General features: G+C 62.2%; 43 protein-coding genes and 5 tRNA genes (1 of these 48 only partly in view). 22 read left to right on the top strand and 26 right to left on the bottom strand.

The features are described 5' to 3' along the window. Positions 1–132: 132 nt before the first annotated feature. The 3 genes from F0A16_RS17845 to F0A16_RS17835 are packed head-to-tail and all read left to right on the top strand — an operon-like array spanning position 133 to position 2929. Positions 133–1005, top strand: coding sequence for an aldo/keto reductase (locus tag F0A16_RS17845; protein ID WP_149436758.1), 873 nt, complete (start codon positions 133–135; stop codon positions 1003–1005). An 11-nt stretch (positions 1006–1016) separates the two neighbouring features. Beyond that, on the top strand, positions 1017–2051 hold the full coding sequence (locus F0A16_RS17840) for an SDR family oxidoreductase (protein WP_149436756.1): 1035 nt from the start codon (positions 1017–1019) through the stop codon (positions 2049–2051). A gap of 59 nt (positions 2052–2110) precedes the next feature. Next, positions 2111–2929, top strand: a complete 819-nt coding sequence (locus F0A16_RS17835) for an oxidoreductase (RefSeq protein WP_149436754.1) — start codon at positions 2111–2113, stop codon at positions 2927–2929. Here the strand turns inward: F0A16_RS17835 and F0A16_RS17830 are convergent. Next, positions 2910–3863, bottom strand: coding sequence for an AraC family transcriptional regulator (locus F0A16_RS17830; protein ID WP_149436752.1), 954 nt, complete (start codon positions 3861–3863; stop codon positions 2910–2912). The genes F0A16_RS17835 and F0A16_RS17830 overlap by 20 nt on opposite strands. Before the next feature lie 95 nt (positions 3864–3958). Here F0A16_RS17830 and F0A16_RS17825 point away from each other — a divergent pair, with 95 nt between their 5' ends. Both F0A16_RS17825 and F0A16_RS17820 read left to right on the top strand, forming a co-directional pair. After that, entirely contained in the window at positions 3959–5041 is a 1083-nt protein-coding gene (locus F0A16_RS17825) for an aldo/keto reductase (protein ID WP_149436750.1), read from the top strand. Between the two features lie 12 nt (positions 5042–5053). Continuing rightward, the gene (locus F0A16_RS17820) at positions 5054–6145 is read left to right on the top strand and encodes a zinc-binding dehydrogenase (protein ID WP_223119819.1); all 1092 of its coding nucleotides are present in this window, start codon (positions 5054–5056) and stop codon (positions 6143–6145) included. A 329-nt stretch (positions 6146–6474) separates the two neighbouring features. Here the strand turns inward: F0A16_RS17820 and F0A16_RS17815 are convergent. From F0A16_RS17815 to F0A16_RS17775, 9 genes are all read right to left on the bottom strand, one after another. Continuing rightward, a tRNA-Ser gene (locus F0A16_RS17815) sits at positions 6475–6562 on the bottom strand. Positions 6563–6700: 138 nt separating this feature from the next. Then, positions 6701–7261 carry a nitroreductase family protein gene (locus F0A16_RS17810; protein WP_149436748.1) on the bottom strand — a complete coding sequence of 187 codons (561 nt, stop codon included), beginning with the start codon at positions 7259–7261 and terminating at the stop codon, positions 6701–6703. A 64-nt stretch (positions 7262–7325) separates the two neighbouring features. Then, the gene (gene queF, locus F0A16_RS17805) at positions 7326–8165 is read right to left on the bottom strand and encodes an NADPH-dependent 7-cyano-7-deazaguanine reductase QueF (protein WP_149436746.1); all 840 of its coding nucleotides are present in this window, start codon (positions 8163–8165) and stop codon (positions 7326–7328) included. Then, on the bottom strand, positions 8162–8935 hold the full coding sequence (locus tag F0A16_RS17800; RefSeq protein WP_149436744.1) for an ABC transporter permease: 774 nt from the start codon (positions 8933–8935) through the stop codon (positions 8162–8164). Before F0A16_RS17800 ends, queF begins: the two co-directional genes overlap by 4 nt. After that, positions 8932–9915, bottom strand: coding sequence for an ABC transporter ATP-binding protein (locus F0A16_RS17795; RefSeq protein ID WP_149436742.1), 984 nt, complete (start codon positions 9913–9915; stop codon positions 8932–8934). Before F0A16_RS17795 ends, F0A16_RS17800 begins: the two co-directional genes overlap by 4 nt. 455 nt (positions 9916–10370) lie before the next feature. Continuing rightward, positions 10371–10445: transfer RNA gene (locus F0A16_RS17790), tRNA-Gly, on the bottom strand. 54 nt (positions 10446–10499) lie between these two features. Further along, positions 10500–10575 (bottom strand) — tRNA-Glu (locus F0A16_RS17785). A 114-nt stretch (positions 10576–10689) separates the two neighbouring features. After that, positions 10690–10764: transfer RNA gene (locus F0A16_RS17780), tRNA-Gly, on the bottom strand. 35 nt (positions 10765–10799) lie between these two features. Further along, positions 10800–10875: transfer RNA gene (locus tag F0A16_RS17775), tRNA-Glu, on the bottom strand. A 166-nt stretch (positions 10876–11041) separates the two neighbouring features. Here F0A16_RS17775 and msrB point away from each other — a divergent pair. After that, positions 11042–11440 (top strand): peptide-methionine (R)-S-oxide reductase MsrB, encoded by a 399-nt coding sequence (gene msrB / locus F0A16_RS17770; protein ID WP_149436740.1) that lies wholly within the window; start codon positions 11042–11044, stop codon positions 11438–11440. 319 nt (positions 11441–11759) lie between these two features. Here msrB and F0A16_RS17765 read toward each other — a convergent pair whose 3' ends face one another. Then, the gene (locus F0A16_RS17765) at positions 11760–12161 is read right to left on the bottom strand and encodes a lysozyme inhibitor LprI family protein (RefSeq protein WP_149436739.1); all 402 of its coding nucleotides are present in this window, start codon (positions 12159–12161) and stop codon (positions 11760–11762) included. A 109-nt stretch (positions 12162–12270) separates the two neighbouring features. Further along, positions 12271–12645 (bottom strand): tautomerase family protein, encoded by a 375-nt coding sequence (locus tag F0A16_RS17760; RefSeq protein WP_149436737.1) that lies wholly within the window; start codon positions 12643–12645, stop codon positions 12271–12273. Positions 12646–13425: 780 nt separating this feature from the next. On the opposite strand from F0A16_RS17760, the gene F0A16_RS22290 reads away from it, so the two are divergent. From F0A16_RS22290 to F0A16_RS17740, 4 genes are all read left to right on the top strand, one after another. Further along, a complete protein-coding gene (locus F0A16_RS22290) occupies positions 13426–13845 on the top strand; it encodes a Na+/H+ antiporter NhaA (protein WP_149436772.1) in 420 nt (139 codons plus the stop codon). After that, entirely contained in the window at positions 13772–14092 is a 321-nt protein-coding gene (locus F0A16_RS22285) for a Na+/H+ antiporter NhaA (protein ID WP_187776064.1), read from the top strand. The genes F0A16_RS22290 and F0A16_RS22285 overlap by 74 nt, the downstream gene beginning before the upstream one ends. A gap of 38 nt (positions 14093–14130) precedes the next feature. Next, complete coding sequence (locus tag F0A16_RS17745) at positions 14131–14601, top strand: hypothetical protein (protein ID WP_149436732.1); 471 nt, start codon at positions 14131–14133, stop codon at positions 14599–14601. Between the two features lie 220 nt (positions 14602–14821). Beyond that, positions 14822–15214, top strand: coding sequence for a nuclear transport factor 2 family protein (locus F0A16_RS17740; protein WP_149436730.1), 393 nt, complete (start codon positions 14822–14824; stop codon positions 15212–15214). Between the two features lie 337 nt (positions 15215–15551). Here the strand turns inward: F0A16_RS17740 and F0A16_RS17735 are convergent, their stop codons facing one another. Continuing rightward, the gene (locus F0A16_RS17735) at positions 15552–15824 is read right to left on the bottom strand and encodes a hypothetical protein (protein WP_149436728.1); all 273 of its coding nucleotides are present in this window, start codon (positions 15822–15824) and stop codon (positions 15552–15554) included. A gap of 614 nt (positions 15825–16438) precedes the next feature. Here F0A16_RS17735 and ylqF point away from each other — a divergent pair. The 6 genes from ylqF to F0A16_RS17705 all read left to right on the top strand — a co-directional run bounded on the left by ylqF (position 16439) and on the right by F0A16_RS17705 (position 23105). Further along, on the top strand, positions 16439–17383 hold the full coding sequence (gene ylqF / locus F0A16_RS17730) for a ribosome biogenesis GTPase YlqF (protein ID WP_149436726.1): 945 nt from the start codon (positions 16439–16441) through the stop codon (positions 17381–17383). Positions 17384–17547: 164 nt separating this feature from the next. Further along, a complete protein-coding gene (locus F0A16_RS17725; protein WP_149436724.1) occupies positions 17548–18774 on the top strand; it encodes a pyridoxal phosphate-dependent aminotransferase in 1227 nt (408 codons plus the stop codon). A 203-nt stretch (positions 18775–18977) separates the two neighbouring features. Beyond that, the gene (htpX, locus tag F0A16_RS17720; RefSeq protein ID WP_149436722.1) at positions 18978–19880 is read left to right on the top strand and encodes a protease HtpX; all 903 of its coding nucleotides are present in this window, start codon (positions 18978–18980) and stop codon (positions 19878–19880) included. 283 nt (positions 19881–20163) lie between these two features. After that, on the top strand, positions 20164–21426 hold the full coding sequence (gene codB / locus F0A16_RS17715; protein ID WP_149436720.1) for a cytosine permease: 1263 nt from the start codon (positions 20164–20166) through the stop codon (positions 21424–21426). A gap of 471 nt (positions 21427–21897) precedes the next feature. Next, positions 21898–22368, top strand: coding sequence for a MarR family winged helix-turn-helix transcriptional regulator (locus tag F0A16_RS17710; protein ID WP_149436718.1), 471 nt, complete (start codon positions 21898–21900; stop codon positions 22366–22368). Next, on the top strand, positions 22332–23105 hold the full coding sequence (locus F0A16_RS17705) for a siderophore-interacting protein (protein WP_149436716.1): 774 nt from the start codon (positions 22332–22334) through the stop codon (positions 23103–23105). The genes F0A16_RS17710 and F0A16_RS17705 overlap by 37 nt, the downstream gene beginning before the upstream one ends. A 33-nt stretch (positions 23106–23138) precedes the next feature. Here F0A16_RS17705 and pdxB read toward each other — a convergent pair whose 3' ends face one another. Continuing rightward, positions 23139–24290 (bottom strand): 4-phosphoerythronate dehydrogenase PdxB, encoded by a 1152-nt coding sequence (gene pdxB / locus F0A16_RS17700; protein ID WP_149436714.1) that lies wholly within the window; start codon positions 24288–24290, stop codon positions 23139–23141. 173 nt (positions 24291–24463) lie between these two features. Between pdxB and F0A16_RS17695 the strand changes: the two genes are divergently transcribed. Next, the gene (locus F0A16_RS17695; protein ID WP_149436712.1) at positions 24464–24739 is read left to right on the top strand and encodes a WGR domain-containing protein; all 276 of its coding nucleotides are present in this window, start codon (positions 24464–24466) and stop codon (positions 24737–24739) included. A gap of 15 nt (positions 24740–24754) precedes the next feature. Here F0A16_RS17695 and rlmKL read toward each other — a convergent pair whose 3' ends face one another. Continuing rightward, entirely contained in the window at positions 24755–26947 is a 2193-nt protein-coding gene (rlmKL, locus tag F0A16_RS17690) for a bifunctional 23S rRNA (guanine(2069)-N(7))-methyltransferase RlmK/23S rRNA (guanine(2445)-N(2))-methyltransferase RlmL (RefSeq protein WP_149436710.1), read from the bottom strand. A gap of 253 nt (positions 26948–27200) precedes the next feature. Here rlmKL and rmf point away from each other — a divergent pair, with 253 nt between their 5' ends. Next, positions 27201–27410, top strand: coding sequence for a ribosome modulation factor (gene rmf / locus F0A16_RS17685; protein WP_110600781.1), 210 nt, complete (start codon positions 27201–27203; stop codon positions 27408–27410). Positions 27411–27522: 112 nt separating this feature from the next. On the opposite strand, the gene F0A16_RS17680 is transcribed toward rmf, so the two are convergent. From F0A16_RS17680 to F0A16_RS17650, 7 genes are all read right to left on the bottom strand, one after another. Continuing rightward, on the bottom strand, positions 27523–28554 hold the full coding sequence (locus F0A16_RS17680; RefSeq protein ID WP_149436708.1) for a quinone-dependent dihydroorotate dehydrogenase: 1032 nt from the start codon (positions 28552–28554) through the stop codon (positions 27523–27525). A 174-nt stretch (positions 28555–28728) separates the two neighbouring features. After that, positions 28729–29841, bottom strand: a complete 1113-nt coding sequence (locus tag F0A16_RS17675) for a hypothetical protein (protein ID WP_149436706.1) — start codon at positions 29839–29841, stop codon at positions 28729–28731. 203 nt (positions 29842–30044) lie between these two features. Beyond that, on the bottom strand, positions 30045–34862 hold the full coding sequence (locus tag F0A16_RS17670; protein WP_149436704.1) for an NAD-glutamate dehydrogenase: 4818 nt from the start codon (positions 34860–34862) through the stop codon (positions 30045–30047). A 206-nt stretch (positions 34863–35068) separates the two neighbouring features. Further along, on the bottom strand, positions 35069–36214 hold the full coding sequence (trmA, locus tag F0A16_RS17665) for a tRNA (uridine(54)-C5)-methyltransferase TrmA (RefSeq protein WP_149436702.1): 1146 nt from the start codon (positions 36212–36214) through the stop codon (positions 35069–35071). A 34-nt stretch (positions 36215–36248) separates the two neighbouring features. After that, positions 36249–37067 carry a glutamate racemase gene (gene murI, locus F0A16_RS17660; protein ID WP_149436700.1) on the bottom strand — a complete coding sequence of 273 codons (819 nt, stop codon included), beginning with the start codon at positions 37065–37067 and terminating at the stop codon, positions 36249–36251. Further along, a complete protein-coding gene (locus F0A16_RS17655) occupies positions 37060–37959 on the bottom strand; it encodes a LysR family transcriptional regulator (protein ID WP_149436698.1) in 900 nt (299 codons plus the stop codon). The genes murI and F0A16_RS17655 overlap by 8 nt, the downstream gene beginning before the upstream one ends. A 106-nt stretch (positions 37960–38065) precedes the next feature. Continuing rightward, entirely contained in the window at positions 38066–38608 is a 543-nt protein-coding gene (locus F0A16_RS17650; protein WP_149436770.1) for a hemerythrin domain-containing protein, read from the bottom strand. A 374-nt stretch (positions 38609–38982) separates the two neighbouring features. Between F0A16_RS17650 and F0A16_RS17645 the strand changes: the two genes are divergently transcribed. Further along, the gene (locus F0A16_RS17645; protein ID WP_149436696.1) at positions 38983–40335 is read left to right on the top strand and encodes a replication-associated recombination protein A; all 1353 of its coding nucleotides are present in this window, start codon (positions 38983–38985) and stop codon (positions 40333–40335) included. Positions 40336–40414: 79 nt separating this feature from the next. On the opposite strand, the gene lolA is transcribed toward F0A16_RS17645, so the two are convergent. From lolA to F0A16_RS17630, 3 genes are all read right to left on the bottom strand, one after another. Further along, positions 40415–41071 (bottom strand): outer membrane lipoprotein periplasmic chaperone LolA, encoded by a 657-nt coding sequence (gene lolA / locus F0A16_RS17640; protein ID WP_149436694.1) that lies wholly within the window; start codon positions 41069–41071, stop codon positions 40415–40417. A gap of 110 nt (positions 41072–41181) precedes the next feature. Beyond that, positions 41182–44682, bottom strand: a complete 3501-nt coding sequence (locus tag F0A16_RS17635) for a DNA translocase FtsK (RefSeq protein ID WP_239023877.1) — start codon at positions 44680–44682, stop codon at positions 41182–41184. Between the two features lie 211 nt (positions 44683–44893). Continuing rightward, entirely contained in the window at positions 44894–46927 is a 2034-nt protein-coding gene (locus F0A16_RS17630; protein WP_149436690.1) for a methyl-accepting chemotaxis protein, read from the bottom strand. A 141-nt stretch (positions 46928–47068) separates the two neighbouring features. Between F0A16_RS17630 and aat the strand changes: the two genes are divergently transcribed. The 3 genes from aat to infA all read left to right on the top strand — a co-directional run bounded on the left by aat (position 47069) and on the right by infA (position 49082). Then, positions 47069–47761, top strand: coding sequence for a leucyl/phenylalanyl-tRNA--protein transferase (gene aat, locus F0A16_RS17625; protein WP_149436768.1), 693 nt, complete (start codon positions 47069–47071; stop codon positions 47759–47761). Next, positions 47758–48513 carry an arginyltransferase gene (locus F0A16_RS17620; RefSeq protein ID WP_239023876.1) on the top strand — a complete coding sequence of 252 codons (756 nt, stop codon included), beginning with the start codon at positions 47758–47760 and terminating at the stop codon, positions 48511–48513. Before aat ends, F0A16_RS17620 begins: the two co-directional genes overlap by 4 nt. Before the next feature lie 350 nt (positions 48514–48863). After that, positions 48864–49082 (top strand): translation initiation factor IF-1, encoded by a 219-nt coding sequence (gene infA, locus F0A16_RS17615; protein ID WP_013332816.1) that lies wholly within the window; start codon positions 48864–48866, stop codon positions 49080–49082. A 165-nt stretch (positions 49083–49247) separates the two neighbouring features. On the opposite strand, the gene clpA is transcribed toward infA, so the two are convergent. After that, positions 49248–51389: the 3' portion of an ATP-dependent Clp protease ATP-binding subunit ClpA gene (gene clpA, locus F0A16_RS17610; RefSeq protein ID WP_149436686.1), read on the bottom strand. The gene runs 123 nt beyond the window's last position; 2142 of the gene's 2265 nt are visible here — the last part of the coding sequence; its start codon lies beyond the right edge, outside the window — the gene reads right to left on this strand; it ends in the stop codon at positions 49248–49250.

Here is a 51389-nt window from a genome sequence, read left to right as displayed (position 1 = left end):
ATGAACGCCCTCGTCAAACGCTGGGTTGGCGGCCACCCCTTGAGGTTTTTACGGAAGTCCTGCAGCGCTCTGTTGCTGGGCAGGGCAATCGTGTCCACTAGCGTTGCGCTTGGAACTTGAGACCGCCAAGCCTTGGCAACGCTGGAGCGGGCGCTGGCGCGCGGCGTCACCCTGTTCGACACCGCCGACATTTATGGTGAAGGCAGGAACGAGGAATTCATCGCGCCCTTCATCCGCGCGAACCGCGACCGGGTGACGCTTGCCACCAAGTTCGGCATCAACCGCTTCGGCCCCGCGATCGACCAGGTCAGGATCGAGAACCGTCCCGAATATATCCGGCGGGCGGTCGATGGATCGCTGCGCAGGCTGGGGATCGAGGTGATCGATCTTTATTACATGCACCGCCGCAATCCGGCGGTGCCGCTGGCGGAATCCGTCGGCGCCATGGCCGATCTCGTCAAGGAGGGCAAGCTGCGCTTCCTCGGCCTCTCCGAGGTTTCGGCGGACGAACTGCGCGAGGCCCACGCCGTCCATCCGATCACGGCATTGCAGACCGAATGGTCGCTGTTTTCGCGCCATGTCGAGGACAGCATCGTTCCCACCGCCGCCGAACTGGGCGTCGGCTTCGTGCCTTATTCGCCGCTCGGTCGCGGACAGCTGACCGGCCGTGTCGATCCCGGCGGTTTCGACGAGAAGGACGTGCGCAAGCTGTATGACCGGTTTGTCGAGGACGACAACGCCCGCCTGGTCGATGCGATCAAGGCGATTGCCGCCCGATACGACGCAACCGCGGCGCAGGTCGCGCTGGCGTGGCTGCACAGCCGTTCCAAGGTGTTCGGGCTCTCGGTGGTGCCGATCCCGGGTACGCGCAAGCCATCGCGGCTCGATGAGAATGTCGGCGGCGCGCAGTTGGTGCTTTCGGATGCCGATCTGGCGGAACTGGGAAGCCTGGCCGATCGCGTGAAGGGCAGCCGCGACATGGGCCGCCCCTCGGATCGTACCTGATGGAGATCGACATGACCGACAAACCGGTGCTCGTCACCGGCGGCACCGGGTTCATCGCCCAGTACTGCATCATGGCGCTGCTGGACGCCGGCTACGCCGTACGCACGACGGTGCGGTCGCTTTCGCGCGAAGCGGAAGTACGCGGCAACCTCAAGACCGGCGGCGCCGAGCCGGGCGAACGCCTGTCATTCGTGGTTGCGGATCTCACCAGCGACGACGGCTGGGACGAGGCGGCCGCAGGCTGTGCCTATGTCATGCATGGCGCATCGCCGACACCCTCCGGCGATCAGACCCGCGAGGAGGACTGGATCAAGCCCGCCGTCAACGGCAATCTGCGCGTCCTGCGCGCCGCCCGGAACGCCGGCGTCAAGCGCGTCGTGCTGACCTCGGCTTTCGGAGCGATCGGCGTCGGACACAAGCCGGGCTATCCTCGACCGTTCAAGGAGACGGACTGGAGCGACCTGGCCGGAGACGTTGCGCCGTACCAGAAGTCGAAGACGTTGTCCGAGCGCGCGGCGTGGAATTTCGTGGCGGACGAAGGACGGGGGCTCGAACTCTCCGCGATCAATCCGGTCGCCGTTCTCGGCCCGGCGCTCGGTCCCGATTTTTCGCACTCCACCCGCCTGATCAAGAACCTGATGGACGGGCAGCGCGGATGCCCGAAGATCAATTCCTGCTTCGTCGATGTGCGCGACGTGGCCGATTTGCATCTGCGCGCCATGACCGACCCCGCCGCCAGCGGCGAACGCTTTCTGGCCACATCGGGCGACAGCCTGTGGATGGTCGAGGTCGCACGGGTGTTGCGGCAGCGGATCGGCCATGCCGCGAGCAAGGTGCCGACGCGGGTGCTGCCCAACTGGCTGGTGCGCCTGGCCGCGCGCCGGAACCCGGCATTGAAGGGGATCGTGCCGATGCTCGGCTACAACATGAACGCCTCGGGTGAAAAGGCTCAGCGCCTGCTCGGCTGGCAACCGCGTTCGCCTGAAGAAGCCATTGTCGCCACCGCCGAGAGCCTGATCCGGCTTGGCTTGGTCGAGGGGCGATAGGGGCAAAGGGGGGCGTTGCTTGCGTGCAGCGGCCAAGTCAAGGCAGAGGAGCATTTTCCATGGAAACATCAGCAAAGCCCGTTGTGCTCGTCACTGGCGCGTCATCCGGCATGGGCAAGGATTTCGCCTTGAGACTGTTGAAGGAAGGTTATGTGGTCTATGGCGCCGCGCGCCGCGTCGAGCGGATGCGGGATATCGTGGAAGCCGGCGGCGTCGCCCTCAATATCGATGTGAGCGATGAGCGCTCGATAGGCGATGGTGTCGCCCGGATCATCGCGGATCAGGGGCGGATCGATGTTCTGATCAACAATGCCGGCTACGGCCAGCACGGTGCCATCGAGGATGTGCCGATCGAACTTGCCCGAGGGCAAATGGAGGTCAATCTTTTCGGCCTTGCACGCCTGACCCAGCTTTGCCTGCCGCATATGCGGGCTCGAGGACATGGCAGGATCGTCAATATTTCATCCATCGGGGGCAAGATCACGACACCCTTGGGTGGGTGGTATCACGCTTCGAAGTTTGCCCTGGAAGGCTGGTCCGATGTGCTGCGCAACGAGGTCCGGGCATTCGGCATCGAGGTTGTCGTCATCGAGCCGGGCGGCATTGAGTCGGAATGGTCCGACATTGCGACCCACGAGGCTGTGCGGCTTTCCGGCAAGGGCGCCTATGCGAACCTGGTGCAGGCCTTCGCGAAAGCGCATTCGGGCACGAAAGCACCGCCGCCAAGCGTGATCACCGAACTGGTGATGCGCGCGCTTCAGAGCCGGCGCCCAAGGTCCCGCTACGCCGCTGGCTTCATGGCAAAGCCACTTCTGCTCTTGCGTCGCATTCTGTCAGACTGGATGTTCGACCGACTGATCATGTCCGCTTTCCGGTAGGCTCGTGCCATGCCCCCAGGAGGCTCGCTCCGGCCTTGGCCTCGCGTGGCGAAACACCAAAGAGGTCTCTGAACGCGCGGCTGCAGGAGGTGCGCGAACGCCAGCCATTGTCTTCGGCGATGATCGCGATCGGCCGGTCGGTCTGCAGGATTTCGGCACGGATGCGGAACAGGCGCCAGCGCGCCACATAGTCCATTGGCGTCAGCCCGGTCCGCCGCCGGAAGATGTCGGCAAACGACGAGCGTGACATGCCGGCTTCGGCGGCGAGGCGGCCGACGCTCCAGCCCTCGGCGATTCCAGCATGAAACGCGCGCAAGGCGCGCCCGAGACGCGGATCGGCAAGCCCCGCGAGCCAGCTAGGCGTCCGATCCCTGGTCATGGCCAGATAGGCGCGCAGCGCCTGCACCAGCAATATGTCGGCGAGCCGGGCGACGATCAGGTCTTCTCCGGTGGCGTTGGTGCCCACCTCTTGCCCCAGAAGAGAGAGCGTGGTCCGCAAGGGTGCCGCGACTGGAGAGTCGGCGGGAATGCGAATGGCGGGCGGCAAGGCAAGGCGCATCCACTCGGCACCGGTTTCCTCGAAGGTGAAACGCCCGCCGATAACGATCTTGTCCGGTGCGCCGTCGCCGAACCGCACCACGCCATCAGCATCGCGATGGCTGGCGAAATAGGCTTCGCCGTCGATCTCGGGATGATCGCCGGTCCGCGAGGCATAGGGCGCGCCGTCGGTCAGCAGGTAGCAGTCGCCTGCCTCCAGATGCAGGGCCGGCCCATTCGCCGGGCGCAATTCCAGCCGGCCACTCAGCAATGCCCCGAACTTCAGGTGCCTGAAGGCTGGAAAGCGCATGGCATAGCCACCCCGGCTTTCGAAGCGCACCGGCGTTGCGCCGGAGACGCGCATCGCCAAAAGGATATCCGAGAGCGGATCACGCATTTCTGGACCTTAGGATACATATTTCGGACATTATGTGGTTTTTAGTCCAGGAAGGCACGCTTATATTGAAACGGTCAACTACAGGAGTTTCGATCATGCAATACACGCAGCTCGGCCGCACCGGCACCTTCGTCTCGCGGCTCTGCCTCGGGACCATGACCTTCGGCGGCACGCTGGAGGGCACCGGCGGCATCGGCGGTCTCGACCGCAAGGCGGCCGGCGAGATTTTGGGCACGGCGCTCGATGTCGGAATCAATTTCATCGACACCGCCGATGTCTATAGCGGCGGCCAGTCCGAAGCATTGCTGGGCGATCTGCTCGGCGCGCGGCGAAACGACGTCGTTCTGGCGACCAAGGCCAATGCGCGCATTGGTGCCGGTCCGAACGATGTCGGCCTGTCGCGCATCCACATCATGGATGCACTGGAGAGCAGCCTCAAGCGGCTGAAGACCGACCATATCGATCTCTACCAGATCCACCGCTGGGACCCGCTGACGCCGATCGAGGAAACGCTCGGCGCGCTCGACGACGCGGTGCGACAGGGCAAGCTGCGCTATATCGGCGCCTCCAACCTGGCGGCCTGGCAGCTGATGAAGGCGCTGGGCGCCTCCGCACAGGAGGGGTTTGCCCACTTCGTCTCCGTGCAGGCCTATTATTCGCTCGCCGGTCGCGGCGTCGAGGATGAACTGGCGCCGGCGATGTGCGACCAGGGGCTTGGCATGCTGTGCTGGAGCCCGCTGGCGGGCGGGTTGCTATCGGGCAAGGTGACCCGCGACGGCGCGGACGCCGATTCCCGTCGCGGTCGTCGTGGCGCGGCCAATCAGTTCCCGCCGGTCGACGAGGACCGGGTGTTCGCCATCATCGACGTGCTTCGTGACATCGCCGGCAAACACAATGCCACGCCCGCGCAGGTGGCGCTGGCCTGGCTGTTGTCGCGGCCGGTGGTCGACAGCGTCATCGTCGGCGCCAAGCGGGTCGACCAGCTGACCGACAATATCGGCGCCGTCGACGTCGCGCTCGACGAAGAGGATCTCGCCGCGCTCGATGCGGTCAGTGCCGAGGCGCCGCGCTATCCGAACTGGGTCTTGACCTATAACGCGGCGAGCCGTTTCCCGAAGGATCATCCGGTCGCCGGGCCGAGCTGGGTCGGCGGCGAAACACCGCTGCACGCCGAATAGGGAGAACCCGCCATGCCGAAGACGATGCGCGCCTGGCTGCTCGACAGGCTGGGCGGAAAACTCGAACTCGTCGAACGCCCCGTGCCCGAGCCGCACGCGGGCAGCGCCCTGATCGAGATCGACGCGGTCATCCTCCCTTCCTACCTGCAGGATTACGTCGAGGGCAAGCTCCCCACCTATATCGCGCCGGACCGTCCCTTCACGCCGGGCAGCAACGCCGTCGGACGGGTGGCGGCCGTCGGGCGCGACGTGTGGCACCTGAAGCCCGGCCAGCGCGTGCTGCTGTCTTCGCATTTTACCGCCGGCGAGAATGTCGCCGATCCGGCGCAGGTCTTGCTCGGCATCACCTCGTTTGGTGGGCCGAGCACGGCGATGCAGGCTGACTGGCCGGACGGGACGCTGGCCGACTACGCGCTGTGGCCAGTCTCGGCTTTGACGGCGGTCGAGGGGCTCGATGCGGTGCCGGCGGAGGTGCTGGCCGCCGCCGCGCGCTTCGCCGTGCCCTATGGCGGGCTCAAGCGGGGAAGGCTCGCGGCCGGAGAGACCGTGGTGATTTCCGGCGCGACGGGCGCCTATGGCAGCGCGGCGGCTCTGGTCGCGCTGGCACTGGGCGCCGGACGGGTTGTCGCCACCGGCCGCAATGCATCCGCGCTGGCCGCGCTTGCAGAGGTCGCTGGCCCCAGAGTGCGCACCGTGGTGCTCAGCGGCGGCGTGAAGACCGACGCATCCGCCCTGCGCGATGCCGCTGACGGCCCGATCGCGCTGGCCTTCGACATGGTCGGCCAAGCTGGCGACCCGTCAGCCACGCTGGCGGCGCTCGGAAGCCTTTCGCGCAACGGGCGGCTGGTGCTGATGGGTTCGATGACGGTGCCGCTGTCGATCAACTATCTTCAGGTCATGAGCATGGGATTGGAGATCATCGGCAACTTCATGTATCCGCGCACCGCGCTCGCCGACCTATTCGCGCTCGCCCGCGCCGGGTTACTGGACCTGTCCGCGATCCAGTCCCAGTCCTTCCCGCTGGACGCACTGACAGAGGCGATGGCCGCCGCGCGTGTCGCCGGCAACATCAATTCTGTCGTCGTAGACTCCGGGGCAGCGTGAAGATTGATGCAATCCGCATACACGGCACCCCGGACAAACAGCACCGAACCATCGGCGCTGATCGAGAACTGAGTCGAAAGTATCCGAGGTGGGTCAACGACGACTATTCCACCAATGCCCGCCGAAACCTGAAGGTCGGCAAACAGCGATGTTTAGCCGAGGAGAAGGGGGATTACCGGCTCGCTTCGCGAGGCCGCTTGTCGGCTCGAAAACCAGAACCGCGAGCGCCTCGGTGCGAACCGGAGGGTTCTCATCCACTCCCCCTTCTCCAAGGCCTAATTTCAGACATGAAAAAACCGGCTACTGAGAGCCGGTTCTTTTCAATTCGGTGGCGGAGGGGGAGGGATTCGAACCCTCGAAGCCTTTCGACTTACACACTTTCCAGGCGTGCTCCTTCGACCACTCGGACACCCCTCCGCATTGTCATCCTTCCCGTGGCGGCCTTGCCGCTGCGTTCAGAACGGCGCACATAGTAACGAGCTAAACCAGTGATCGCAAGCCGTTTTTCCTTTTCCGACGAGCTTTTACGATCTCTCCAGAACAGGAAACTCAGCGCTAGCGCCATCGCTCCAGATACTCCTCCGGGTCACGCACCGGTGCGTCGGGGTAGCGCCCGCCGACCTGGCCAAGGTAGAGGTAGCCGATCAGTTCTTCATGCTCGCCGAGACCCAGGCCGCGCCAGACGGCCTTGTCATGGGCATAGGTGCCGGTGCGCCACATCGCCCCCAGCCCTTGCGCGAAAGCCGCGTAGAGCATGGCATGGGCCGCGCAGCCGGCCGAGATGAGCTGCTCGACCGGCGGCACCTTGGGCAGATCCGGCGTGATGCGCGCGATCACGGCAATGATCATCGGCGCCCGCTTGGGTTTCTTGCGGGCGGCGTCGAGGCTGCCGTCATCGATATGCGGGTTGGCCTGATAATCGGATCGGGCGAACAGCTCACCCAACCGAACAAGCCCCTCGCCGCTGATCTCGATGAAGCGGTACGGCGTCATTTCCTTGTGGTCCGGCGCCCGCAGTGCGGCACGGTAGATGGCGTCGAGCTGCTCGGCGGTTGGCGCCGGCGCGGCCAGCTTGCCCATCGAGCGACGCTGGTGCAGTAGCGTCATGGCATCCATGTCTGACTCCTTGGAGACATTGGTCGTGAAACGCGACGGATCGCTCGACTCTACGTCAAAAGCGTTACTGCCGCAGCAGCCGGGCAGGCAGCTCCGGGGTCCAACCCGGCGTGGCCCGCCACGGGTTGATGTCGAGCCCGCCTCGGCGCACGTAGCGTGCCATCACCAGCAACTTCTGCGGACGACAGCGTGCCATCAGGTCGACGAAGATATGCTCGACGCAGTGTTCGTGAAAATCCTGATGCTGGCGATAGGAGACGATGTAGCGCAGCAACGCAGCCCGATCGAGTCGCGGCCCGCGATAGGCGATCAGCACACTGCCCCAATCCGGCTGCCCGGTCACCGGGCAGTTGGACTTGAGCAGATGCGAATGCAGCGTCTCCTCGACGATATCGCTCTCGTCGCAGGCCAGCAGACCCGGCGCCGGCGTGTAGCGATCGATGGCGACATCGAGATCATCGATGCACTCACCCGGCAGCGGCGCCGGCGCGAGCGCAGCGTCGTCGACACCGAACAGCTCGACGGTGACCGGGGCACCGGCCGCGACGCTCAAGTCCCGTTGCAGCAGCTCGATCACCGCGTCACGGCCGGCGAACGTGGTCTGGTTGAAGCCGTTGAGGTAGAGCTTCCAGGATTTGGATTCGATCAGGCAGGGCGAATCCGCCGGCAGCCGGAAGCGCGCCACCGCGACCACCGGCTTGCCGCGCGGGTCGAGCCAGGAGAGTTCGAACGCCCACCACTCGTCGCCACCGACGAACGGCAGTGACGACGCCTCGATCCCCAGCGGCACCCGGTTGGCGGCCCGCTCGATGGGAAACAGCAACGCTGCGTCGTAGCGCTCGGGATAGGCGGACTCGCGTCCGAGCGGCGCGTCGACCAGCGTCCCAGGACGATCCTGACTCATGAGCGAATCCCCTTGCCGCGGTTGAGCATCCACAGCGCCAGGCACCAGAACGCCACGATGAAGGCGGCGATGGCGATCAGCGCCCCGCTCACCGGAATGTCGGAGATGCCGAGGATGCCGTAGCGGAAGGCGTTAACCATGTAGAGGATCGGGTTGATCATAGTCACGTTCTGCCAGAACTCCGGCAGCAGGTCGATCGAGTAGAACACGCCGCCCAGGTAGGTCAGCGGGGTGAGCACGAAGATCGGGATGATCGAGATATCGTCGAACTTCTTGGCCAGCAGCGCATTGATGAAGCCGCCGATCGAAAACAGCAAGGCGGTCATGACCACCACCATCAGGGTCAGGAACGGATGATGCAGGTCCAGATGGGTGAAGAACAGCGATACCACCGTCACGATCAGACCGACGCCGAGACCACGCGCCGCGCCACCAATGACGAAGCCGGCCAGGATGACCCAATTGGGCATCGGCGAGACCATCATCTCCTCCACACTGCGCTGGAACTTGTTGGAGAAGAACGATGACGCCACGTTGGAGTAGCTGTTGGTGATCACCGACATCATGATCAGGCCGGGCACGATGTAGGACATGTAGGAGATACCGTGCATCTCGCCGACGCGGGAACCGATCAGGTTCCCGAAGATGATGAAATACATCGTCATGGTGATGGAGGGTGGCACCAGCGTCTGCGGCCAGATCCGCACGAAGCGGCGAACCTCTTTCACCACCATGGTCCACAGGGAAATCAGCAGTTGCCGGGTATTCAAGACGCCGTCTCCTTGGCCTGGGCGGATGTTTCGGATGGACCGTCGATGCCTGTCGCGGCATCCGGCTGCGAGGTCATCGAGACGAACAACTCCTCCAGACGATTGGCGCGATTACGCATCGAGAGCACGCGCACGCCCTGATCGGTCAGTTGCTGGAAGGCATCGTTGAGATCGGTGCCCTTGCGCACGGACAGCGCCAACTGGTGCGAATCGGCCCGCTCGACCTCGAAGCCTTCGACCCTGGGTGCCGTGTCCAGCGGCTCGGCAAGATCGAGCAGGAAGGTCTCGGTATCCAGCTCAGTCAGCAGGCCTCGCATCGAGGTATTCTTGATGATCTCGCCCCGGTTGATGATGGCGATATTGCGGCACAGACTCTCGGCTTCCTCGAGATAGTGCGTGGTCAGGATGATCGAGGTGCCCTCCTCCTCGTTGATCCGGCGCATATACTCCCACATGCTGCGACGCAGCTCGATATCCACACCAGCGGTAGGCTCGTCGAGAATCAGCAGGCGTGGCCGGTGAATCAATGCACGCGCGATCATCAGACGACGTTTCATGCCGCCCGAGAGCATACGGGCGGAGCCGTTGCGCTTGTCCCACAGACCGAGATCCTTCAGCAACCGGTCACAACGCGGTCTGGCCTCCTTCATCGGCATGCCGTAATAGCCCGCCTGGGTCAGCACGATGTCCTCGACCTTCTCGAACTGGCTGAAGTTGAACTCCTGCGGCACGACGCCAAGCGCGTACTTCGCCTTGGCGAAATCCTCGTCGATGTCGATGCCGAATATTTTCACCTGTCCCGCCGTCTTCTGGACCAGCGAGCAGACGATACCGAGCGTGGTGGATTTGCCCGCCCCGTTGGGGCCGAGCAGTGCAAAAAAATCGCCCTGCGCGACATCGAGATCGATGCCCTTCAGGGCCTCAAAACCATTACCGTAGACTTTGGTCAGCCCGCGGATGGACAGTGCCGGTTCTGCCATCAGGGATTCCTGCCATGTGTGATAGATCGGAATTCACGAAAATCGGGTGAAACGGGAGTGCCACGCAATATGGGGGCGATTCCTTGAGCTTCAATCTTTAGCAGACGAATTAACTATGCAGGGTCGCCGACTATCCGATAACCGCTGTCCGTGACGATCACATAGCGAATACCAGGATGAGCTCGTTCAGAATCGTCGACGCGCCGATAAGCCCGGAAGACTCAGGCCTTTCGAGGGCGATAAAGAAGGCACACAAAAGAAAGCGGATAGAGAAGCGTCATTAACGCTTCTCTTTTCAGAATCTGGAGCGGGAAAGGAGATCGACCGGGCTGGCGTTCCAGCTCACGACCCTCGGCCACGCTTCAAGATTCTCTAAAACTGGAGCGGGAAAGGAGATCGATCGGACCGGCGTTCCGGCTCACGACCCTCGGCCACGCTTCAAGATTCTCTAAAACTGGAGCGGGAAAGGAGATTCGAACTCCCGACCCTCGCCTTGGCAAGGCGATGCTCTACCACTGAGCTATTCCCGCTTGTTGCAGTCAACGCTATGTAACGAAGACAACATGACCTGGCAGTCATGGAAGTGGCGTCCCATAGGGGGTTCGAACCCCTGTTACCGCCGTGAAAGGGCGGTGTCCTGGACCACTAGACGAATGGGACGCAAGGGAGCAGCGAGGCTGTTCCTGTACTTCTGATATTGGAGCGGGAAAGGAGATCGATCGGACCGGCGTTCCGGCTCACGACCCATGCTGCCTATCTAACGCTACCAAAAGTTGGAGCGGGAAAGGAGATTCGAACTCCCGACCCTCGCCTTGGCAAGGCGATGCTCTACCACTGAGCTATTCCCGCACCGTCACTTTCCACATGCACTTCGATTAACCAAGTGGCGTCCCATAGGGGGTTCGAACCCCTGTTACCGCCGTGAAAGGGCGGTGTCCTGGACCACTAGACGAATGGGACGTAATGTCTCGGCTTCGTCGAAGTGGCGCGTATGTTACTGAGGCGATTTTGAGGTGTCAAGCGATTGATTTCACCGATTTTCACCATAGCCTAATCGGGACTGGTCAGGGAATGCCAAATGGCCTGTAATGCAGTGAGCGAGTCGAAACGATGAGGAGAACTGGACATGGGTAAGGTACAGAAGACGGAAGCCGAGTGGCGTGAAAAGCTCACCCCCGAGCAGTACCACGTTACCCGCGAGAAAGGCACCGAGCGCCCATTTACCGGCGACTATCAGGTCGAGCCGGTCCAGGGTATCTATCACTGTGTCTGCTGTGGCGCGCCGCTGTTCGAGAACGAGCACAAATTCGAAGCGCACTGTGGCTGGCCGAGTTTCGACCGCCCCCTGGCCGCGGCCTCGGTCGAAGAGCACCAGGACGGCAGCCACGGCATGCGCCGGATCGAGGTGACCTGCCGACGCTGCGACGCCCATCTGGGTCACGTCTTCCCGGACGGCCCGGCGGAAACCACCGGCCAGCGTTATTGCATCAACTCGGTGGCGATCACCTTCCATGCCGGCGAATAATATCGCCGAGCGGCGGCATCGGGCAGACAGTCTGCCAGAACGCTCGGGCCTGCTGATTTACCCGGCGTAAAGAGGCGAAAAAGCCCATGACTGTGGGCTTTTTCGTCTCCCTATCTACGATCACGATGTCCACTCGCTGTTTGTTTTTTTCCGAGATCGAGGCTTATAAGTCGAAAGATATTGTTGGCAAGCCAAATAGTAGGCGACAGTTTGAAGGCTATTCGCCAAATCCCGGTCGGTCTCCCGGTACGAGCATCATCGCGTTTGGCTGATCAGTCTGTGGCCACCGCCACAACTCAGCGTGCCGGAGCATGAACCCTTATTGCCTGGGAACCGGACAGCTCACATCACCCTCTTCGCATTGCGAGTAACTCTTCAGCGCCTCGGTGCGCTGGTGGGTCAGCTTCTCCAGGCAGCCAGCCTTGACCATCGAGTTGGCACTGCCCTCAGAGGTGGGCCCGCTCACGAAATCGCATTCGGCGTCGCGAAACTGGATCCAGGCCCGCTGGGCGGTCTTCAATCCTTCCTCCGAGTCGCCATCAAGCCGACCCATGACCTCGTCATAGGTGGCGTTCAACTCCTCGTCCGCGGCTTGGTATCCCTCGCCCGCGCAAGCGTTCATCTCCTGCTGAGTGATTGCGTCTTCGCAGGAGGGGGCAGCCTGAGCAAGTCCACTTAGGCCAACCAGGGCCAAGCCTGAAATCAGTAGAAAACCACGCATCCTTCGTCACCTCGCTTCTGATGTTGTGCTCTGTTGGGGTGATGCCATGAACCAGGCGACCCAGAAGACTCACCCTCTCTGGGCCCACCCATCAGGAATTTCGGTACAGCTATACCTTGACCGAGTATTTAAGGTCCCGCGCTTGGTCTCCCGTCATGCTCCGAAAGCCCCAACAATGCGGCGGTTGCTCTTTAATCGTTACTTCCACATCCACGGGGACAAGACCTACCTCAGTTTCCAGGCGCTGAAAGATCAACTTGATCAATGCTTTTTTGGTCTCCTCCAAGCGCCCTTCCATCATATCGATTTCTATGGCCGTATAAGCCTGTGTTCGGCCATCCGGGTAGTAGAAATCCTCGGCGTCCATTGGAATAAAACGATGTACCCGTTTATCTTCCGGCATACCCAAGTCAGACTGCATGCGGCTGTGGATAACGTCAGAAAACTGAGCCTCGACAGGATTTAAGTATAACTTAAACATCATAGATAACTATCAGGGAGTTTTCCTTTTATATGACACGACTCCAAAACATGATCCTAAACTCACAGACCGATGCCTTCAAAAGAGGACATACTTAATCTATACATTCGCGCCCTTACATTACCTATTCAACCAGCAAGTCGCTACCGCGTGATCGTCGGCGACTCCAAGCAGCGCTATAGCGGATCTCTCACGCTGGCGTCGATATGCCGAGAGACACCACGATTGGCGTCGACTCGGTGATGACCGCCGCACCAGACGGCCGATCTGCCACGCAGTCGTTCAGACCTCGCCAAGGAAAGTGGCGTCTTGCAGTCGTCCATCTAACAGTGAGCATAAACACAGGACGTGGAATCCAACCAATGTCGATCATTCACCCCATACCCGAAGCATACAAGATGAGACCTCGTGCGGAGCCGTGTGGTGTGTCACGCTGCAATTTGCCAGCAAAACTGTTGGAGTGGAAACAGCAAGGACTGCTGCTTCCGATGTCGCGGAATATGCTCCCGACGGTTCAATCGTTCTGGTCGAACCAAGAGCCCAGGAGGCTCACCATGAGATATTATCTCCTATGTAACCGTTGCGGTAATACAGAAGCTCTATCCCTCAATAATTGTCTCGAATGGGACGAAATTAACTGTTCGGAGTGCGGTGATTTTTTGGACACCTGCGGTCATCATGCCGATCTAATAGCACCCAGTTATCGACACCAAATGTTCAATAGATCTAAGAACCTCATTATTAAAATGGCATACGAAAGGTCTCAAGCCGGCGTTTACCGGCATGACTCTTCCACTTATCAGTGACGGAGCCAATCAACCGAAGCGCCTATCATTTCTCGGTCCTTATTGCCTCCGGATTTTTTCGAACTTGTGTAGTTCGTGTCGCATCCTTATCAGCGACAACCGACTACAGGCAATTCTAGCTAAAGTGACCATCTTTCCTCGCGACGAACCCTCGAGAGACAATAAGGAAGGGAGAAGAGACTTGCAACGCGCGAATGTTGCTTCACGTGAGATTTTTTCTCCGCTTGAGCGATTTGAACTCGCATTGTACCCATGGGTCGCTTTCACGGTCCTGCCAGCATTCGCTCTCGCTAACGCCGGTCTACCACTGTTTAGGTACCACCATGGATTGGCAACTTACGGCGGCAATCATTGGAGGACTTGTTCTCGGAAAGCCGATCGGAGTCGTTGCCTTTAGCTATATCGCCGTGAGAGCCCGTTTGGGGGTACTTCCAGAGGAGCTATCGTGGCCCCTTATCTTGGGAGGAGCCTTGCTCACGGGCATTGGATTCACGATGGCTCTGCTCATTGCCGGGATGGGCTGGGAGAGGCTCAGCTTGCATCGGCCAAGATTGGCATTCTGTGCGCTTCCGTCCTCTCTGCAACAACCGGCCTGGCCCTTCTGTTTTGGTTTACCTCACGGTAATCATCAGCGTGCGGTCTGAATATCGTCCACATCAGCCAATTTCTCATGGAGACTATCATGTCAAAGATGGATGACTTAAAAGCGAAGCTTCAGGAGCAAAACGAGTCTGAAAAAAAGGCCAAACAAAGAACCGAACAGGATTTGGAAAATTGGCTTACGGCTCTGCACAGACTTTATGATAGCATTGAAAATATGCTCGAACCCCTAAATGAACAAGGCGTAACAACAAGACGTTCATTTGAAACCAAAACAGAGTTCAACTCTCAAGTAGAGACTCCAATATTACACATCAAAAACAAAGATCAAGAAATAAAATCGAACCCAATATTTTACAGCGTCCCTTATAAAGCACGGGCAGATTTCGAGGTCGGAAAAAAAGCTCGGCTGATTCTCGTATGGTATGGAGAGGAAAAAAGCTGGAAAATGTTAATATCCGACTCCCAAGGACGAACACAGGGTGAAACTGCCGACTTTACGGAGGATGACTTAGCAGTATTCCTCGATAATGCTTTCCCCTGGACAGGCTGACTATTCCAGGCCGCCGCAAATGCGGTTCTCCACGCCAATCGCTCCTTGCTACGGCGATAATTCTGTCTTCAAACTCTCCCGTGTCACGGCCAGGAAACTGCGGAAGTAAGGGCCGATCGCATCACACCGAGCCTCCAACGGACTCCATGCCCCGGAGGTGGCACACGATCGAATCGACCAGTAGCCTGTAGTCTCAATGAGCAAAGCTTAGCCAGACGACATGAAAACGACCGATATCCGTAGCGCCCTCGATGCAATACTCAATCAGCAGTGTCTGCCATTGGAAGAGGCATTGGCATCGCATTTCAGTCCGGAATACCAGCAAAGGACGAATGGCCATTGGGATGACCGCGAAGCCTTTGCAGAACACGCTGCGAAGCTTCGTGAGATCGTGGTATCCGCAGACGTAGAGGTACTCGACGAGCTGAGGGAGGGCAACCGATATGCAGACCGCCACATCGTCCGCGTGACGAAGCGTGATGGTTCGGAGGTGGTCCAAGAGGTCTACCTGTTCGGTGAACTAGATTCCGAGGGACGTTTCCTGAGAGTCGAGGAAACCACGCTGATGCTCCAGGGCGCAGAGGAGGATCGGGATATCGGCAGCGCAAGATGAAGTATCTGGAGCAGGCTAGATTACGTCAACGTGAACATTGTCATTGGGTTTGTTGACAGCGGCACTGACCGGCCAGTGCTCGATGGCGACGCGAGGTGACAGAGCATTGCGTGACTTCACCGGGTGCGCAGGCATTGAGGTTCGTCCTTTCTATGCTAACGACTACCGATATCGCCTACCAGGCGGTGAGCTGCTGGGCGAAGCGGATGCGGGAGAGCGGTAACGCAAACGGAAACGCCACCTCCTTAACTCCGTAAAGCTACCTGCCCGACCATTCTGAGTGCAACGCCTTACCGAATTGGTCAGGTGTTGCACTCAGCAATTTTCGGCAAAGCATTCAGGGTGCCTTCCAGATCTGGAGCAAAGGCTCTTTTTGTCCATGCCAACGAGAATAAAAATCTACTCTGCGTCGAGCATTCAAGGTTGCTCCTACACCTACCACCTCACGAGGAATATGAGAGAGACAACCAACCGTCACTTTCTCATCGATCGGCTCTAGTGTTCTCCTCGGACGTTTGAGCCAAGCATTCTTCGAATCACGCACAACTCGAACTTCACCAACTTGGTCATAGGCGGATGTCATGCGGTGCAACCGCTGTGTCTGATTCATCTCATGTCTCCTTTCACTGATCCGGGGTCACGCTTTTTTTGCATCGCGAGCGGTCCTGGCAGGAATCCATGCCGCTCTGCGGCTCGCGTAAGTCAAGATAGTACAAGAACGGTGTTCTGGAACAGTGTTCTTTATCTGTAACAGTTTCCCTGCGCCTGCATGCGATAGGCGAGAAGGAGAGAGATTCGTGATTATCACTACAGCTGGTATCAGCTGCATTGATTGGGCCCTATATATTGGGCACTGCGATTAATTACCATCCGTTAAAAAACTGATGCGTCAGTCTCATTAGTAGGAAAAATTTAATGTCGAATGAAGCGATTACCCATGACGGGGACAATCAAATGAGAGTCTATTTCATTCGATTCAGGCTGCCAGCTTCGCTTGCTCAGTATGAGCTCTAGCGGAGTTTTACGGGCAGTCTTCGCCGAGTTCCGCGGAGCCTCCGATGAAGAAACGCGGTGCTTTTACCCCCTGATGCCCATGATTCGGCAGATTAGAGCAGCAGGCCACTAATCGTGCGGGCTCCAGCACATCACAGCAGCATCCTGTTAGAATGTCCGCCCGCTTGCCATTGGGGGCGGCGCGATTCGAAGAACAGGCAGGAGAACGTCATGCTCGGCTGGTATCCCGGACACATGAACAAGGCGCGGCGCCAGATCACCGAGGCGCTGCCGGAGGTCGACGTGGTGATCGAGGTCCTCGATGCCCGCCTGCCCTACTCCAGCGGCAACCCGATGCTGGCAGAGCTGACCGAGCACAAGCCCGTACTGAAAATTCTCTCGCGTGCCGATCTGGCCGACCCCGAGGCGACCGAGCGGTGGATCAACTTCTTCGATGCCCAGCCGGACAGCCGCGCGATTGCCGTCACCACGACCCAGGCACGGGAGCTCAAGCAGATTCCGGCGCTGTGCCACGAACTGGCCGGCCAGGTACGCGCCGACCGCGACGTCCGCGTGATGGTGATGGGCATACCCAACGTCGGCAAGTCGACACTGATCAACGGCCTCGCCGGGCGCAAGATCGCCAAGACCGGCAACGAGCCGGCCGTGACCAAGCGCCAGCAGAAGATACGCATCGACGGACGTGTCTCGCTGATCGATACGCCCGGCGTGCTATGGCCCAAGATCGAGGATCAGGCCAGCGCCTACCGGCTGGCGGCCAGCGGTGCCATCCGCGATACCGCGATCGAATACGTCGACGTCGCCATCATCTGTGCCGCCGAACTGGCCAAACGCTATCCCGATGCCCTGCGCGAGCGCTACCGGCTCGATGAACTACCCGTCTACGTGGCGCCGACCGAGACCGACGGCGTCGACGCCGATGGCCCCAGGCTGGTCGATTTCCAGGCCAGGGCCGGGTTCGACGGCCATGCGATCATGAGCGAGATCGCGCGCAAGCGCGGCGGCCTGAAGGCTGGCGGGGTGATCAACCTCCACCGCGGCGCCGAGGTACTTCTGCACGAGCTGCGGGACGGCAAGCTCGGCCGGTTGACCCTGGAGCTGCCGGAGGATATCCCCGACCCCGTCGAGGAGGATATCGACGCCTCCGAGAGCTGACCGCCACCATACAGATGCACCGAAAATCCTTCCGTTTCTGCCCCTTGCGCCGCGCCAGCGCGGCGTTATGCTGGGAATAGGTGACACAGCCCACCGGGGAATACCGACTTCCCGCCCTCTTCAACCCGCCTGACGTTTTAGGCTGTGCAGCTTACGGAACTTCAATGAACAGCCCCATTCGGAAATCGCACAAGCTCGACAATGTCTGCTACGACATTCGCGGGCCCGTTCTCGATCATGCCAAACGACTCGAGGACGAAGGCCATCGCATTCTCAAGCTCAATATCGGCAATCCCGCGCCCTTCGGTTTCGAAGCCCCCGAGGAGATTCTTCAGGACGTGATGCGCAACCTGCCGACGGCACAGGGTTACTGCGACTCGAAGGGACTCTACTCGGCGCGCAAGGCGATCATGCAGGAGTGCCAGCGCAAAGGGATCCCGGGCGTGGGCATCGAGGATGTGTTCATCGGCAATGGGGTTTCCGAACTGATCGTGATGGCGATGCAGGCGCTGCTCAACGACGGCGACGAGGTGCTGATTCCCGCGCCCGACTACCCATTGTGGACCGCCGCGGCCAACCTCTCCGGCGGACATCCGGTGCACTATCTGTGCGACGAGAACGCCAGCTGGTCACCGGATATCGCCGATATCCGCGACAAGATCACGTCACGCACCCGCGCCATCGTGCTGATCAACCCCAACAACCCGACGGGGGCGGTCTACCCGCCGGCGGTGGTCAAGGAGATCCTGGTGGTCGCCCGCCAGCACGGCCTTGTCGTCTTCTCCGACGAGATCTACGACAAGATCCTCTACGACGGCACCGAACACGTCTCCACCGGCGCACTGGCCGAAGACGACCAACTGGTCGTGACCATGAATGGACTCTCCAAGAGCTACCGCTGCGCCGGCTTCCGCTCAGGCTGGATGATCCTTTCCGGGGGACTGGGCAAGCAGAACGCCGAGGACTTCATCCAGGGCCTCACCATGCTCGCCTCGATGCGACTGTGCGCCAACGTGCCGGCGCAGCACGCGATCCAGACCGGCCTCGGCGGCTACCAGTCGATCAATGATCTGATCTTGCCCGGCGGGCGGCTGCTCGCTCAGCGCAACGTCGTGCATGAAAAGCTCAACGCGATCCCCGGGGTGTCCTGTGTCAAACCGATGGGAGCGCTCTACGCCTTTCCACGGCTCGACCCGGAGGTCTATCCCATCCACGACGACGCCCAGATGGTGCTCGACCTGCTGCTGCAGGAGCGTATCCTGCTGGTCCAGGGTACGGCCTTCAACTGGCCGACGCCGGATCACGTGCGCATCGTGACACTGCCCTGGGCCGATCAACTCGGCGATGCCATCGACCGCTTCGCTCGCTTCCTCTCGCGTTATCGCCAGTGATCCGCGGCGGTGGCCAGTCACCGCCATGTAACAGGGCCGCGCGTTTCGACGCGCGGCCACGCCCCCTTGAAACCTATTCACGAAAGTCGTATCTAACGGTTCATAACCGCCTGATTACCGGGCGTTAACGAATAACACGCTAATCAAAAGCCGGCGCACGAAGTGACGACGACCACGCTTTCCACGACTGAGGGTAAAGACCGATGATGCGAATCATCCTGTTCCTGGCAACCAACCTGGCGGTGATCCTCGTCGCCAGCATCACGTTGCGATTACTGGGCGTCGAGCCTTATCTCAACGCCAACGGGTTGAACATGAACAGCCTGCTGATCTTCTGCTTCGTGTTCGGCATGGCGGGCTCACTGATATCGCTGTTCATCTCCAAATGGATGGCGAAGATGAGCACCAAGGCCAAGGTGATCGACCAGCCTGCCAATTCCACCGAACAGTGGCTACTCGATACCGTTCGCGAGCTGGCGCAGCAGGCCAATATCCAGATGCCGGAGGTTGCGATCTTCCCGGCCCAGCAATCCAACGCCTTCGCCACCGGCTGGAACAAGAACGATGCGCTGGTGGCGGTCTCCCAGGGGCTGCTCGAGCGCATGCGACCCGAGGAAATTCGTGCCGTCCTGGCTCACGAGATCGGCCACGTGGCCAATGGCGACATGGTCACCCTGGCGCTGATCCAGGGGGTGCTCAACACCTTCGTGATGTTCTTCGCGCGGGTGGTGGCCCAGGTCGTCGACAGTTTCCTGCGCGGCCGCGACAATGGCGGCGGCCTGGGCTTCATTGGCTATTTCGCGGTCGTCATCGTCGCCGAGATCGTGTTCGGCCTGGTGGCGTCGATCATCGTCGCCTGGTTCTCGCGCTTCCGCGAGTACCGCGCCGACGCCGCTGGCGCCAAGTACGCCGGCAGCGGCGCCATGATCAACGCCCTGGCCAGACTGAAGTCCGAGACCAGCCAGCCGGACCAGATGCCCGACTCGCTGACGGCCTTTGCCATCACCACCGGGCAGACCCGCAAGATCATGGAGAAACTGTTCGCCAGCCACCCGCCGCTGGACGACCGCATCCGGGCGCTGAAAGAGTCCGCCTACCGGGAGTGACGTCCATTCGGGACGATGCCCGAGACGCTACCGGATTCCTCCCAACGCCCCGCCCTGTGCGGGGCGTTGGCTTATCCCGACGCCTACCCGGCCAGCGTTCCCTCGCGTTGCTCCCTTTCGGCCAGTCGACGACTCGATCCGGCGCGCTCTGCGCCAAAGACGTGCAGATAGGACACCCGGGCCGGGCCGTCGACCGGTGGAGGACGCGGATGGATAACCCTTTTCAGTGCCGCGGCATGCAGCTTGCTTGGTCAGTCCCGACTGCCCTAGCGAGGATCGAACCATGGCCCTGCCCCAAGCCGACAATGACTACCCCCTGAGCGAAGTGCCTGACGACGCGCGCAAACCCTTCGCGTCGCTGGCCTTGCTGTTGCTGGGTTTCACCTTCTTCACCGCAACCATGTTCGCCGGCGGCCAGCTCGGTGCGGCATTCCCGTTGGGAGAGCTGCTGGCGTTGATCGGGGTGGGAAATCTGCTGCTGGGTATTTATGCCGCGGCGATCGCCTGCATCGCCGCGCGCTCTGGTCTCAGCACGGCGTTGATGTCGCGATTCGCGCTCGGCGAACACGGCAGTGCACTAGCCGACCTGCTGCTCGGTGTTACCCAGGTCGGTTGGTACGCCTGGGGCGTGGCCACCATTGCCAACGTACTGGTCTCGACGCTGGGGCTCACTCCCGACTGGGCAGCCCCCTTGATGGTGCTGTTCGGCTTCGGCTTCTGTCTTACGGCTTTCGTCGGCTATCGCGGGCTGGCTTTGCTCTCCAACGTGGCAGTGCCGGCGATGGCGCTACTGATCGCTATCAGCATGATCATCGCGTGGCACGATGGCGGCGGCTGGGTCGGTCTGAGCGCCATTGCCCCCAGCGCTAGCCTGGGCTGGGCCGCCGGCATCACCATCATCTTCGGCACCTTCGTATCCGGCGCGACGCAGGCCAGCAACTGGAACCGTTTCGCACGCACGCCGCGTCAGGCGATCACGGCGACCCTGCTGGCATTCTTCATCGGTAATGGCCTGATGGTCTTGATCGGCGCCGTGGGAGCTTTCGTCTACCAGCAACCGGATGTGGTCGAGGTATTGATCCTGCAAGGCCTGACCGTCATCGGGTTGGCCATGCTGTTCCTCAACCTGTGGACCACTCAGGACAACACCATCTACAACTTCGCCGCTGCCGGCTGCAACTTGCTGCGCACGCGGCAGCGTGGCTGGGTGACGCTGGGCGGCGCGGCGACCGGCACGCTGCTGGCACTGGCCGGGATGGATGCTCTGCTAGTGCCCTTTCTGATCGCGTTGGGTACCTGCATCCCACCGCTGGGAGGCGTGATCATTGCCGACTACGTCTTCCTGCGTCGCGGCCACTATCCCAGACTCGACGATGCCATGTTGCCGGCGTTTCATCTTCCCGGGCTCAGCGCCTATGCGTTGGCAACCCTGGGCGCCTGGTTCTCGCCATGGGTGCCCCCGCTGGTCGGCATCGCACTGGCGCTAGCGCTCTACCCGCTGTGTTGTCGCTGTCTGGGCCAGCGATCCATGAAGCCGGCGCTATAACCCTCTCCAGCGAGGCTCGAGCCGATTCAGCGGCACCGACATCGGCTGCATCCATTCCTCCGCCCCACGTGTTTCCCCAAGTGCAGGACAAGGAGTCCTGACCTATTCACGCTTGGAGAGACGCCAATGAAAACTCGACAACGAGCCAGCGTTACCCTGACCGCCACCCTGCTGAGTCCTTTCAGCCTCGCAGGGAACGCCAACGACGATAGAGGTGGTTGAATACCAGGCGGAGTACCTGTCCTGGAAACCCAACGGATTCAGCAACGCCAGTGACCAGCAGCGCCAGCGGGTAGTCGCAGGCCGACGCGGGCTCGCCGCCATGACGATCCCGTGTTGCGTAGTATCGTGGAGATACGCATGCTCGCGATGGGGAGCGGCTAGTTTTTCCTCCAACGCCAATGAGAATGGTTGACATTTACCAGCACCAAGCATCTAATTGGTTGACACTATCAACCGATTAGGCGCGACATGTCCGAGACGACGTTCGGTGAATCCCTGCACCAGCTCATGCACGCCTACAAACGGGCGCTACGCCAGGCCTATGCCGACGCCGAGCTGGACCTCACCGTTTCGCACATTCGCACGCTCAAGGCGATCCGCGGCCAGATGCCCTGCACCGCCCGGGCCATCGCGCAGCGCACCCAGCGCGACAAGGGCCAGATCACCCGGCTGCTTCGCGACCTGCTCGATGCGAACATCATCGTCAAAGCGCCACATCCAGAGGACGGGCGCAGCCAGATGCTGTCGTTGACCGGGCATGGCCGAAGCCTGCTGGAGAGCGTCGATACGTGCGAGCGCGAAGCCCACGAGCAGCTATCGAACGGGATGACGCAGGCGGACCTCGACGCCTTCCTGCGCCTGTCACGGTTGATGATCTCCAACCTGAAGTCACGGGAGTCCCGATGCCCAAACCCGCCCCCAGACCTTACACCGTCTTGAACCGCCAACTCGTCACGCCCCACATGCTGCGCTTGACGTTCGGTGGAGAAGGCATGGCCGAATTTCCCGACGATCAGGAGAGCGCCTATATCAAACTGATCGTCCCCGCCCAGGACGAGGCGGCAACCTCGAAAGGCGCGCCGGGGACGATGCGCACCTATACCGTCCGCCATCAGCGCCCCGACCAGATCGACGTGGACGTCGTGCTGCACGAGGATGGCGGCCCCGCCGCGACATGGGCGGCAGCGGCGCAACCGGGGGACACGATCCTGATCGGTGGCCCGGGACCGGTCAAGCGCCTACCGGCAGCAGCCGACTGGTATCTGCTGGTCGGTGACATGACCTCGCTGCCGGCGATCGGCGCCAACCTGGAACGCCTGCCCCCGGACGCCAGCGGATACGCCATCATCGAAGTGACCAGCGAAGCGGATATCCAATGGTTCGACCTGCCCGACGGCATGCGGATCAACTGGCTGATCAACCCGCACCCGGGCAGCGACAGCGATCGTCTCGTCGACGCCCTGCGCGAGTTCGACTGGCTTCCGGGCGCCCCGGGGATCTGGGTCGCCTGCGAGTTTGCCGCCATGCGCAAGCTACGCCGTCATCTGATCGACGACCGCGGCGTGGACAAGCGGGCGATGTATATTTCGAGCTACTGGAAGCTGGGCACCAGCGAGGATGGCCACCGAATCGTCAAGCGCGAGGATGCCGACAGCGAAGAGGCCGGAAGCGCCTGACGGCATCCCGCCAGGCTCCCCTGCCGGCCGCGGCTATTTGCCGAGCTTGACGCTGAAACCGAACCCTTCCATGGCGTCGCGAAGGCCGCCCTTGTTCTTCTTCAACTCGACCCGCAGCGTCTGGAATTCGCGGCGTGAAGGATACTCGCGGCGATAGGCATCGAACCCCGCCGCCATGCCAAGTCGACGCCGGTAACGATCGAACGCCAGCATGTCCCGGCGCACGTCGTAGCAGGCCCGGGCGCAGAGCGACAGCGCCTCCAGCGGCGGCGTCCAGCTGTGCAGGACGATCTTGCGCAACCACGGGTCGGGCTTGAGCTGGCCGAGCTTCTTGCGCGCCGGCAGGCCAAAGTGGCGCATGGCGGCCTGGTAGATCATCTCCGTCCCCAGCATCTTGCCGTCGACGCTGTAGCCGGCGATATGGGGCGTTCCGATGTCGACCAGCTCGAACAGCGCCTCGTCGATGCCCGGCTCGTGCTCCCAGACGTCCAGGACCGTGCGCAGATCGCCTTGACGCTGGAGGCGCTCGCGCAGGGCGTCACCGTCGAGACAGTCACCTCGCCCGGCGTTGATCAGCACCGTGCCCGGCTCGAGGGCGTCGATGCGGCGACGATCCATGAGGTGATGCGTGGCATGTTCACCAGCGGCCACCAGGGGGGTGTGCAGGCAGACGATATCAGCCCGCTCGATCAACGCGTCCAGGTCGAGAAAATCCTCGCGGCCCTCGGCCTCGGCTCGCGGCGGATCGCAGATCAGGCAGTCGACGTCCAGATTGTCCAGGCGCGCCGCCAGACGACCGCCGACATTACCGGCACCGACGATGCCAACGGTCTTGCCCGAGAGCGAGAAACCATCCTCCTCGGACAGCAGCAGCAGACTGGAAAGCACGTAATCGACCACCGAATCGGCGTTGCTGCCAGGAGCGCTGGCAAAGCCGATGCCCCGTTCGGCCAGCAGCGCCGTGTCGATATGATCGGTGCCGATGGTGCAGGTGCCGACGAATTTCAGCTTGTCGGCCCCTTTCAGCAGGGCTTCGTCAATCTGGGTGATCGAGCGGACCACCAGAATGTCGTGTCCGCGGAGACTGGCCGCGGTCATCTCGCGGCCGGGCTGGCGCGTGATCTCTCCCAATTCGCCGAAGAATTCTTCCGCCAGCGGAATGTTCTCGTCCACCAGGATACGCATGACTACCCTCTTGTTTCGTTCGAACCCGGCGTCGATTTCTACGGGGCTTGCTTTACAATGGCATCTGACGCCGGGTGCATCGCGGGGCTCTGGAGCCGCGACGCTCGGCGCAGCCATATTAGGCCGGCCATTCGCGATGAACAAGCGATGAGCACCAAGCAGCAGGAGTCCGCGTGATCGTCCGTTGGGAAAGTGAACATGACTACGTCCTGGTCCATCTGCATCAGGACATGTTTGGCGACTGGATCTACAGTCGCGCCTGGGGCCAGATCGGCACTCAGTACGGCGGCCTCAAGCATGCCGTCGCCGACAGCTACGATCAGGCCATGATGTGGGTCGACGACCTGTCGCACATACAGACGGCGCGCGGCTACCGCAAGGTGCTGGAAGCCGAGGACGATACCCCGGAGGGGCGGCAGGCCGTGGCCCAGCTGTCGCTGCTTGACTGAGCGCGGCCCGAGGTGTCAGCCAGCGTGGCGGATACGGAAACAGTGATGCAGGTTGGCCCGCCGGGTGAAGTCCGGGTCATAGGTCCGAGCGGTGATTTCCTCGACCCGATAGCGCGACGCCAGTGACGCATCCAGGCTGAACCGCTGCTGATTGTTGGAGAAGATCAGCTCTCCCGTCGGTGCCAGGCGCGCCATGGCCAGTTCGATCAGGCGGACGTGGTCGCGCTGGATGTCCAGCGTGCCCTCCATGCGCTTGGAGTTCGAGAAAGTCGGCGGATCCATGAAGATCAGATCGAACTCCCCTCCCGCCGTCTCCAGCCAGCGCAGGCAATCGTCGCGCACGACCCGATGCCGGCCGGGATCGAGCTTGTTCAAGCTGAAATTGTCCTTCGCCCACTCCAGATAGGTGTTCGAAAGATCCACGCTGACGCTGTCATCCGCACCGCCCAGCGCGGCCTGCACCGTCGCCGTGCCGGTATAGCAGAACAGGTTCAGGAAGCGCTTGCCACCGGCTTTCTCGGCCAGTAGACGCCGCACCGGCCGATGATCCAGGAACAGGCCGGTATCGAGATAGTCCTTGAGGTTCACCCACAGCTTGGCGCCGCCCTCCGTGACCACGAAACGGTCGCCGCTGTCGCCCTGCTTGCGATACTGCGCCTTGCCGCTCTGGCGCTCGCGCTGCTTGTAGTGAATCTGTTCGGGCCGCACGTCCAGGGCGACCGGAATCGCGCTCAACGCGTCCATCAGGCGGCGCTGCGCCCTGCCCGGATCGACCGATTTCGGTGCCGCGTACTCCTGGACATGGACCTGATGCCCGTAGACATCGATGGCCAGGGCGTACTCCGGCATGTCGGCATCGTAGAGTCGATAGCAAGCCTCTCCGGACTTCTTGAGCCACTTGCTCAGCCGCTTGCGATTCTTCTGCAGGCGATTGGCGAACATCTGGGCGCCCTCGCTCAGCACGCTCTCCCGCGGTGCCGGACGCGACGGCTCACTATCCTCTCCCGCCGCCTCGTGACCGGCGATATCGATCAGCAGCAGCTTGCAGTCGAGCGGACCGTTCTTGAACGCATACTGCTTGTGAGCCCGCAGCCCGAGTCGGTGGCCCAGGTCCGGGTTGCCGGTGAACAGGGCCAGCTGCCATCCCGGGAAATGCCGACGCATCCGTTCGCCGAGATCGCTGTAGAGTGCGACCAGCTCGGGCAACTCGCCCAGCCGCTCGCCATAGGGCGGGTTGGTCACCACCAGCCCGGTCCCGCCGCTCTCCCCCTCCTGGAGCTCGGCCGGGCATTCGAGCGCCTTCACCGAGCCGCCGGCCAGCGTGATTAGGGCGGGGATGCCGGCACGCATGGCATTGCTCCTCGCCGCACCAATGGCTTGCGGGCTCTGGTCCAGGCCGAACAGGCGCGATCTGGCGCGGCGCCGGCCGACGTTGGCACGCGCCTGCGCCTCGCGCCGCAGGAGATGCCAGGCCTCGGCATCGAAGTCGGCCAGCGTCTCGAAGGCGAAGCGTTCCCGGTTCAGTTGTGGCGCCATGTCGGCCGCCATCATCGCCGCTTCGATCAGCAGCGTGCCGGCGCCGCACATCGGGTCGACGAGCGGCTCGCCACGCCTGGCCCGGGCCAGCCAATCGGCACGCGTCAGCAGCGCCGCGGCGAGATTCTCCTTGAGCGGTGCATGCCCCGAATCACGACGATAGCCGCGCTGGTGCAGGCTCGCCCCCACCAGGTCGATACCGGCCAGCAACTGACCCTTGTGCAGGTGAGCGAACAGCCTGACGTCCGCGTCGCGGGGCGCGATTTCCGGTCGTTCCCGACCTGCCGCGCGCAGCGCGTCGACCACGCCATCCTTGACCACCTGGGCGCCGAAGCGCGTATGCCGGATGGCTGGAGAGTGACCATGAAAGTCCACTGCCAGCGTCTGGCCGGGTTTGAGCAGCTCCGCCCAGCGCATGTTCTTGACCGCCTCGACGATCGACGCGGGCGCTTCGCAGTTGGCTTCGCGTCCCAGCGTCAGGATCACCCGGTTCGCCAATCGCGACCACAGGCAGATGCGATACGCCGTCGACCGATCGGCCAGCGCATGGAGGCCGGAGGCGGTAGTTTTTTGTATCTCGCCGCCCAGTTCGACGATCTCTTCGGCCAGCAGGGATTCGATTCCCCACGGGCAGGTGATGTGGAGGCTTAACAGCGAGTTATCGTCTTTCATGGCGGCGTCATCCGACCGTTATGGAGCGGTCATATTCCTGTGAAGTCGGTGAAGGGAAGGCTTTATGACAAAACGCCTATCGACATCGTTTCTCATTTCGGCTAAAGCTAACAGTCGTAGCTACGAAACAACGCATGCGGTTTGCCTGTCCGGACGTTTTCGCGGGCAGTCTGTCGGATTTGGCTCGATGCCGCCCGGCTGACTGTCGTTTTCCTCAGGAGATGCACTTGTTCTGACAAGAGGCTACTACACGATGAAACGACAGAAACGTGATCGCAACCAGCGGGCATTTCTTCACGGCTACAAGGCGGGGGTGGTCGGTCGCTCACGCGACGAGTGTCCGAGCCAGGATGTGAATCTGCGCGAAAACTGGATGAGCGGTTGGCGTGAGGGTCGCGGAGACCAATGGGCCGGTATGACGGGCGTTTCGGGTATCCACAAGAACCCTACGGTCATGACATAGCCGTTATGATGAATGATAATGCCATTTCGGTACTCCCAAGGCTCGCCGCTGGCGGGCCTTTTTACTGAGTCGTCAGCCGCGAGCCGGCGCTCGGCCTTTACCAACCATCGCATCACCGATGAGTCGAGCCATCGGCCTGCGTGGCTCGTACACACTCACCGATCAGCTCGGGGCCGCGATAGATGAACCCCGTGTAGATCTGCACCAGATCGGCACCCGCCTGACACTTCTCGCTAGCACGAACACCGCTGTCGATCCCTCCCGTACCAATGATCGGCATCGTCGGCAACAGCCGTCTCAACTCCCGGACCACCGCAGTCGAGCTGGCAAACAACGGCGCTCCCGACAGACCTCCGGCTTCGTGCGCATGAGGCATCCCCGCCACGTGCTCGCGCGACACCGTGGTATTGGTCGCGATGACGCCATCGATATCGTTCGCCTGTAGCGTACTGGCCACCAGTGCTATCTCGTCCAGCGTCATGTCCGGCGCGATCTTGACTGCCAACGGTACGCGGCGCCCGTGCTCGGCGTCGAGCCTGGTCACCTCGTCCTTCAAAGCGCTCAGCAGGCTGTCGAGATGGTCACCGAATTGCAGGTTGCGCAACCCCGGCGTGTTAGGCGAGGAGATATTCACCGTGATGTAGTGCGCCGTCCCATGCGCCTTGCGCAGGCACGTCACGTAATCGTCCACCGCCCGCTCGACCGGCGTCGTCAGGTTCTTGCCGATGTTGACACCGATGACGCCGTTGTAGCGACTCCGGCGGACATTCGCGACCAGGTGATCGACCCCGGCATTATTGAACCCCATTCGATTGATGATCGCCTGCGGCCCAGCCAGCCGAAACAAACGTGGTCTGGGATTACCCTGCTGCGGCTTGGGCGTTACGGTGCCGACTTCGACGAAACCGAAACCCAGTGCACCGAGGGCATCCAGATGATCGGCGTTCTTGTCCAGCCCGGCAGCCAACCCTACCCGATTGGGGAAAGTCAGGCCCATCAGGTCGACGGCGCTGGAAGCGACATAGGTGTCGCCCAGCAGGCCGGATAAACGCGCGCGATGGGCAGTGTCCAATGCGGTCAGCGTCAGGCGGTGTGCGGTTTCCGGCTCCAGCCGAAACAACAGCGAACGAACGAGGGCGTACATGGATAGTCTCGTCGGTAACGAAGGGAGTCTCTAGCGGCGGGCGAGTATATCCCACCTTGGCGCCTCGGGACGAACTCCTTGCACAGAAACTCTCCAGCCGGGAGCGAGGCCTCCTTGTGCAGGAACGACAAACCCGGCACCGAGGCGCCGGGTAGTGCCGCGAAAACGTGTTGGTTACTGTGAATCGAGCTGCTGGACCCGCAAGGTGTAGTTGTTGGCGCCGTTCATCGCCGAGCCGAACCGCTGCCCCTTGACCCAGACCCGATAGCGGCCCGGCTGCAGCACCGTCTCGATGTCGAAATTGCCATCGATCAGCGAGCCTTCATCGCTGGCGACCGTGCGGCCGTCCTCGTCAAGCACCTTGGCCTGCAGGCGATAACTGCCTTCGTTGCCAGGGAAAGTGGAGCTCTCGACCGACACCGTTCCTGCCTGCGCCACGTCGAAACTCATCACCTCGCCCTCCTGACGAATCAGGATATCGGCGACGATCTCGTCGAACGCATCCGGCATTGCCGGCTGATCGTCACGGCCACGGCTGGCGTCCCGAGACGCGGCACCTGCCATCGCGCCAGCAGCGGTCCCCTCGGGTGCCGCCCCCGGTGTCGCAGCGGCTCCGGTGTTGGACGTACCGGTGGAGGCACGCTGCTCGCCTCCACTCGTCGGACTGGCGACATCGCTCGCCGATTGCCGGCCCGGAGCACTCAGCGTCGCGACCTGATCGCCTTCGTCGACGAAGGCCGTCGTTCTGCCGCTCGGCCCGGCACCGCCGAACATGATGCCGCCGCCATTGTCCACGCCACCCTGTTCACTGGTCACCACGTTGCCGCTGGCATCCAGTCGCGCGACGTCGATGTTGTAGCTGTTGCCACCGGTCTTGGTGGTGCCGAACTTCTGCCCCGAGACCTGTAGCGAGTAATCACCGGGCTCGAGCGACTCGGTCATCTCGAGCCCCCCGGTATTACCCATCCCGGTACCGCTGGCCAGTACGTTGCCGTCGCTGTCGATCAACTTGGCGGAAATCTTGTAGTCATCGGACTCCCCGGGCAGTGTCGAACTCGAGAACCGATAGCGGCCCGCCTGGTCGACGGTAAACGGGTGCCGATGGAGCCCACCGAAAAAGAAGCTGCGGCTGCGCGCATCCGAACTGGATTTGAAGAAGTTGGTCAAATCGACCTTGCCGGCCGCTTCCTGAGCTTCTTTCATGGCTTCGCTCTGAGCGAGAACCTGACCGCTGGCGCCCGCCAGACTCAATGCCACGAATAAAGTGGAAAATACGCGATACTTCATGGGGCCTCTCTCTGCACTCTGCGACCGAATCGGAGCCGAAGCATAACAGAGACGCTCCCCGAGGCACCTTAAGGGCCTGCGGAGAGCGCCTCCGTGCTGAATCACCTATGCACTGACGGTGCACTGCCTCACCGGTCACCGGACCGGCGGGGTTCACCCATCCATGACGGGCGACATCACTGCCGCCCGACCTGCAGGCTACCTTAGCCCTCGCTATCGCTCTCGGCAAGGTCGACCAGTTCTCGGATGGCCACGGCGACCAGCGGAAAGCTGATCTGCGAGCCTGAATCGATCTCCGCCAGCAAGGCGTTCCAGCGATCGAACAGCGGCGAGTGCAACTCCTGCCAGTGCTCGACCCGGGGTTCGATCTCACGCGGGGCGTCCGACATGCCCAGCACCTTGACCGTCAGCGCCAGTTGCTGGCGATCGAGGTCGTCTCGGAACGTTTCGCGTGCCTGTGCCTGCCAGCTGTCGCGCACTTCCAGGCTGTTGATCTGCTGCATCATCCGCGGCAGCTCCAGCCGCTGGCCGATCGTGTAGTAGGTCTCCGCAACCCGCTGGATTTTCTCACCACTGGTCCGCGCCGCCTGGATGATGCCCAGCCCGGCATAGAGGCTGGAGGCGGCAGCGACGATCGAAGCCAGGGCTTCCGGCACCTTCACCTTGACCAAAGCATCACGGCGCCTGCCCCAGGCTTCACGCTCGTCGCCACTGAGGCGGTTGCCGATGTCTTCCTGCAACTGTGCCAACTGGGGGGCGTACTGCTCGACGCACTCCTTGACGCCGAGCGAGCCCCGGTGACGCAGGAACCAGCGTGTTGCCCGGCGCAACAGCCGCATCAGATCGCGCATCATGGCGTATTGCGTCTGGCTGTCGACACGGTAATCCAGTGCCTCGATCTGTTCCCACAGGTGATTGAATCCGAAACTGTCGCGGGCGATGACATAGGCCTGGGCGATCTCGACCCGCGATGCGCCGGTGGAGTCGCGCAACTGCCGCACGAAGGTGATCCCCATGTGATCGACCAGATCGTTGGCGATCTGGGTCGCCACAATCTCGCGCTTGAGACGATGCTGGTAGAGATCGTCCGGGTAGCGCTCGGCCAGCGTCTCGGGAAACGCTTTCGTTACGTGCTGCTGCAACTGCGGGTCAGAGGGCAACTCCGCGGCGATCAGGTCGCTCTTGAGCGTGCTCTTGGCGTAGGAGATCAGCACGCTCAACTCCGGCAATGTCAGTCCGCCATCGTTGTTGCTGCGCTCGATCAGCTGTTCATCGTTGGGCAGGAACTCGAGTTCCCGGTCAAGGCTGCCAGCCGCTTCCAGTTCATTGATGAACCGGCGATAAGGCCCCAGCCCCTCTTTCGATTGCAGTTCGGCGAGTGACAGCGCCTGGGTCTGGCGATAGTTGTCCCGCACGACCAGTTCACCGACCTCTTCGGTCATCTCGACCAGCAACTGGTTGCGCTGTTTCTCGGTCATGTCGCCGCGCTGGACGATACCGTCCAGCAGGATCTTGATATTGACCTCGTGATCCGAACAGTTGACGCCACCGGCGTTATCGATGAAGTCAGTGTTGACGCGAATCCCCTTCTCCGCCGCTTCCATTCGGCCACGCTGGGTCAGTCCCAGGTTGCCGCCTTCACCCACCACGCGGCAGTTAAGCTCGCGACCGTCGATGCGCAGGCCATCGTTGGCCTTGTCGCCGACGTCGGTGTGGCTCTCGCTGGAGGCCTTGACGTAGGTGCCGATGCCGCCGTTCCAGATCAGATCGACCTTGGATTTGAGCATCGCATTGATCAGGTCGTTGGGCGACAACTTGTCCGCCTTGATACCGAAGACCTTCTTCATCGTCGCGGAGATGGGAACCGACTTGGCATCGCGGGAGAAGATACCGCCGCCTTCGGAGATCAGCTTCTCGTCATAGTCCGACCAGCTCGAGCGCGGTTGCGCGAACAGGCGCTTGCGCTCGGCGAAGGATTTGGCAGCGTCGGGATTCGGATCGACGAAGATATGCCGGTGGTTGAAAGCGCCCACCAGTAGAATCTTGTCGGACAGCAACATGCCGTTGCCGAAGACATCGCCGGCCATGTCGCCGATGCCGAGCACGCTGAAAGTTTCCTGCTGGGTATTCAGGCCCATTTCCCGGAAGTGGCGCTTGACCGACTCCCAGGCACCGCGGGCCGTGATCGCCATACCCTTGTGGTCATAGCCCTGGGCGCCGCCGGAAGCGAAGGCGTCCCGCAGCCAGAAGTCGTACTCGATCGAGATCGCGTTGGCGTAGTCGGAAAAGGTCGCCGTGCCCTTGTCCGCCGCCACCACCAGATAAGGGTCGTCCGGATCGTGGCGTACTACCGTGCGCGGCGGCACTACCGTGGTGCCGTCGAGATTGTCGGTGATATCCAGCAAACCGCGAATCAGGATCCGGTAACACTCGACCCCCTCGGCCTGGATCGCGTCGCGATCGGCGTTTTCCGGCATGCGCTTGCAGATGAAGCCACCCTTGGCGCCGACCGGGACGATGACCGAATTCTTGACCTGCTGCGCCTTCATCAGCCCCAGGATCTCGGTGCGGAAATCCTCGTTGCGGTCCGACCAGCGCAGGCCACCGCGGGCCACCTTGCCACCGCGCAGATGGACGCCCTCCATCCTCGGCGAATAGACGAAGACCTCGAACATCGGCCGCGGCTTGGGCATGCCGGGCACCTTGCTCGGCTCCAGCTTGAACGAAATGTACTCCTTGGCGCTGCCATCTTCGCGTGGCTGGAAGAAGTTGGTGCGGACGGTCGCCAGAATCAGGTCGACATAGCGGCGCAGCAACAGGTCGTCGTTGAGACTGGCGACCTGATCGAGCATGGCGTTGAGCTCGTCGATGCAACTCTGGCACTGCGCTTCGCGAGACTCGAGCTCGGGGGAGAAGCGCAGCGTGAACAGCCGCGAGAGCCCTCGGGTGATATCGGCATGGGTTGCCAGGGTATTGGCGATGTAGGCTTGCGAAAGCCCGATGCGCAGTTGCTTCATGTAGCGCGCATAAGCTCGCAGCACGGCGACCTGACGCCAGTCCAGATCGGCACCGACGATCAGCCGATTGTAGGTATCGTTCTCCGCATCACCGACCCAGATCCTGGTGAAGGCGTCGATGAAGTTGTCGCGCATGTCGCCCAGATCGACATCGCCCACACCTCGATACTCGAAAGTGAAATCATGAATCCAGTAGGTCTGCTGGCCGCTGGCGATGCGGTAAGGCCGTTCGCTGATGACGCGCAGCCCCAGGTTCTCGAGCACTGGCAGCATGTCGGAGAGCGGGATCGGCGTATCCTGATGGTAGAGCTTGAGGTTGACGCTACCGGCGGCGCTCTCTGCCAGGTGATAGAGACTGACCCCGATCGGGGCGCCCTCGTCGAGCGCCTCGAGATGGCGGATGTCGTTGGCCGCGGTCCGCGCCGAGAAATCGTCGCGGTAGCTGCTGGGGAAGGCATCGCGGAAAGCCTGGGCCCGACGGTTTCCTGCCTCCTCGCCCAGCGTCTCGATCAAGGCGCCGTGCAGCTCCTCGCGCCAGTTCCGCGCCAGATTGATGACCTTCTTCTCCAGCGCGCGACTGTCGAAATCGACGGGCTCGTCGCCGTTGAAACGGAGCGTGAACTGGATGCGCGCCAGGATCGACTCGGAGAGGTAGGGGTTGAAGTCGGCGAAGGTGGCGTCGAGCTCCTCGCACAGCAGGTTCTGGATACGCAGCCGCAGATCCGTCGAGAAGATATCTCGCGGCACGAATACCAGGCAGGAGTAGAACTGGCCGGCACGGTCTTCACGAATGAACAGGCGCACCCGGCGGCGTTCGCGGATGTTGAGAATGCCGAATGCGGTTCGGCTCAGTTCCTCGGTGGAACTCTGGAACAGATCATCACGGGGATGCACTTCCAGCACCTGCAGCAGCAGCTTGCCGTTGTGCCCTCTCGGATTGACGCCGGCCGCGTCGATGACCGCCTGGACCTTGCGGCGAAGAATCGGCACGGTGCGCGGCGATTCATTGTAGACCAGCGAGGTGAACAGGCCGAAGAAGCGCCACTCACCGATCGCCTTGCCCTTGGCATCGTGGCGCGTGACGGCGATGTAGTCGGGGTAGGTCGGACGATGCACGCGCGCGTGATAGGCGCTCTTGGCGAAGTGAAGCAGCGCCGCCCCTTTGTCATGCTCGAATCGCACGGGCTCCCGATAGCGCGGCTGATCCAGCTTGAGCACGCCGAGTTCGCTGCCATCGACCCGTTCGCTGCGTGCCTTCTTGCCACTGCCGACGAAACGACTCTCGGCGTAGCCAAGGAACGTGAAATGCTCGTCGAGCAGCCATTTGAGGAAAGCCACCGTCTCTTTCTGATCCGCCGCGGTAACGCCGCTCGGCTTCTGGGTGTCCAGCGCGTCGATGACTTCACGGACCTTGTCGCACATCGGATCGAAATCGGCAACGGCAGCCCGTACGTCGAGCAGCACGTCGCACAAGCCCTGCTCGAGATCGGACAGCGTCTCGCTGTCGGTATGGCGATCCACCTCGATCAAGATGATCGACTCGCGGGCCTCCGGCGCCTGTCTGGCCCGCGTTCCGGTAATTCGTGTCGCGTGATGGCGCGAGTCACGCTCGACCGCCAGCACCGCATTGTGGATCGCGTGCAGGGTCAAGCCTCGGCGGTTGAGCTCCATGCGCACCGAATCGACCAGAAACGGCATGTCGCGATGAAGAACGGCGACCACCGTGTGCGGCGATTGCCAGCCATGCGATTCGAAGTTGGGATTGAAGACCCGGACCTTGGCTTCATCGGGATCGAAGGTGCGCATGAAATGCCAGGCCGCCAGCGTCGCGCCGTAGATATCATCGAGTTGCCGATCCGCCGCCTCTTCGAAAGGCGCGGTGGCGTAGAGATCCTCGGCAAACGCCGTGATCCGCTTGACCTTGTCCTCGGGGAGCCGCTTGGACAGTTTTTCCTGCAACTGCTCCAGAAATTCCGTTTTTCCCTCGATCGCGACGTGTTGCATCTATCACCTCGGCTGGCATCGACCGTCAACATGGCGGCCGCATTCAATAGGCTGGAAGCTTACGTCAGCGCCGCATGGCGCCCTACTCAATTGAAGCTTCGTCATGACGCATGTCGGTTATGCATCAACGACGGGATTGCATGATCGCATCGACGGTTGACAAGATACGATGCTGGCTCGGTCTCGGGCCAGCACGGCACCTCGGATCACGCCGACGACGCCGACGATCGGCGTTCGAGCAGCACCCCGCACTCACAGTGGTCCGTCCACGGGAATTGGTCAAACAGCGCCATACGAGCCACGCGATGCGTCCGGCTCAACTGCTCGAGATTGACGGCCAGTGTATCGGGATTGCATGAAATATAGATGATGCGGGAGTAGCGCATCAGTGGCGCACAGCTGTCGGCGTCCAGTCCCGCCCTCGGCGGGTCCACCAGTACGGTGGAGAAGTCGCACTCGGCGAGTTCCATGGCGGCGACTCGTCGCCCTTGCTTCTCTCCGGCCAGCGCCAGGGCAAACTCCTCTGCCGACATCCGCGCCACATGAACGTTGTCGATGCCATTAGCCTCGAGGTTGGCCTGCGCGGAAGCGACCGACGTCCGCGAAATCTCGGTGGCGACCACGCGCCGGAAATTCTGCGCCAGCGCCACCGTGAAATTGCCGTTGCCGCAGTATAGCTCGACCAGATCTCTCCGACTCTCCTTGGCAGTAGCGGCGGTGACGTCCCGGGCCCAGTGCAGCATGGCGCGACAGATCTCGGCGTTGGGCTGGGTGAAGCTGTTCTCGACCTGCTGGTAACGGAGTTCTCGGCCATCTACCTCGAGTCGCTCCCAGACGTGGTCGCGATCCAGCACCAGCCGCTGCTTGCGGGAACGTCCGATCAACGACACCCCGAGCCGCGCCTGGAGTTCGCGGGCTCGCGCCTCCCAGTCCTCGCCCAGCGGCTTGTGGTAGATCATCGTGATCAGCGCTTCCCCGCTCAACGTGGTGAGAAACTCTACCTGGAACAGCTTTCGTCGCATCAGCGACTCGTCACGAATCGCGTCCAGCAGGCGTGGCATCAGTTCGTTGATGCGCTCGCTGGCGACCGGGAAACGGTCGACGCGGACGACGCGCTGGGCGACCCGGCCTCGCTGAAGCGGTGCCTTCGGATCGGCCTCGAACATCGCGTAGAAAAGATCGTCTCCCTCGTGCCAGATACGGAACTCGGCGCGCATTCGGTAGTAGGAAGGCGGCGATGAGAACACCTCCAGCGGCGGCGGTGAGAAGCGAGCGAACTGTCGCTCGATGCGTTGGCGCTTGGCCTCGAGCTGGGCGTCGTAACGCGAGGGATCGATATCGAAAATCACCAAACCAGAAGTCCTCGGGCAGAAAGAGAGCAATGGCTCATGAAACGTGGGAGGCCACAGCGGGCGAAGCGATCTCGAGAGAAAGCGGCGGCGAGTAGCCGAAACGCCTCAGGATCGGCGCCAGACTCTCGACCCAGGGCGCCGTAGCCCAACTGGGCGCCCCGCTCGCCTCGCCTTGCGGCGCGAAGACCGACTGGGCATCGGTCAGCACTTGATTCAGTCGGCGGGCAATCGCCACCCCGGAGTCGATCCAGCGCACGTCGGGCATCAACGGCTCGAGCAGCCCACGCAGCAGCGGGAAATGGGTGCACCCCAGCACTACGACATCAAGGTCCGCCGCCGCCTTCAACGGCGCAACGGCCAGTTGAAGCGCACGGACATCGACCGACTTTCCCGCGAGATGAGATTCAGCCTGGGTGACCAGCGCGTCCGCGGCGACACGCACCACCCGACAATCCGGCGCATGGTCGGTTATCAGCCGATTCAGGTAAGGCCGGTGAACGGTCGCGCCGGTGGCGAGCAGGCCAATCGTACGGCTTCGGGATGCCTCGGCCGCTGGCTTGATCGCCGGAACGGTGCCGATGACCGGTATCGATAGATTCGCCCTCAGCGCTTCCAGCGCCAGCGTGCTGGCGGTATTGCACGCTATCACCAGCACGCGGGGCCGCGCCAACTCGCATGCGTTCACGCAGACGGCGACGATTCTCGCGATCAGCCAGTCGTCACGCTTGGTGCCGTAGGGCAGCGCCGCGTTGTCGCAAAGGTAGCCCAGCGAACAGTCCGGCATCCGCCGTCGGATCTCCTCACTGACGGAAAGTCCGCCGACGCCGGAATCGAAGATGAGGGCGTCAATCATAAGCCCGGTCGTCACCGAAATAGCCGAGCAGTGCCTCGATCAGGGCACGCAGACGCGCCGGCATGTAATCGCGTTCGGCATACAGGAGATGAATATCGAGCGGCGGCATCTCGAAGGATTCGAGCACGCGAACCAGTTGTCCGGCTCGCTCTTCCGGCGCGGCCAGGGACGCCGGTTTCAACGTCAATCCCATACCGAGTACCGCCGCCTCGACCAGCGCCCTGCCGTTGTTGCAAGAGAGTGCCGGTTGCAGCCGGAAGCGATAGATCTCGCCATCGACCCGAAACGGCCAGTAAAGCCCGTGTCGCGACAGGGTATAGTGCAGACAGCGATGGTCCCTGAGTTCTTGAGGATGCCGGGGCGTGCCATGGCGCTGTAGATACGCGGGCGACGCGTAGACGTGCATCGGCATCTGCATCAACGGTCGCGCGATCAGGCTGGAGTCCTCCAGTTCGCCAATTCGCACGACCAGATCGAAATCCTCGGCCAACGGATCGACGCGGCGATCCTCCAGTACCAGATCGAGCGATACGGCCGGGTGGGCCGCCTCGAAGGCCTGCAGCGCCGGCATCAAGGAACGCGCGCCGAAATCCACCGGCGCGGAGAGGCGTAGACGGCCACGAATTTCGCCCCGCTGCTCGCCAATGCCCGCCTCCAGTTCCTGCAGTTCGTCGAGCAGACGAACGGCGGTCGTCAGGTAGCGTTCTCCCTCGGCGGTCAACTGCAGACGCCGTGTGGTGCGTACCAGCAGCCGCACGCCCAGCATCTCCTCGAGCCGGGAAACCTGCTTGCTGACCATGGCGTTGGAAACGCCCAGCCGCCGGGCACCGCCGGCAAAGCTTCCGGCGTCGATGACCGCGCGGAAAACCTGCATCGCTTGCAGTCGATCCATTCTGCCCCCGTCCTGTCGTGCCAGACGGCTATTCTACGCAAGCGGCGGCGATCGCGCAGTGGTGATCGCCGCCGTGACGGGCAACGATGGGGGAGAAACGCCAATCCTACAGCGGTGACGGGGCCTCGCGAAATTCGGTATACAGCTCCGGATACGCCTCCTGCAACCGCGCCAACTCGGTACCCGCCCGAGCAGGCAGTTCGTCGGCGAGGCGCGCGAGATCATCCTCGTCGAAGTGCTCGCGAATCAGCGGGAACAATTCTTCCCGCTCGGCACGCAGATAGGCCCGATGCGCTTCGAGATAGGACTTGAGGTCGTCGGCGAACTTGTCCATCGGCATGACACCGTCCATCAGAATCATGTCGATATCCTGGGACAGACGCATCAGTTGCTCATGCAGATGCTGATAATCCTCGGCGAGACGCGTGCTCAGCTCGTGGATACCGGACGCCTTTGCCACTAGCTGATCGCTACAGATACGCTCGAGGGGGATCGTGAATCCGTTCATGTAGTCGAGAATATAATCCACGACTTCCCGAATCAGACGGAAGTCAGGACGCTCGCCGTCCGCCAGGGTCTTGTGCTTGAGTTGCAACACATGCAGCAGGCGCGCCATGTTGGCATGGTCCTGACGCAGTTGGGTCAGCATGGGCATGGTGAGTCTCCTGTCCGTGAAGCGCGGAGTCGAGTGACGCCCGTCGCCTTGTCAGCCTAGTGTAGCGCCTGTCGACGACCTTGGCGCCGGGACTCGTTGCGACGGTTCGTCACCACTGTTGCCAGGGTGAACGAAGGCGTCGTTGCCCCGCCGTTCGAATCGACGATGTACGCCGTGGATTACCTCTGCCAGATACCGACAAACGAGCCTCGAATGACATCTCTATCGATGATCGATTGGGTCTGCCTTCAGCGACACGCTAGAATTTCCTACCCTAGCGGTTTTTTCGATAAACGCTCTACGCCTAACGTCTGAATCGCTGTAGCGAAATGTACCGTTTCGTTGCCGTCAGCCAGCCTGGAAACCCCATGGACCTATTTGCCGACGACGCCTCCCGAGGCGCCCCCCATCCAGACAGTGCGCCCCTCGCCTATCGCCTGCGTCCGCGCACGCTCGACGACTACATCGGCCAGCAGGCGCTGGTCGGGCCCGGCAAGCCGCTGCGACGCATGGCCGAGACCGCCAGCGTACGCTCGATGATCCTGTGGGGCCCTCCCGGAGTCGGCAAGACCACGCTGGCGGAGATTCTCGCCGAAGCCTCCGGCGCCCGGCTGGAGCAACTGTCGGCGGTGATGGCGGGCGTGAAGGAGATCCGGGCGGCGGTCGAGCGAGCCCGAGAGGGCCAGATGCGCGATCGCCGGACCCTGCTGTTCCTGGACGAAATCCACCGACTCAACAAGAGCCAACAGGATGCCCTGCTACCCCACGTCGAATCCGGTTTGCTGACGCTGATCGGCGCCACTACCGAAAACCCCTCCTTCGAGGTCAACTCGGCGCTGCTCTCGCGTGCGCGGGTCTATGTACTGAAAGCCCTTGACGAGAGCGAGCTGATCACGGTGCTCAAGCGCGCCCTCGGCAACGAGACACTCGGGCTCGGGCAGCGCAATATCCGCGCCAGCGACGAAACACTGTCGATTCTGGCGAGGGCGGCCTCCGGCGATGCGCGTCGTGCCCTCGGCCTGCTCGAGACCGCCTGCGACTTCGTCAAGCGCGACGAGCACGGCGAGATCCTCGACCGCGACGCAGTGATCGAGGTGATCGGACACCAGGCGGCGGCTTTCGACAAGCAGGGAGAGCACTACTACGACGTGCTGTCGGCCATTCACAAGTCGGTTCGCTCATCGCGCCCCGATGCCGCGCTACTGTACGTCGCCCAGTTCATCAGTGGCGGTGGCGATCCGCTGGATGTCGTCAGGCGCCTCGCTGCGATCGCCTCGGAGGACGTCGGCAACGCCGATCCGCGCGCGCTGCCGCTGGTGATAGCGGCGTGGGACGCCTATCTGCGGCTGGGCGACTACGAGGGGCAACGCGCCATCGCCCATGCCGTGATCCACCTGGCGGTCGCACCGAAAAGCAACCGCATCGATCAGGCCTGGAGTCAAGCCAAGGCGTTCGTCGCCCAGCATCCCGACCTGGAGGTACCGGTCTATCTGCGCAACGCGCCCACGAAATTGATGTCATCACTGGGCTACGGCGACGGCTATCGATACGCTCATAGCGAACCCAATGGCTACCCGGCCGGCACCCACCATGACTGCTGGCCGCCTAACCTGCCGAAGACACGCTTCTACGATCCCAGTGACTACGGCCAGGAAAAGCGCTTTCAGCAGATGCAGGCGTGGCGCGAGGAGCTGGATCGTCAGGCGGACGGCGAGTCCTGAAAGATGTCGCTTCGCTGTCCGTAGAACTCGCCCTGGCGTGGGAGACCACGACAGGACGAGTCGATCGACGGGCGCGGCGTTACGGGGTCGCCGGCGACTGCTCGCGAATCACGTCCGCGCCCTCGGGCGCCTGAAACTGGAACTGGGCGGGATCGATATCGACATTGGTCTGCGCGTTGTCGAAATCGATCGCGGTGCGCTGGCCGGTGCTGTCGGTCATCTGCAGCGCGTCGAGTTGCTCGCCGTAGAAGGTCAACTTGAGCTGCTCGAACAGCGTATCGTTGGCCTGCGGCACCAGCGTGAAGGTCTCGCTGGCACCCTGCTGCTGCCGCGTGACGTCGTAGTTGTCGGCGAGTTCGGAAGCGCTCCCGGAGAGCAGCAGCGCCGGCGTATGGGTGACCCGGTCGTCCAGTGGCTGGATCGTGACCTGCTCGAGATCGGGATCGTAGAGCGAGACTTCGTCGCCGTCGGAGACGACCAGTTGCCGGTAGGGTTCATTCACTTCCCAGCGGAAATGACCCGGACGAGACAGCCACATGTGGCCGCTGGTGTCCTGCAGGCTGGAGCCCGAGGCATCCAGAATCCGCTGCTCGAAATCCGCGGAATAGGTCTTCAGCGGTTCGAGCAGGTGGGTCAGGCGATCGGCGGAAGCTTGATCCGCCAGTGCCGACTGCGTCATCAATACCGGCGCCAGCAACAGCGAGCCGGCCAGAGCCAACGTCTTCATCTTGCGCATGGAAATTCCTTATCGGGAATCGGCGACCCGAGGCCGGCGATCATGAATCTGGTGAATGCTAGGACAGCGAAACGGCCACGGGGTTTACTTCCCCGCGGCCGCTGGCGCGATCAATGGCCGACGGGCGGCGGCGCCAACACTTCCCGGGACCCGTTGTTGCCCATGGACGAGACGACGCCCGCCTGCTCCATCGCCTCGACCAGTCGAGCCGCCCGGTTGTAGCCAATCTTGAAACGGCGCTGCACGGCGGAAATCGAAGCCCGGCGACTCTCGGTGACGAACTGGACCGCCTCGTCGTAGAGCGCATCCTGCTCGGCATCGTCGCCATCGCCTCCCCCCTCGGCCTCGAGTCCGGCCAGCGCATCGGCGGAAACGCCGCCGGAGAGGATCTCCTCGATGTACTCGGGCTCGCCACGGCGCTTCCAGTCCTCGACGATGCGGTGAACCTCGTCGTCATCGACGAAGGCGCCATGGACACGTTGCGGCATGCCGGCACCGGCCGGCAGGTAGAGCATGTCGCCATGCCCCAGCAGGTTCTCGGCGCCGCCCTGGTCGAGAATGGTACGGGAGTCGATCTTGGACGAGACCTGGAACGCCATGCGTGTCGGGATGTTGGCCTTGATCAGCCCGGTCACCACGTCGACCGACGGCCGCTGGGTGGCCAGGATCAGGTGAATGCCCGCCGCACGCGCCTTCTGGGCCAGGCGCGCGATCAGTTCCTCGACCTTCTTGCCGACGATCATGAACATGTCGGCGAACTCGTCGATCACCACGACGATGTAAGGCAGCTTCGCCAGCGTCGGCGGCTGCTGGTGCATCTCCCACGGCTGCGGCTCCCATAACGGGTCCTGAACCTGGGCGCCGTGACTCTCGGCTTCGTCGAGCTTGGCGTTGAAGCCGGCGATGTTACGCACGCCCATCGCCGCCATGAGCTTGTAGCGTCGCTCCATCTCGGCGACACACCAGCGCAATGCGTTGGCCGCTTCCTTCATGTCGGTCACGACCGGTGCCAACAGATGCGGAATGCCATCGTAGACCGAAAGCTCCAGCATCTTGGGGTCGACCATGATCATTCGGACCTCGTCCGGGGTCGCCTTGAGCAGCATCGACACCAGCATGGTATTGATTCCCACCGACTTGCCGGAGCCGGTGGTGCCGGCAACCAGCAGATGGGGCATCTTGTTGAGGTTGGCGACCACCGGCTTGCCGCCGATATCGTGCCCGAGCGCCAGCGTCACCGGCGATTCGGCTTGCTGATAGACGTCCGAGTCCAGCACCTGGCGAATACGAATCATCGCCCGATGCGGGTTGGGGATCTCGATCCCGACGGTCGGCTTGCCGGGAATGATCTCGACCACACGCACACTCTTGACCATCAGCGAGCGCGCCAGATCCTTGGCCAGGTTGCTGATCTTGGAAACCTTCACCCCAGCCGCCGGACGGATTTCGAAACGGGTAATGACCGGCCCCGGCCAGGTCTCCACCACCTCCGCCTTGACGCCATATTCGCGAAGCCGCATCTCGAGCAGTTCGGCCATGTCTTCCAACTGCTCCGGCGAGTAGTTCGGCTGCTCGGGATCGGCGGGCGTGGTCAGGCGAATCGACGGCAGATTACCGCTCGGCTCCGGCAGATCGTCCATCACCGGGCGCTGGCTCTGCAGGTGCTCGACGGTCCATAGCGTCGGTTGATCCTCGGCAGCCGCCCTGGCCTGATCCGCGGTGGCCAGCGAGCCTTCACCGCTCGGCACCGCAGTCGGGGAGGTCGGTGGGGCAGAACCGGGGCGAGAAACGGCAGGCGCGGCCGACGGCTGGTGGCGCTGTGGCGAAACCGCGCCGGCCACGTTTTCCTGGTCATCGTCGTCGGCGATTTCGAAACGCGGCTCCTGACGCTGCCGCGAAGCCAACTCGTGGGGTCGCGCCTCACGGTTCGGCGACGATATCGCCGGGTCTGCCGGAATATCGCCACTCTCCGCCTCGATATCGTTCCAGTCGACACCGGTACGCCGACGCTCCAGCCCTTCCGGTTCGCTCGCGGGCAGGCCCTCGGTCGGCGCATCGGGTTCGTCGTCAGGCCGGGGCGCGGTCTGGCCCCGATCCGGGACCGGATCGTTGCGCTCGGCGCGAATCCCCCATTGCTGGACCGGCGCGTCGTCATCATGCGCCGAGACGCCGTTGACCGGCGGTTCGGGGCGACGGCCATCGACGTCGCCACGCGTCGCCTCGTTCGACGGGGCTGCCGTGTCGGCAGCATCAGTTGGCGAGGGCGAAACGTCTCCGGCCGATGCCTGGAAGGCGTCGGGTATTCGCCGACGTGTGACGTCGGCGCGGAAAGGCGCCCTTTCCGGCCGGGCTGCCGACTCGGCCTCCGAGTCGGCTTGCGACGCTGCGGTCGTCACTGCCGACGATGTCGCGGGCATGATCGCCGGTTCGTCGGTTGCGGATATCCGACCAGGCATCACCGGGTCAGAAGACGACGGCCGGCTCGGTTCTCCACGCGTTGTCGCCCGCGGTGACGCATCGGGGTCGGTTCCTGGCAGACGCCCCAGCGTCGGTTCGCGAGATTCATCGCGCTGCTGACGAGCGGTGTAGGATGCCTCAGGACGCTTGGCGGAGGGTGTTCGCGCCGGAACGTCCCAAGGAATATCGGTCCGGCCATCATGGCGCCACATCGAGGTGTCTCGACGCTCCGATCCCTCGGTAGCGCCGACGGTATTTTCCCAAGCAGGTTCCTGGCGCGACTGATACGAACGCTCCAACTCGTCGTCATCCCACCGTTCCAGATCGGGCGCCCTGTGCCATGGCAACCATTTGGCCCACCAGGAGGTCTTGGCAGGCGTCCCCTCCTCATCCGCCACGGCCGTATCGGTCCGATGGTCAGGGCGAACACGGCTCATCGGCTCGGCCGCGTCCTTGTCGAGTCGCCGGCTCTCCCGAGCCTCGCGGCGCTCGCTCGCGCGCGACTTCATCCAGTGAAACAGCCGATTCAACGAACTGCCGAGTTCGTCCATCACCGTCAACCATGACATGCCGGTGAACAGCGTGAACCCCGACATGAATGCCGCAATGGCGATCAGCGTGGTACCCCGCACTCCCACCAGGGAGGTCAGTGAATTGGCAATGCCACGACCGAGAATGCCCCCCGCCTGATTGGGAAGATCGCTGGCGGCACTGTAGAAGTGGAGGTCGCCCAGCGTGGTCGTGCTCAACAGCAGCAGCAGTAGCCCGCCGGTGTGGACGGCCAGCGCCATCGGATCCCAGGCTATCTGGACCTGGGTCTGACGCATCAGTCGCCAGGCGCCCAGCCCGAACATGCCAGGCCACCAGAGTGCGCTGGCACCGAACAGCGAATAGAGCACATCGGACAGCCAGGCCCCGATCTTCCCCATCCAGTTCGAGACCGACTGGTCCGGCCCACTGTGCGACCACCCAGGATCCGTCGGTGTATAGCTGAACAGAGCCAGCAGGAGAAATACGCAGATGGCGAGCAGCAGGATAACGGCGCCCTCGCGAGTCACACCCTGCAGGCGCATGATCACGTGGCGCGCCTGTTCCCTGGCGTGCGCTTGCGTTGACGAACGACGGCTCTTCTTAGCCGAACTCTTGGCACTCAAATGATCAACCCCCTCGCGCCCGGTCTGGCGTGGCGTAGCGCAATCAACTGCCACGCCGCTGGCGGTATTCCATTCCGCTCGCGGCATTGGCGATCAATGACCGAACCCATGGCGGGCCCGGTGCTTTCAACCCGCCATCATACCGGGGCCCGCGCCGACATCACAGGGGGCGCGGATTGCGTACGACGTCGACCAATTCAGCGGCGCCGGGTCAAGCCGGCAACGGCTCCTCGGACGGCGCGTATCGCGTCAGACTGGCCGCAGGGGAAGAGAGAGCCGGTTCCTGCCGCTCGAATGCCGAGCCGTCACGCAGCCGGAACACCGAGACGGTCTCCGCCAGCCGCCGGCTCTGCCCGTTCAACTGCTGAGTCAAGGCGCTGGATTGACGAACCAGCGCCGCATTGCTCTGCGTGGTCTCGTCGATCTGCGAAATGGCCACATTGATCTGCTCGATACCGTGGGACTGCTCTTCGGACGCCAGACGAATCTCGGAGATCAGCGTGCTGATTCTCTCGACCTGCGACACGATCTCCGAAACCCGCTGTCCCGCCTCCGCGGCACGGAGATTACCGTTGTCGACCTCGTCGACGGTGTGCCCGATCAGCACCTTGATCTCCTGCGCCGAGGTCGAACAGCGCTCCGCCAGACCACGCACCTCCTGCGCGACCACGGCGAAGCCCCTGCCATGCTCGCCAGCCCTGGCGGCCTCGACGGACGCATTCAGCGCGAGCAGGTTGGTCTGAAAGGCGATGCCATCGATCACGCCGACCACCTCGGAGATCTGCTTTGCCATCCCGACGATGCGCTGCATGGCTTCCGACGTGGCTTCGACCGTGCCCAGGGCTTCCCCTGCGGCCAGCACGGTTCGCCGGGTCTGCTCGTCGCTCTCCTGCGCTCGCTGTGTGTTCTGGCGCACGGTCGCATTGATTTCTTCGGTGCTGGCAGCGGTCTGCTCGAGGCTCGCCGCCTGGGACTCGGTACGCGAGGAGAGTTCGGCATTGCCCGAGGCTAATTCTTGCGTATGGCTCTCGGTCTCCACGACCGCGTGACGCACCTGCCCCACGATGCGCTCTAGGCCATCGCCGATGCCGTTCATGGCTCCGACCAGTTGGCCGATCTCGTCGCGTCGACGCGTCTCGATTCGCTGCGACAGATCCCCTTCCGCCAGCGCCTGAGCCAGGCCGACGGCACGACTCATCGATTTCGTCACCAACCACTTCGCGATCCAGTAGAGCGTCAGGCTCAACACCGCCGCCAGCAGCATGGCGATCAGCAAGAAACGATCGCGCGCGGCGACGACGCCGGCTTCGATCTCGTCGACCGACACCGATCCGGCGATGATCCATTGCCATTCGGGGTAGCGGGCGTACAGCACCAACCGCTCGTCGCCATCGCCGGCGATATAGTTGATTTCGCCGGATGCCTGATCGAACAGCGGCACGAAGGCGTCGGCGGCTTCAAAGTGCAACAGGTTCTGTCCTTCGAAAGGGCCTCCCGCGATGACCTCGCCCTTGTGATCACCGGCGGCCGAAATCAACATTGTGTAACCGGCGTTGCCGATCCCCATCTCCCGGATGCGGTTCTGGACCTGGGCCATCTCGGCGCTGATATCGACACCCACGAACAGCGCGCCGACCACCTTGCCGTCGCCGTCCTGTATGGGTTGATATTTGGTGATGTAGGACGTGCCGAAGAGCTTGGCGAGTCCGATATAGGGCTGGTTTGCCATCAGCTTGGCGTAACTCTTGGATTCCCGGTTGAGCAACGTTCCCATTGCCCTCTTGCCGTTCTCGTCCTTGAGAGAGGTAGCGATGCGCACGAAATCGTCGCCGTCGCGCGCGAAGATCGTCGCTGGCGTACCGGTCTGCTCGCTAAAGCGATCGAGTTTCCACGTGTTGTCGTTGAGCACCTCGAGCCCATCCCTGAGCGTCGGCGTCTGGCGCCCGGAGACCTCGACACGCTGGCCCGTGCTCAGCGCGAACCGCCCCGAATACTGGTCCGAGAAGATATTCAGGAACCGATCCGCCTGTTGCTGGAGGCTGTAATCGAACAGTGACAGCATGGCGGAAACCGAGTCCTGCTGGGTTTTCAACTCGTGGGTCGTGGCCTCGCGCAGTTGCGATGTGCTTGCCTGGGCCATGGCGAAAGCCATCCCCATGAGCACGGCAACCTGCAATAAGGCGACGATGATGGCCAATTTGGTGCCGATACTGGCATGACGAAGACGCTGTCGGAGTGCTGCCATGATGCTTTCCGCAATTTGAGGAGTCGGGAATCTATCGGCGCAAGTCGGGAAATTCTTGATGCCACTTTCGGCAAAGACATACCAAGAATCATCGCTTCGGTGTTTGATATGCTGTGGACCGCTCTCCCATCAGGTCCCTGCATGCTGCCCTGGCTACCTCCTCACCTCGTCGCCTTTCCACCGGTTTCCCAAGCGCTGGATGAACCGGACGGTCTGCTGGCCGCGGGGGGCGGACTGACACCGGAGTGGCTGCTGAGCGCTTACCGCCAAGGCATCTTCCCGTGGTATTCAGAGGGTCAACCGATTCTCTGGTGGTCTCCCGATCCACGCATGGTGCTCTTCCCCGAAGAGATACGTATCCGCAGAAGTCTGGCCAAGCGGCTTCGCAATGGTGGCTTCGCGGTAACGTTCGATCATGCTTTCGAACGTGTCATCACCACCTGCGCCGAGACTCGCGCGGATGCGGAAGGGACCTGGATCGACGACGCCATGCGGCAGACCTACCTCGATCTCCACCACATGGGATACGCACACAGCGTCGAGGTCTGGCAAGCGGAAACACTGGTAGGCGGCCTCTACGGCCTGTCGATCGGCCGCGTCTTTTTCGGGGAGTCGATGTTCAGCCGCGTTCCCGACGCCTCGAAAGTCGCCTTGGTGCAGCTGGCACGGCGACTCCAGCATCACGATTTCACCTTGATCGACTGCCAGATGCACACGCCTCACCTGGCCAGCATGGGTGCCAGAGACATCGCCCGACACCGCTTCATCGGCTATCTTGAACAAAATGTCCATGCACCCAACCCGGCCGACCTATGGCCAACGGAGCCACCGTGAGCAGCGACAATGCGAACAACCCGCAGCGTCAGGCACGCGATCTTCGTTTCTTCCTGACGGTGCCCCACCCCTGTAGTTATCTGAAGGGAAGGGAGGCGACGACGCTGTTTCTCGATCCCGAGGAAACCGTGGCGCCCGAAGTCTATGACGCCCTCACCCTGCTGGGCTTCCGACGTAGTGGCAGCAATCTCTATCGTCCCCACTGCGAGGCTTGTAGTGCTTGCACCTCCGTCAGAATTCCGGTCGAGGACTTCGCGCCCAGCCGGACCCAGCGCAAACTGATCAATCGAAATCGGGATATAACCACGCAGCTGCGACCGACGGCATTCGACGAGCAGCACTATTCGCTGTACGCCCGCTACATTCGCGCCCGACACGCGGATGGCGACATGTTTCCCCCGAGCCGCGAGCAGTATCGGATGTTCCTGACCCAGGCACACCCCTTTGCCAATTTGCTGGAGTTTCGGCTGGGCGACCATCTGATGGCGGTGGCCGCTACCGACTGCCTGGGCCACGGGCTCTCCGCGATCTATACGTTTTTCGATCCCGACCCGATCTTCGAACGACGCTCGCTCGGCAGCTTCGCCATACTCAGCCAGATCGAGCTGGCGCGTGAACGCCGACTACCCCATCTCTATCTCGGCTACTGGATACGCGCCTGCCAGAAGATGCAGTACAAGCAGGACTATCAACCGCTGGAGTACCTCAACGGGGGGCGCTGGCAACGCATGGTCCCCGCCAAGGCGCTGTGATGGCGACACGCAGACGTATCGCGCCGGGACCGTGAATTCACGGCACTCACGCGGCCATGCGGTGGGTGCCTGGAGTATTCGGTGGTGCTGGATCCGCTCACCAAGGCTCGGGCGTTAACTGGCCGGCCAGAGGCCGGGGCCCATTCGATTTGCAGCGGATTTTTGCCTTCCCTGGCGAGATAGCCCATAATATCGCGCACTTCAGAGGCCCAAGGGCGGGCTGGCTCGATGATGACGTGAACGGCACCCGTGCCTTTCGCGGTATTCCACGTCGATCGCCAACCGCGAGGCGCCGTGTCAGGCCCTCACACCAAGCCCCGTTCTCAACACGTTCAAGAGGGATCGCCTATATGGCACGAGAAGATCATATCGAAATGGAAGGCGTGGTGGTCGACACGCTTCCCAACACCATGTTCCGCGTCGAACTGGAGAACGGTCACGTCGTGACCGCCCACATCTCCGGCAAAATGCGCAAGAACTACATCCGTATCCTGACCGGCGACAAGGTCAAGGTTGAGTTGACCCCCTACGACCTTTCCAAAGGGCGTATCGTCTACCGCTCTCGCTAACTCGCGAGCCTATCTCGGCTCCGCCCTGTCCGAACGGCCTCCCGCCCTTACTAACAGTGCCTGACACTCCATCTCCGTCAGGCGGGCAACCAGAGAGATGATACGAATCCAAAAACGCCTCGCCATGTTGCCATGGCGAGGCGTTGTCGTCTTGCCGCGACCGATTCAGGCTATCTCGGCTTCGGTCTCGAGCTGCAACTCATCGTTGTCGACTCGAACGTGCACGATGCCGCCATTCTCGGCCAGGTCGCCGAACAGGATCATCTCGGCCAACGGCTTCTTGAGTTTTTCCTGAATGACTCGGGCCATCGGACGAGCCCCCATCTCCGGATCGTATCCCTTCTCGGCCAGCCAGACGCGAGCATCGTCATCGACATCGAGTTGTACACGCTTTTCGTCTAGCTGAGCCTGCAACTCGACCAGGAACTTGTCGACGACGTTGCGCACGATAGTTGGCTCGAGACCATGGAACTGGATGATCCCGTCCAGACGATTGCGGAACTCCGGCGTGAAGGTCCGACGAATCACTTCCATGCCGTCGGTCGAGTGATCCTGGGTCTGGAAGCCGATCGAACGACGAGAGATCTGCTCGGCACCGGCGTTGGACGTCATGATCACGATCACATGCCGGAAATCCGCCTCACGGCCGTTGTTGTCGGTCAAACGGCCATGGTCCATGACCTGCAACAGCAGATTGAAGACTTCCGGATGCGCCTTCTCGATCTCATCGAGCAGCAACACGCAATGAGGCTGCTTGGTGATCGCTTCGGTCAGCAGGCCGCCCTGATCGTAGCCGACGTAGCCCGGAGGCGCCCCGATGAGGCGCGACACCGTGTGACGCTCCATGTACTCCGACATGTCGAAACGCACCAGCTCGATCCCCATCAGATGCGACAACTGTCGTGCGACTTCGGTCTTGCCGACACCGGTCGGGCCGGCAAACAGGAAGCTACCCACTGGCTTGTCCGGCGACTTGAGTCCGGCACGAGACAGCTTGATCGCCGCCGACAGACTGGTGATCGCCTCGTCCTGACCGAACACCAGCATCTTCAGATCGCGCTCCAGGTTGGAGAGCAGCTTGCGGTCCGAACTGGAAACGCTCTTCGGAGGGATTCGCGCAATGGAGGCCACCACGGCCTCGACCTGATCGACATCGATCGTGGCAATGCGGGCTTCCGGCGGAAGCAGCCGCTGATGCGCCCCCGCTTCGTCGATCACGTCGATCGCCTTGTCCGGGAGATGGCGATCGTTGATGTAGCGGTCCGCCAGCCGGGCGGCGCTCTCCAGTGCCGCGTCGGTGTACTTCAGTTGATGATGCTCTTCGAAGCGCCCGCGCAACCCCTTGAGGATGCGGATGGTGTCCTCGACGGTCGGCTCCGGCACATCGACCTTCTGGAAACGACGCGCCAGCGCCCTATCCTTCTCGAAGATGCCGCGGAACTCCTGGAACGTCGTCGAACCGATGCAGCGCAGTTCGCCAGAAGAAAGCAGCGGCTTGAGCAAATTCGAGGCATCCATCACGCCACCGGATGCGGCACCGGCTCCGATCACCGTGTGAATCTCGTCGATGAACAGGATCGAGTTGTCCTGCTTGCGCAGCTCGGCCAGCAGCCCCTTGAGGCGCTTCTCAAAATCGCCGCGATATTTGGTGCCGGCCAGCAATGCGCCCATGTCGAGAGAATAGACGACCGCATCCGCGATGACGTCGGGTACATCTTCCTCGACGATGCGCTTGGCCAGCCCTTCGGCGATGGCGGTCTTGCCAACGCCCGCTTCACCGACCAGTAGCGGATTGTTCTTGCGTCGCCGCGCCAGAATCTGCACCACGCGCTCGAGCTCGTGATCGCGACCGATCAGCGGATCGATCTTGCCCAATCGCGCTTGATCGTTGAGATTGGTGGCATAGCTGTTCAGCGGGCTCTGACCACCTTCGGTCGTCGCCTCCTCGCCATCCTCGGACTCCTGGGACGGCTGCTGCGCCTGGCCGTGCCCGGCGACCTTGGAGATGCCGTGGGCGATATAGTTGACCGCGTCCACCCTCGCGACGCTCTGCTGCTTGAGGAAGTATACCGCCTGACTCTCCTGCTCCGAGAAGATCGCGACCAGCACGTTGGCGCCGGTCACCTCGCTCTTGCCGGAGGATTGGACATGGAAGACGGCGCGCTGAAGGACACGCTGAAAGCCCAAAGTAGGCTGGGTCTCACGGTCTTCCTGATCTTCGGGAATCAGCGGTGTCGTGGAATTGATGAAGTCCTGCAGGTCGGCACGCAGCTTTTCCAGATTCGCGCCGCAGGCGTTGAGCACATC

It is taken from the genome of Salinicola corii (genome assembly GCF_008298015.1).
In the GTDB taxonomy this organism is placed as follows: Bacteria; Pseudomonadota; Gammaproteobacteria; order Pseudomonadales; family Halomonadaceae; genus Salinicola; species Salinicola corii.
Note: the sequence above shows the minus strand (reverse complement) of the source record. Positions and strands in the feature narration are given on the sequence as shown.

Excerpts from the sequence above, each read along its gene's own strand:
- F0A16_RS17840 (WP_149436756.1), top strand. The coding sequence starts at position 1,017 with ATGACCGACAAACCGGTGCTCGTCACCGGCGGCACCGGGTTCATCGCC.
- F0A16_RS17835 (WP_149436754.1), top strand. The coding sequence starts at position 2,111 with ATGGAAACATCAGCAAAGCCCGTTGTGCTCGTCACTGGCGCGTCATCC.
- F0A16_RS17830 (WP_149436752.1), bottom strand. The coding sequence starts at position 3,863 with ATGCGTGATCCGCTCTCGGATATCCTTTTGGCGATGCGCGTCTCCGGC.
- F0A16_RS17825 (WP_149436750.1), top strand. The coding sequence starts at position 3,959 with ATGCAATACACGCAGCTCGGCCGCACCGGCACCTTCGTCTCGCGGCTC.
- F0A16_RS17820 (WP_223119819.1), top strand. The coding sequence starts at position 5,054 with ATGCCGAAGACGATGCGCGCCTGGCTGCTCGACAGGCTGGGCGGAAAA.
- F0A16_RS17810 (WP_149436748.1), bottom strand. The coding sequence starts at position 7,261 with ATGGATGCCATGACGCTACTGCACCAGCGTCGCTCGATGGGCAAGCTG.
- queF (WP_149436746.1), bottom strand. The coding sequence starts at position 8,165 with ATGAGTCAGGATCGTCCTGGGACGCTGGTCGACGCGCCGCTCGGACGC.
- F0A16_RS17795 (WP_149436742.1), bottom strand. The coding sequence starts at position 9,915 with ATGGCAGAACCGGCACTGTCCATCCGCGGGCTGACCAAAGTCTACGGT.
- msrB (WP_149436740.1), top strand. The coding sequence starts at position 11,042 with ATGGGTAAGGTACAGAAGACGGAAGCCGAGTGGCGTGAAAAGCTCACC.
- F0A16_RS17765 (WP_149436739.1), bottom strand. The coding sequence starts at position 12,161 with ATGCGTGGTTTTCTACTGATTTCAGGCTTGGCCCTGGTTGGCCTAAGT.
- F0A16_RS17760 (WP_149436737.1), bottom strand. The coding sequence starts at position 12,645 with ATGATGTTTAAGTTATACTTAAATCCTGTCGAGGCTCAGTTTTCTGAC.
- F0A16_RS22290 (WP_149436772.1), top strand. The coding sequence starts at position 13,426 with ATGACTCTTCCACTTATCAGTGACGGAGCCAATCAACCGAAGCGCCTA.
- F0A16_RS22285 (WP_187776064.1), top strand. The coding sequence starts at position 13,772 with ATGGATTGGCAACTTACGGCGGCAATCATTGGAGGACTTGTTCTCGGA.
- F0A16_RS17745 (WP_149436732.1), top strand. The coding sequence starts at position 14,131 with ATGTCAAAGATGGATGACTTAAAAGCGAAGCTTCAGGAGCAAAACGAG.
- F0A16_RS17740 (WP_149436730.1), top strand. The coding sequence starts at position 14,822 with ATGAAAACGACCGATATCCGTAGCGCCCTCGATGCAATACTCAATCAG.
- F0A16_RS17735 (WP_149436728.1), bottom strand. The coding sequence starts at position 15,824 with ATGAATCAGACACAGCGGTTGCACCGCATGACATCCGCCTATGACCAA.
- ylqF (WP_149436726.1), top strand. The coding sequence starts at position 16,439 with ATGCTCGGCTGGTATCCCGGACACATGAACAAGGCGCGGCGCCAGATC.
- F0A16_RS17725 (WP_149436724.1), top strand. The coding sequence starts at position 17,548 with ATGAACAGCCCCATTCGGAAATCGCACAAGCTCGACAATGTCTGCTAC.
- htpX (WP_149436722.1), top strand. The coding sequence starts at position 18,978 with ATGATGCGAATCATCCTGTTCCTGGCAACCAACCTGGCGGTGATCCTC.
- codB (WP_149436720.1), top strand. The coding sequence starts at position 20,164 with ATGGCCCTGCCCCAAGCCGACAATGACTACCCCCTGAGCGAAGTGCCT.
- F0A16_RS17710 (WP_149436718.1), top strand. The coding sequence starts at position 21,898 with ATGTCCGAGACGACGTTCGGTGAATCCCTGCACCAGCTCATGCACGCC.
- F0A16_RS17705 (WP_149436716.1), top strand. The coding sequence starts at position 22,332 with ATGCCCAAACCCGCCCCCAGACCTTACACCGTCTTGAACCGCCAACTC.
- pdxB (WP_149436714.1), bottom strand. The coding sequence starts at position 24,290 with ATGCGTATCCTGGTGGACGAGAACATTCCGCTGGCGGAAGAATTCTTC.
- rlmKL (WP_149436710.1), bottom strand. The coding sequence starts at position 26,947 with ATGAAAGACGATAACTCGCTGTTAAGCCTCCACATCACCTGCCCGTGG.
- rmf (WP_110600781.1), top strand. The coding sequence starts at position 27,201 with ATGAAACGACAGAAACGTGATCGCAACCAGCGGGCATTTCTTCACGGC.
- F0A16_RS17680 (WP_149436708.1), bottom strand. The coding sequence starts at position 28,554 with ATGTACGCCCTCGTTCGTTCGCTGTTGTTTCGGCTGGAGCCGGAAACC.
- F0A16_RS17675 (WP_149436706.1), bottom strand. The coding sequence starts at position 29,841 with ATGAAGTATCGCGTATTTTCCACTTTATTCGTGGCATTGAGTCTGGCG.
- F0A16_RS17670 (WP_149436704.1), bottom strand. The coding sequence starts at position 34,862 with ATGCAACACGTCGCGATCGAGGGAAAAACGGAATTTCTGGAGCAGTTG.
- murI (WP_149436700.1), bottom strand. The coding sequence starts at position 37,067 with ATGATTGACGCCCTCATCTTCGATTCCGGCGTCGGCGGACTTTCCGTC.
- F0A16_RS17655 (WP_149436698.1), bottom strand. The coding sequence starts at position 37,959 with ATGGATCGACTGCAAGCGATGCAGGTTTTCCGCGCGGTCATCGACGCC.
- F0A16_RS17650 (WP_149436770.1), bottom strand. The coding sequence starts at position 38,608 with ATGCTGACCCAACTGCGTCAGGACCATGCCAACATGGCGCGCCTGCTG.
- F0A16_RS17645 (WP_149436696.1), top strand. The coding sequence starts at position 38,983 with ATGGACCTATTTGCCGACGACGCCTCCCGAGGCGCCCCCCATCCAGAC.
- lolA (WP_149436694.1), bottom strand. The coding sequence starts at position 41,071 with ATGCGCAAGATGAAGACGTTGGCTCTGGCCGGCTCGCTGTTGCTGGCG.
- F0A16_RS17630 (WP_149436690.1), bottom strand. The coding sequence starts at position 46,927 with ATGGCAGCACTCCGACAGCGTCTTCGTCATGCCAGTATCGGCACCAAA.
- aat (WP_149436768.1), top strand. The coding sequence starts at position 47,069 with ATGCTGCCCTGGCTACCTCCTCACCTCGTCGCCTTTCCACCGGTTTCC.
- infA (WP_013332816.1), top strand. The coding sequence starts at position 48,864 with ATGGCACGAGAAGATCATATCGAAATGGAAGGCGTGGTGGTCGACACG.